We start from the raw sequence: 57,671 nt of genomic DNA on the forward strand, positions 1-57,671 counted from the left end.
GACCGGCCGCTGATCGTCCCCATCGGGACGCGGCACGTCTACGGTGCGGTGGGTGGGCCGACGCAAGACGGGTGATCAGAAGGACAGCACCCGCGAGTGTTCGCCTCGCCGGGTGCCGCCCAGATCGCTCACGACCCCACCGCGCCGCAGCGTTTGGAGTTGCCCCGAGCTTGCCACCCGACCACGATCGGTGGTCCATCCCAACCGGCGGCCACTATCGACGCTACCCACGATCACCGTGCATGCAACCCGGACGAACAGGGCGATGGCCTGCGCGTGTTCCGGTTTCAGGCGCGATCCTGATCGGGCGCATTTCGAAAGAGCAGGGATACGAGGTCATCTCGTCGTCGCGGTGGCCGCGAGTCAGGGGACGTGTCGACGTCGACCACAGATATCGACTTCTCTGATCCCGACGATGTCGATCCAGATTTGAAACCCATTGCGGGAAAACACTTGACGGTGTCCTGGCGATTCAACACCGGACGGTAACAAGCCTGTATGAGTTCGGCGACTGCCCCTGTGAACGCGCCGAACGTACCTAGGGTGGCGGGCATGGGTGTGAACCAGAAGACGATCGCATTCGATGTCATCGAGCGGCGGGAGGTGCCCCAACCCGAGATCGACCGCCTTGCTCGCAGTACCTGGCAGTCGCTGACCGCCGCCACACGGGAATCGTGCGAGCCGCCACGGTGGGTGAACAGCGGCCCTGTTGCTGGTGCGGACGCATACCTCGTGCACCGGTACGAGGGCACCGTCGCGAACTGAAATCTCAGTCGTGAAGGTCGTTCGGGCGACCCGTGGGTAAGCGCGTGGTGGTAAATGCCGGTCGGCGGAGCGGCGCCTGGTGCGATGGAGTCCGTCGGGCCGGACTCGGCTCCACACGCCCTGGATCCTCTAGGCCGTCGCTGTGCTTAGCTGCATGTGTGGGGTGGGCTTCGCCGGTGATCGGGTGGTTTCTGCGGATCTCGGCGGTGTGTGCTGCAGTGACCTGCGCGTGCACGATGATTCTCGCGCCGGCCGCCAACCGACTCCTCAGAACTTCGTTGATATCGAACCGGGATCGCCAAGGGGTGGAATGTCGAAGGTCGTGCAGGTACTCGAGAGCGAGGTCATTCAGCGATGGGCCGCTACCGTCGGCACAGTCCTGTTCCCTCTGATTGTTCTGCCTTCCCGCGTTGGCGAGGCCGTCGAGCACCCGACTGTATGGAACTGGGTTGTCGTCGTGGTCGTCGCAGGAGGCATCGTCGCCTTCGCGACCGAAGCCATCACTTTGTGGCGCAAGCGCTTCGGCTTGACCCGAGGAAGAAAGCCTGAACTCACGTTCGTTGCACCCGAGGATGTTCCGGCCTCGGATGTGGAGTCGGCGATCGCATCGACATCGGACCGCATCTCGGCGATCAAGGCGCTGCGTGAACAACATCGAAGTCTCGGATTGAAGTCTGCTGCGGATCTCGTCGACGCGGCTATCGACGCCCACCCACCCGAAACCTCGCGTAACCGGTGTATCCCGGACTCGGCGTGAGCGCACCCCGTGTCGTCGGTCCTCGTGGTCCACCAGTGAATATGACCGCACCGCCCGATGTCGGGGCCCTGCTGACCGACGACCCCACCATCACTCGACTCAGCGACCTCCCACGCCCTCGTCGCCTTGCGTACCTCGAGAGCATCGACCGCCTGGCCAACGCGGTGGAGCACGCATGTCAGCGGCACGACCCCTGACCGATCGGGCTCGTACCGGAATCAGCCACCGGTAGCGGGTCTGTCTAGACAATGCCTGACAGCTGCCAGGGCACCACCGACCCACTCGCCGACACCCCCGGCGCCGACGTTGTCCACGGCCGGAAACTTGAAACGTGTTCTACTCTGTTTGGAATGGACGACACGTACGAGGGGACGCAACGGGAATTCGATACCGGTGCAACCGATGCGGGTGCGGTACTGGTTCTCGGCGGGCGAAGTGAGATCGGGCTCGAGGTGGCTCGGCGACTGGCGCCCGGGCGGGTAGTGATTCTGGCGGCGCGACGCAGTGGCGACTTGGCCAACGAGACCGCACTCGTACACACAGCCGGCGCATCTGCAATCCACTGTGTGGAGTTCGACGCCGACGACACTGCGAGCCACCCAGGTCTGCTGGAGACCATCACCGCCGAGCACGGCCCGATTGGTGTCGCGGTGCTCGCATTCGGAGTCCTTGGCAATCAAGCCCTGGCGGAACGGGACCCGGCACACGCACTCGCAGTAGTTCACACCGACTTCGTAGCGCAGGTCAGCGTTCTCACCGTGCTGGCCAATCTGCTGCGTGCTCAAGGTAGCGGCCAGATCGTGGTCTTCTCGTCCGTAGCGGGCATACGGGTACGCAAGGCCAACTATGTCTACGGATCGGCCAAAGCCGGCCTCGACGGATTCGCCAGCGGACTCGGAGACGCCCTGCACGGCAGCGGCGTTCATCTCTTGCTGGTGCGTTCCGGATTCGTCATCGGCCGCATGACCGAAGGCATGAGCCCCGCTCCACTACCCAGCACCCCCGGTCAAATCGCGAATGCGGTCGTGAAAGGCCTGCGCAACAATCGGATCCGAGTATGGGTCCCTGCCCTGACCCGCCCAGCCTACTTCGCCGCGCGCATGCTGCCGCAAGCAATCTGGCGCCGGATGCCCAGGTAGGTTGCACCGACGGCGGCGGAGCCGGGCCCGAGCCCCGCACGGTCCCTGCGCTCTGGATGAGGGCCTATCGCTGGTGGTGCCGCCTCCGTCGATAGAGCAGGATAGCTGCCAGCGCGGTGGTGATAGCGGTGATGGTGATGGCGGGCCACGGTAGCAGCGGGTTACGTTCRGTCCCCGTTCCCTCAATCGTCATAGGTGCTCCGTCTTGCGCGACGGAGGCCTTTCTCAGGATGGGTGGTCGGGGTTCCCCGTAGACCGTGACCGCAGCTTCACGGGTTCGGTCGTTCGACGATTGTGTTGTGGCTGAGCAGCTGTTGACCGACCACTGGGCGCCGGCGGTCTCGTATGCGGAGGTGAAGACGATGTACTCGGTGCCGACCTCGAAACTACGGCCGCAAGCAGCGCCTTGCACGCTGGACGAAACCGTTGTCGTCGTGCCGATGTCACCTGTGAATACTTCGCGGACTTCGAACTCGTAGAACGCGGTCTGATCTTCGACGTGCTCGGCGGTGACAGTGCCCGTGAAGACCGACGCGGCATTCGAGACCAAGTCGATGATCTGGGGTCCGTCAGGGTCGTAGACGCACGAGCACGCGTGCGCCTGCGTCGATGCGGCCAGCGGAAGTGCACCCGCCAGTCCCATCACGGCGATAATCGAAATCAGCCAGCGCACCATCGCCCCCCCTGGTTCCGGCCGGCGTCAGTCGCCGACTCGAAACGATGCTAGGCGGCGGGAGCTTGAACCCTCTGTTTCTCCCCTACCGTCTGCCGGTCTACGAACTCGGGAGGAAACAATGCACGAAGACTGGCCGGTCGCAGCGCGTCCGCCAGGCGGGCTTGAAGTCGTTGAGCGCAGCGCCTCCGATGAAGGCCGGTAATTCCGACGGCGCGGATCGACTTGCCCGATTCAGTGGACGTGGTGTCTATTCTTCCCCGAGGGTCGAGTCGTACGTGATGACCCATCAATGGGTGCGTGAGATCGCACGGTTCCATGTGCGTCAGCCGCTTCTGGCGGTGACCTTCCGAATCCCGGACGACGAGTTGGTTGCCGTCGGCCACTACAACCACAGGGCTCGTCCCTGTCACGCGGCGGAAGCTGCGGCCGTCGTGCGTCGCTTGGACGATCCTCGCGGCTGGGAGGTGTTCGTGCCCAGGGGCATCCAAGCTGGCGAGATCAGGCAGATCCGTCCGGCGCCGCGTTCGACGGGGTGGCGGTACTTTCCTGATGCACATGGGACAGCGCCGTGTACGTGTGAAGGATGCGCGCCTTTCGGTAGTTACGGGGCGGCCCGATTGCGTGAGCGTAGGCCGCATGAGATGGATGGCCCGTTCGAACCGCGAAACGTTCTACTGGCTCAGCTTGCCGATGCCGCGTGGCGTGCTCCCGGCGTCGACGATCTCCTCACTCGGCTTGCCGCCGACGTCGACGTCCGTGAGTCGGCGGCATGGGTCCTCTCCGAGCGCCGCCGGACGGGTCGAGCTGAGGCACAGTAGCCACCTCCAGTCACCATCGAAGAGCGCTCAGTCGATTCCCGGGTACGTGACTGCGGCGGTGAGGATGGCTGCGGCCGTACCGAGGCAGAGCGGCCGGTACACCGCGTTGTCCAACCGGACGAAGCGTGGTGAGGGTTCTTCCAGACCGAGGACCTTGGTGGCTGCCCGTCCGCCTGCAACGCCGCGCGCTGCAACGCCGGCGCCCAAGGCGACCCTCGCCACCGTTGCGGCCCTGCCCATCCTGCCCACTCCCGCCACCAACGCGGCCGCCGCCGCTGCGAGTCCAGCAACAGCGAAGCAGGCCCGAGCATCAGGCATGGCGTCGCTCCCCACCACGGCATCGGCCAAATCGGCGCGGCTGCGCATCGGCCATGCCGAACCGAGGCCCCACGCCGTGTGGACCAATGCCGCCGCTGCGAGCGCCGACGAGCCGGTCAGGCCTGCGATGCGAGCCTTCGTTCCCAGGGCACGATCGGTGAAGACCGGGAGAGTAGCCATACCGCCAACCTATCGCGGGCACCGCAGGACGGACCTGCTGCCCGGTCCCGCGCCTGCCGGAGAGGCAGCTGCTGCGACGGATGTGACAGTCACCTGCTCCCCCTTCGCACGCGAAGGACTTCGCCGACCCTGCCAGATACTTGACGCACGACAGGCGAAGCGGCGGACGATGGATTGTCACGGAGGACTCGAAGTCGGCGGTGATCGAGGCGGGGGCGGGGGCGGGCGAGAAGATCCTGTGAAGGAATGGAGCCGCGGCGAGTAGTACGTGCCTGTCGGTCCCCGGCTCTACTGTCTGGCGAGTGCAGGAGCAATTGACCTCCGTCATGTGGTCAGAGACTGCCGCCGACAGTTGGGACGAGTATTTCCCTCCCACGCCCGAACTCGGCGAGCATCGCCGGTGCGCTCTCCATTGGCAACGAAATCTGGGACCCACGGCCAGGAGAGAGCATCGCCATCGTTGTCGCCATTCTCGTACTGGTCAACGGGCTTCCGAGCCTGATGGCGACCGTGCTGCCGCGCGGACGCGTGTCAGGACGATCCCAGCGCCCCCGGAAGCTGCCCCGGCGGGGTCGGAACCGGATTGACGATGTGCAAGTTCTGCGCGAACGGGATCCGCATCAGCTGATGCGTCTGCCGCCACGGATCGAGTTGAAAGCAGTCGAGCGGAAGCGGGCCGGTCACGGCCCCCGGCCAGGTGTAGCAGTAGATGTCGCTCGTACCGAACGGACTGAGCAGGTTCGAGTTGTTGTCCCACGACCTGCTGGGCTCCCACGGAAGCTTGAAATACCTCGTGTTCAGCTCGTACCCAGGTGGCGGAACGTAGGCCTGATCCGCCGCACTCGCCTGCGGCGCCGCCGCCACGGCGATACCCGTCGCGATCGCCGCACTCACCACCAGTTTCTTCAGCATTCCGATCCTCCCCCACGTCGGACAGTTCCTGCCAAGTCGATCGCGCAGCGGGCGTAGGTGTTACCGACACCGCTGTCGGTACAAGCGGCGAATCCGCACCACCACGGTGCTACGCGACCCATCCGATCGTCTATGGGACACCCTGCCGACTGTCGCCAATTCGACTCCAGTGTGATCTGCCCCCGGTCCGGGCGGGCGGGTGCGGAAGATCGGGACCTGTGCGGCGATGGTGCGCCGCGGGCGGTCAGAACCGCACGGTGAACACCACGTGCCGATCGTCGCGGGTGGCGCGCTGGAAGAAGTCGATCACTTCTTGCAGCCAACCCCAGGCGTATGCGCGCTCGTCGGCGCCGTACTCGGGATTGCGATCGTCGAGCGGCATCGCGTCGTAGCCTGCGGCGAACTCGGATTCGGTGATGCCGGCCAGATATGCGGCGACTTCAGCGACCCGGTCGGGCGTCAGGTAGGTGATCAGTTGGTCGTCGGTGTCCGTGTTGAGGTCCTCGTCCCCCAGGATCACGCCGTATGCCGGCCAGTGCTCGGGCGCGCGCTGGTACCCGGCGCTGGAGAGGGAGCACAGGATCGGGTCCCACGCCTTGTCCGTGTCGCACGAGAACTCGGAGCGCCCAGTCTCCTCGATGTCCTCGACCACCGCGCCGAGCCTGCCGTCGTCGCCACGCGCGCCGAGAAGTTCCGCTGCCACGCGGTCGGAAAGCGCGAAATGCACCCCAAGTTCCATGGTGTCACGCTAACGGCTGTGCCTGCGCATCCGACTGCGCGGCAGGGATTCGACGCGTTCCGATCGTTCCGAACTGCGGTCCTGGCCACGTCGGCACCTCATCAGCGGAGATATCGGTGTCGATGAGCCCCGGTCGGTGTACGGCCACTCGGCCGGGCGTACCTGCACCGTTGCCCCGCTCCGGTCACCTGGCCCCCTGCACGAGTCACCATCGCACGAAAGGGGTTGCCCGCAGCCCCAGTTGACGACTTTTCGAACCTGACTCGCGTTCCCCTCCGACAGCGGCGGATCTGCGGCATTCAGAAAAACAAGCACACATGCTTGCTTAGTTGGGTGGGCCCGCTTACAGTGACGCAATTCGACTGATGTGACTGCCGTCACTGCGCCGGTCTCGGTGGCCTTCCGCGCTCTCACGACGACTGATCGGAATTGTTGATGGACAAAGGAATTGACAACGGGTCGACGATTTCCACGATGCTCGCCGCTCGGGTCGCGACAGCACCCGAGTCGACGTTCGTCCACTTCGGTGGCGAGGCGTTCAGCTACGGTGAGATCGACGAGCAGTCGGACCGCGTCGCCACCGGTTGGTTGCGTCTGGGTCTCGGCCACGGCGACCGCATCGCGATCGCGGCGACGAACTCACCGCACTGGATCGTCGCGCACCTCGCTGCGGCGAAGATCGGGGCGGTGCTGGTCACCCTCAACGTCGTCTACCGCGAGCGCGAGTTCACCCACATGCTCACGCAGTCGGGGGCCCGCGCCCTGATCTGCGACGCGGAGTCGAACGGATTCGAGTTCGGCCCCTTCCTCGACCAGCTGCGACCCGACATCCCGACGGTCGAGCATCTGGTCTTCCTCGGTGGTGGCGAGACCCCGGGCCGACGACGGTGGGCGGACCTCGCAGCCACCGAGCCCGAACCGGCGATGCTCGCCCGCGCCGCCGAGGCCGTCCGGCCCACGGATCCGGCGGTGATCCTCTACACCTCCGGAACGACCGGGACGCCCAAGGGCGCCACCATCACTCACGCCAGCCTGCTCGCCTCGGCCGTCGCACAGGTGGAGCGGTTCGAGCAGTCTGCGGCGGACGTGATCCTCGGTGTCATGCCGTTCAACCACGTCGGGGGTTTGACCTGCACGCTGGGCTCAACCCTTGTCACCGGGGGCGCGATCGCGCTGCTGCCGAGGTTCCATCCGGATCTGGTGGTCGACGTGATGGCGGACACCGGGGTGACGATGTTCGTCGGCGTCCCGACCATGTACAAGATGGTGCTCGGCGCGGACTCCTTTGCGGGCACGGACATGTCGAGCGTGCGCCTGTGTGTCGTCGGCGGGTCCAACCTCGAACCGGCCCTGGCGGAGCAGGTCGCGGCGAGATTCGACGGCGTCCGGATCGCGAACCTCTACGGTATGTCCGAGACCTCCGGCGCCTGTGTCATCTCGCCGCCGGGTGACTCTCTGGAGACGGTCGGCCGCAGCATCGGGATCATGACCGGCGACTTCGAGGGCCGCATCGTCGACGACCGGAACACCCCACTCTCCCCGGGGGAGGTCGGCGAGCTGCAGGTCCGCGGCGGGTGCGTAGCGGCGGGCTACTGGCAGCTGCCCGACGAGTCGGCCGCGACATTCCTCGCCGACGGCTGGCTCGCGACGGGCGACGTCGCATCGATGTCCGAGGACGGGCACGTCAGCCTGCTCGGTCGCCGCAAGGAGATGTACGTGCGCGGCGGATACAACGTCTACCCGGCGGAGATCGAGAACGTGCTGGCCGCGGACCCGACGGTGGCGCTGTGCGCGGTGATCGGGGTGCCGGACGAGACGTTCGGCGAGACCGGGTACGCCTTCGTGGTGCCCGCACCCGGTGCTGCGGTGGACCCCGAGTGGCTGATCGAACGGTGCCGGCGAACTCTGGCCAAGTACAAGGTGCCCGACCGAGTCGAGGTGGTCGACGGCCTGCCGATGACGCCGGCAGGCAAGATCCGGAAGGTCGCGCTGACGCCGCGGACCTGACCGGCCTTGTGGGCCGATCCGGGCGGTGGCAGATCGGTGTCGAACCCTGACCGGTATGCCTGACCCGGTCTGGCGAACCGGCCCCGTCCTGCCCGCAGCTCGGTTGAGAGGACCCGCGACGCGCGGATAATGGCGGCGGGAGGCACTATGACCGCCGAAACCCCGTGGACGAGCGCCTCGTCCACCGTGTCGAGGACCTGTCCACCACCGACCCGCAGTTCCGGGCCGCGGCACCCGACTTGGCCGTGACCGCCGCCGCGCGCCGCGGCGGGCTGAGATTGTCGGAGGTCGTGGCCGCGTATCTGGACGGCTACGCCGATCGTCCCGCGCTCGGCCGCCGGGCCCACACGCTCACCACGGATCCGGACTCGGGCCGCACCACCGTCGCGCTGCTGCCGCGGTTCGAGACGATCACCTACCGTGCGCTGCGAGAGCGGGCTGCCGCCCTGGCCCGTTCGTGGCAGGCGGAGTTGCCGGGCGGTGTCCGCGCGGGTGACTTCGTGGCGGTGCTGGGCTTCACAAGCATCGACTACGCGGTCATCGATCTGACCTGCATCCGGTTGGGGGCCGTGTCGGTTCCCCTGCAGTCCAGCTCGACGGCAAGGCAGCTCGCACCGATCGTCGCCGAGACGGCGCCCCGCGTGCTGGCCGCGGAACTGGACCGGGGCGCCGCGCTGCCGGCGGTTCCGGCGTTCGTCCCCGCGCAGGACGACGATCCGCTCGCGATGCTGATCTACACGTCGGGCAGCACGGGCGCCCCCAAGGGGGCGATGTACACCACCGACATGGTCACCCGCATGTGGCAGCGGTCGCGCGGTCCGGACGCGGACGTCGACGGCCGGGTGCCGGCGATCCACGTGCAGTACATGCCGCTGAGCCACGTGTTCGGGCTGGGATGGCTGGTGACCACCCTCTCGTCGGGCGGCACCGGGTACTTCGCCGCGCGCAACGCGATGTCCTCGCTGTTCGACGACATCGCGTTGGCGCGCCCCACCGCCCTGAATCTGGTTCCGCGCGTGTGCGAGATGATCTTCCAGCGCTACCGGAKAGAGCTGGACCGTCGGCCTCCCGGCGCGAGCCCCGACGCGGTGAAGTCCGACCTGCGCCGGAATGTCCTCGGCGGACGGGTGCTCACGGCCCTCTGCGGCAGCGCGCCCCTGTCGGAGGCGATGCACTCCTTCGTCGAATCGACGCTCGACGTCACGGTGAACGACGGCTATGGCTCCACCGAGACCGGCGGCGGTGTCCTGCGCAACGGCCGGATCCTGCGGCCCCCGGTGACCGACTACAAGCTCGTGGACGTCCCCGGCTACCTGACCGGCGACGAACCGTATCCGCGCGGCGAGCTGTGCGTGAAGTCCACGAACCTGATCCCGGGCTACTACAAGCACCCCGAACTGTCGGCGAGCATCTTCGACCAGGACGGCTTCTACAAGACCGGCGACATCATGGCCGAGACCGCGCCCGACCGTCTCGTCTACCTCGACCGACGCAACAACGTCATCAAGCTCTCGCAGGGCGAGTTCGTGGCGATCTCCAAGCTGGAATCCGTGTACTCCACCAGCCCGTACCTGCGGCAGATCTTCATCTACGGCAGCAGTGAACGGTCGTTCCTGCTCGCGGTGATCGTGCCGAACCCCGACACGGTCGGCGACGGGGACGCGCACACCCTGATCGCGGCCTCGCTCCAGCAGATCGCCGACGACGCCGACCTCGAGTCCTACAAGATCCCCCGCGACTTCCTGCTCGAATCCGAGCCGTTCACTCGGGACAACGGGCTGCTGTCCGGGATCGGCAAGCTGCTGCGCCCCGCCCTCGCGGACCTGTACGGGCCGCGGCTCGAAGCGATGTACGACGAGATCGCCGCAGGACAGGAAACCCGGCTCGCGGAACTGCGCGCCGCCGCCGCCGACCTGCCCACGCTTGAGGCGGTCCGCCGCGCCGCCGCCGTCACACTGGGGGTGCCGGACGCGGACATTCCCGACGGTGACGACGCCGGCTTCGCTGACCTCGGCGGAGATTCGCTGGCCGCGTTCACGTTCGCGACGACACTGGAACAGCTCTTCGACGTCGTTGTGCCGGTGCAGACGATCGTGAGCCCCATCGCGACCCTCGGCACCATCACGAAGTACCTCGACGGCGAACGCAGTTCGGCCGCGACCCGGCCCACGTTCGCGTCGGTGCACGGCCGCGGCGCCACCATCGCCCGCGCGGAGGACCTGCGCCTGGACGCGTTCATCGACGCCGCCACGTTGGCCGCCGCGCCGTCGCTGCCCGCGCCGACCGGGACGGTGGACACCGTCCTGATGACCGGGGCCAACGGGTATCTCGGCCGCTTCCTGTGCCTCGCGTGGCTCGAGCGGCTGGCCCGCACCGGTGGGACGCTGATCTGCATCACCCGCGGCGCCGATCCGGCCGAGGCCCGGCAGCGGATCGTCGCCGCGATCGACAGCGGCGACGAGGACCTGTCCGTGCGGTTCCGCGCCCTGGCCGACGATCATCTCGAGGTGCTCGCCGGGGACGTCGGCGATCCGTATCTGGGGCTCGACCAGCCGACGTGGAGCCGACTCGCGGACTCGGTCGATCTGATCGTGCACTCCGCGGCCCTCGTCAATCACGTGCTGCCCTACAGCCAACTGTTCGGCCCCAACGTGGTGGGCACCGCCGAGATCGTCAGGCTGGCGATCACTGCACGGCTCAAGCCCGTCGACTACATCTCGACGGTCGCGGTCACCGCCCTGCCCGGCGGCGGGTTCATCGGCGAGGACGTCGACGTCCGCGCCGCGAGCCCGTCCCGCGCACTCGACGCGTCGTACGCCAACGGTTACGCCACCAGCAAGTGGGCGGGCGAGGTTCTCCTGCGCGAGGCCCACGACCTGTGCGGGCTCCCGGTCACGGTGTTCCGGTCGGACATGATTCTCGCGCACAGCCGGTACGCCGGGCAGCTCAATGTGCCCGACATGTTCACCCGCCTGATGCTGAGCCTGGTGGCCACTGGGATCGCGCCGCGATCCTTCTACCGACTGGACGCGGCGGGCCACCGGCAACGGGCCCACTACGACGGGCTGCCCGCCGATTTCACGGCCGAGGCGATCACGACCCTCGGCGCGCAGGTCACCGGCGGCTTCCGCACCTTCAACGTGCTCAACACGCACGACGACGACATCTCCCTGGACCGGTTCGTCGACTGGCTCGTCGCGTCGGGTCACCCGATCGAGCGGATCGACGACTACGACGACTGGCTCGCCCGCTTCGAGGCTGCGATCGAGTCACTGCCCGACAACCAGCGACAGCACTCCGTGCGGCCCCTGCTGAGCGCCTACGCGCACCCGGCGCCCGCGAGGCCCGAGGCGCAGCCGCCGTCCGAACAGTTCCGCGCCGCAGTGCAATCGGCGGGAATCGACGGGTTCGCGGACGTGCCGCATCTGACCGAGTCGTTGATCGACAAGTACATCGCCGATCTGCGGCGTCTCGGCCTACTCGCGGCGTCCCCGAGCGACGGGTAGCCGCCGCGACGCGCGCTCGGCCGTCACGGTCCGGGTGGCTGCACGATCCGCACGGACCGGGGCATCGCCCCGACGGTGAACCCGCATCGGCGCGCGGCGGCGGCGAACGGCTCCGGGGCGTCGTCGGCGGGCCAGTCGTCGCGCGCACCCGCCGGGCCGAACAGCGCGGCGGCGTTCGCGGACGATCCGGTGGTGAAGCGGCTCTGGTAGCGGACGCCGTCGAACTGCGCCGCGAGCGCGGTCGCCCACTGCCGGGGCACGTCGTAGGGCGTGACGGTGCACAGCTCCCGGGTGACGCCGAAATCCGCGGCGGTCTCCGCGCATGTGTCGGCCAACTGCCGCCGGGTGGGGATCCGCAGCTCCGACAGCGAACGCTCCGTTGCGAACTCGTCGGTGATCACGCCGAGCGACGCCAGCACCTCCCCCGCCGTCTCGCGGATCGCGGTGCGCTCGTCGAAGGCGACGTAGCAGGTGCCGTTCGGGTCGTCGAGGTCGAATCGGCCGCGGCCGGAGGACGCGAACCACCACGCGCCGTTGGCCGTGCGATGCCCGCGCAGCAGCCGTCGGCGGGTGGTCAGCGACCACCCGGGAAATCCGTCGAGCGACCTCGCGCCGGGCGGACCGAGCGCGACGACCTCACGGGTCATGCAGCCCACCGTTGGGCGTCGGCGCGCGCGGCGACGCGGACGGGTTCGACGGGGCCGTCGGAGACGAGCCAGTCCGCGGCGGAGCGGCCGTCCAGCGCGTCCTGCGGCGTGCACAGCCACAACGCGCATGTCCACGCGTCCGCCGCCCCGCGCAGGATCCGCCACACCTCGACGACCGCCGGATGCACGGCGCCGCCGGCGGTGAACTGCCACACCGGGTACACCCACTGGCCGTCGTCGAGCCGACAGGCGATCAGCGCGTTGGTGGCGACCTTCTTGCTCACGGCCTGACGGCTCACCCGCCACCAGCGGGTGAGACCCGAGGTGTCGTAGAACGGCCCGACGATCTGGTCGTACACGTGGCTGGTGGGCAGGGCCGCCGACATTGCGTCGGCGATCGCCTCGACGTCGGCGAACGTCTCGGCCGGGACCCCCGCCTCGGCCGCGGCCGCGAAGGTGCTGTGCACCCGCCGGGTGAGCAACTCGATCAGTTCGCGTTCCTGCTCGACCAACGACGTCACTGCCCAGTCCTCTCGCCCGTCAACCTTGTCAACCACACCCTGCCACCCGACAGTCAACCACGTCAACCAATCGGCGCGGCCGCGACGAGGCCCCCGCCCCTTCCACGTGCGTCGATTCGGTGTCGTTTCGTTGCGGTTCCCGGTTCCCGGTCCGCAATGATTGGGAGGAGCTGACCCCACATCAGGAGGCGCTCCCGTGGCTACCGCGACACATCCGGTTCGCATCGGACTGCACATCCAGCTCCAGCACGCCGACTACGACGCCATCCGCCGAACCGTGCGTGAGGCCGAAGAACTCGGCGTCGACATCGTGTTCGACTACGACCACTTCTACCCCCTGTCCGGCGACCTGACCGGAAAGACGTTCGAATGCTGGACGACCCTCGCCGGGTGGGCCGAGACCACCGACCGGATCGAGATCGGCCCGCTCGTCACGTGCAACGCCTACCGCAATCCCGACCTCCTGGCCGACATGGCCCGCACGGTCGACCACATCAGCGACGGACGGCTCATCCTCGGCATCGGATCCGGATGGGCGCAGAAGGATTTCGACGAGTACGGCTACGCATTCGGCACGGCCGGCAGCCGCCTCGACGATCTGGCCGCCGCGCTGCCACGCATCGAACACCGCCTCGCGGTGCTCAACCCGCCCCCGGTTCGGAAGATCCCTCTGCTCATCGGCGGCGGCAGCGAGAAGAAGACGCTCCCGATGGTGGCCCGCCACGCCGACATCTGGCACGGGATCGGCGATCTGGACACCCTCGGCCGCAAGAACACCCTGCTCGACGAGTACTGCGCGGCCACCGGCCGCGATCCTCACGAGATCGAACGCAGCGCACCCGTGTCACCACAGCTCGGTACCACACCACCACAGCTGCTCGACCTGGTTTTCACCCTCTTCACGTGGACGATCGGCGGCCCGCACTACGACCTGAGCCCACTGCGACCGTGGCTCGACTGGCGCGACCGGCACAACCGCGCGTGATCACGCCCGACTGTCGGGCTCCGTAATCTACGGCGCATGGAGCAGCGCCAGGAGACGGGTGGACCCGACGGCAGGCAGCGGGTTTCGAGAACCGCCGCGGAGCGGCCCGAGAACAGTTCCGTCCTGTTGGTTCCCTCGCTGGTGTTCATCGCCCTGGTCGTCGCCGCGGTCGGCAGCCTCGGGGCACCGCTGATCACCAGCGTCGCCACCACGTTGCATGTCTCGCTCGCCAGCGCTCAGTGGACGCTGACCATCACCTTGTTGACGGGCGCCATCGCCACGCCCGTCCTGGGCCGCTTGGGGGCCGGCCCGCATCGCAGGGGCACCATTCTCGTCACGCTGGGGGTGGTGGTGGCGGGAAGCGTGCTCACCGCCCTTCCCCTGCCGTTCGCCTGGCTGCTCGTCGGCCGGGCCGCACAAGGCGTCGGGTTGGGGCTGACCGCGCTGATGATGGGTGTGGCCCGCGACCATCTTCCCGAAGATCGCGCGGTCTCGACGATCGCGCTGGTGTCGGTGGCGTCCACCATCGGAATCGGCGTCGGCTACCCCCTGGCCGGACTGCTCACCGAGCTCGGCGGCCTGCGCGCCGCCTACGGGCTCGGCGTGGTCGTCACCGCAGTTGCGTTCGTCGCGGCCCTGCGCAGCATGCCCGTGCCGCCCGAAGGGCGCTCGGCCCGGGTGGACGTACCCGGCGCGCTGCTCCTGGCCGCCGGACTGCTCCTCGTTCTTCTCCTCGCCAGCGAGACGAGCCTGTGGAACCGGCATCTCGGCCTGGCCGTGGCCCTGGCGGTCGTCGCGGTGCTCCTGCTCGGCGTCTGGACGGCCTACGAACGCCACGCGAAGGCACCCCTTGTCGATGTCCGGCTGATACGACACCCGGCCGTGGCCGGAGCCAATGCCGCCATGTTCGTCGGCGGCATCGGCATGTACCTGCTGGTGTCCCTCATCACGCGCTACGCCCAGACGCCGCACGGCGCCGGCTACGGGTTCGGGCTCTCCACCTTCGTCGCCGGTCTCGTCCTCGTTCCGTTCTCCCTGATGGGCTTCGTCGCCGGCAAACTCACTCCTCACCTGCGGGACCGAATCGGCGGACCCGCACTCCTGGCTGCTACCGCCATCGTCGTGCTCGGCGCCTTCGCCCTGTTTGCCGGCGCCCGCTCGAATCTCACCGAAGTGTTGGTGTCGATGGCGATCCTGGGCTTCGGTGTCGGGAGCTTCTCCGCCGCGATGCCCGCAGTCATTCTGGCCGTCACCCCGAACAGTGAGACGTCGAGCGCGATGAGCTTCAACCAGGTCGTGCGCAGTGTCGGGTTCTCCATCGGAAGCGCTGTCGGCGGCCTGATGCTCGCCACCGGCACCCCTGCCGGGGAACTCTTCCCGACCGACGACGCCTACACGAGCGCAGCGTGCATCGGCATGGCGGCAATGGCAGTCACCGCGATCACGTGCATCACCCTCGCCCGCCGGCCCGGGCCCCGAGACGACACCGGCACGACCCCGGGAGCGAGGCGTCCGGAGGACCATGCCGGATCCGATCATCGCTGAGCGAACTCCTCGACGTAACGCCGCATCCTGCGAACGTGGGAGATCGCTCGCTAAGCTTTGTCGCATGGCACGGATCCGGTCTGTATTCACGCGCCGGCTGAACCTTGTTCAGCTCACGTGGATGGCCGTGCTGGCGTTGGTGGTTGCCGCAACGGCGATCGACGGGCCGGCTGCGGTCGTCGGCGCCACGGTTGCGGTCCTTCTTCTGCTCGCCGTGGCCGGGCAGAGTGTGCTGCCCCGACTGCACTCGCTGACCGAATCGGCCTCCGGCCCACCCAGGGAAGAGCAGCGGCTGCGTGGCGCGTTCCGCAGGCAGAGCGCCCCCGACACCCCCGGCCGCCCCTGTCGGCCTCGAGCACCCGGACAGGTCCTCGCCGCCGCATAGCACCGCTGATGCTGTGCGGCCGCCTCGGTCGACCGTCCCTTTTCCACGCCGTCACGAGTCCGCACAGGACACCGGCGCGAACTCCCACCCGCACGATGCCGTGTAACGCCGCGTCGTGCAGCAAAGAGGTGCTCACCATGCTCGACTTCATCTACTACCCCGTGTCCGCGATCCTGTGGTTCTGGCACAAGGCGTTCGGCTCGATCCTGGGCCCGGACAACGGATTCGCCTGGGCGCTGGCGGTGGTGTTCCTGGTCTTCACCCTGCGCGTTCTGCTGCTCAAACCCGCGATCAACCAGATCCGCACGACCCGCCAGATGCAGGAACTGCAACCGCAGATCAAGGCCCTGCAGCAGAAGTACGCCGGCGACCGGCAACGCCAGGCGACCGAGATGCAGAAACTGCAGAAGGAGCACGGGTTCAACCCGCTGATGGGGTGCCTGCCGGTGTTGGTGCAGGCACCGGTGTTCCTCGGTCTGTACCACGTGCTGCGCTCGTTCAACCGCACCGGAACCGGGCTGGGCCAACTCGGAATGACTCCCGAGGCCAACGCCAGTACCCCGAACTACATCTTCAGCGCCACCGATGTCCAGTCGTTCCTGAGCGCCCGTCTGTTCGGTGCACCGATCTCCGCGGCGATCGCCAGTCCGCAGAGCACCCTGGCGTCATTCGCTCCGTACGGCGGAGTCCCCACCGTGGCCACGATCGCCGCCGTGGCCGTCCCGCTGATGGTGCTCGCCGGCCTTGCCACCCACTTCAACGCCCGGGCATCGGTGCGGAGGCAGCGTCCGGACACGGCGGCCAACCCGCAGTCGGCGATCATGAACAAGCTGATGCTGTGGGGCTTCCCACTCGGCGTCCTCGTCGGCGGACCGTTCCTGATGATCGCGATCCTGCTGTACTGGGTGAGCAACAACGTCTGGACCTACGGCCAGCAGCACCTCGTCTTCGCCCGTATCGACCGGGAGGAATCGGCGAAACAGTTGGAGACTGCCGAACGACGGCCGGCCGCCGGGCCCCGACCAGGCGCCCGACCGAATCCTGCCCGGCAGAAGCGGGGTCGGCGAAAGTAACAGCCGAAGCACCGGGTTCACCGCCGGATCAGGGTCCGGACCAGGCGCACCCCCTGCCCGAACGACACCTCGGGCAGGTAGGCGCGGCCTACCGCGTTGCCGATGCTCGGCAACGCGACGGGGTCCGGGAAACACATGTGCATCGGGTCGTACCGCGGCTGGAACTTCGACTTGAAGGCAAGCAACGACCGGAACCCGTACACCGGCTCGAGGGTCTGGCCCAGCACCTCGAGCACCGAGTCCAGTGCCTCGGACAGGCCCGGCCGGACGTCGTCCGCGGGCGCGGCCGTGACGGTGTCGTCGCCCTGCTGCACCGTGGCCAGCGGCGCCCCGGACAGGCTGACGAACTCCGCGCCCTCCTGTTCGAGCGTGATCGCGGCCGACGCGATGAGGAACTCCATCGCCGGCCGGAAGCCCTGGTGCAGACCGTCGGCGCGCCGGCGCATGAAGTCCAGCGTCCAGCCCACCACCACGCCGTCGCGGTACACCGGCAGCCACGACRTCACCCCGTGCACGGTGCGCTGCTCGTCGACGGCGATCAGGCAACGCACCTCGGGGTCGTCCATCTCCTGCAGCCCGCCGAGCGTGAACCCCATCTCGGGCATCCCCTTGTCGGCCACCCACTCCTCGGAGATGGCCGTGATCTGGTCGGTGATCGACAGCGGTGCGGTCGAGAAGCTGATCCACTCGGCGGTGATCCCCGACTTCGCGGCGCGGTTGAGCGCGGTGCGCACGTCCTGGAACTTCTTGCCGGTGAACGCGATCGAGCCCAGATCCAGCACCGTCTCCTCGGCGACCTGCACACCCACCCAGCCCAGGTCCTCGGCCGCGGCCCGGACGTCCCCGGTCACCGAATAGAAGCACGGTGTCCAGCCGTTGGACGCGGCGAACTCGGCGAACCCGACCACGTCGTCCCGCACCCGGTCGCGCCGGCCGACCGGCCCTCCGGTGGTGAGCGCGACACCGCCGATGACGCGGTACGCCACGTAGCTGTCGCCGGCGGCGCCGAACCAGTACGAGTTGCCGTGCCAGGTCGTCATCCACGACAGCGCGCTGCCCGACCCGGAGGTGAGGATCGCCCGGGCCCGCTCCGCCGCGCCGCTTTCGGCCCCGTACGCGGGTCGCAGGAATGTGCCCGCCACCAGGAGGCAGGCCACCACCCAGAACACGACGCCGGTCCACTCGTAGAGCAAGGTCGACGCCCAGTCGACCGGCAGCAGCCGCGGATCGAGCATCTGCAGGTACACCGGCGGGACCAGACGTTCGGGGAAGTCGGCGATCAGTGTCGTCATGGTCGGCCGGCGGTCGAAGCCGCCCCGCGCCCACATCCCGCCCAGGACATAGAGGACACCGAGCCCGACCACCAGCGCCCCCAGCTCGGCGGACATCCGGAGATACGTCTTCGGGGGCGCCTTGACATCGAACAGTTTCCGCGTCGCGAGCAGCAGGATCACCAGCGCCAGCGGGGTCAGGAACGGGATGAGTGTGCGGTAGACATTGGGCGATTCCAGGCCGTAGAAGAGCGTCTCCTCGTCGGCCACGTCGATGTAGCGGACGACGAAGTTCAACAGCGACAGCGCCAACAGCACCACCTGCGCGACGGTGGCCGCGATCCACGCGAACCGCCGGCCGCGCCGCAGCCCGTCGCACAGCACCAGCAGGAACACCGACGGCATCAGGCTGAGCAGCGTCGGGCCGATGCCGGACAGCCGCAGGTCCAGCTCGCCGCGCCGACAGTCGGGATCGGTCTGTGACGCCTCGCAGATCTCGCGCACCTCGGCAGCCGTCCAGGGCACGCCCCGGAACAGGTCGCGCAGCACCGCGAGCGGCCCGACGGCGTGCGGCGACAGCGCCGCGAGCATGGTGCCGATGGAGGTGGCCGCGACCACGATCGCGACCAGCACCCGCCCCTCGCGCCGGGTCCCCGAGATCCGGGGCCCGCGCGCGGACCGGCCCACGATCCACAGCCCAAGACACAGGCCCACCACGACGGCACCCAACCGGATCACGTCCTGCAACTGTCCGGCGAACAGCACCAGCGTGATCGTCAGCGCCAACAGTCCGACGCGGATGCGTCGGCGCCACAGCGTGTCCATCGACGCGCTGGCGACCATCACGACGCCGACGATCCAGGTGGTGGGGCCGACCGCGGTCCCGATGTGCAGACGGAAACCCCAGTCGGAGTCGAGCATCTTGACGACAGTCGCCACGGCCAGGCCGAGGACCGCCCCCGCCACCTGGGTGACCGCGGCCGACACCGCGAACCGTCCCGACCCCATCCGTCGTTCGATCGGGGCCGCGACAAGGAACACGAGAACGGTCGCACCGAGATAGCCGGCAAGTCCGGACGCCCACAGACCGGCGGTCAACGGAGTCCACAGCCGCCAGTGCTCGATCGGCCCGATCCCGACCGCCAGGTGCCGATCGACGAGCTGGGTGGGGCCGTGCACGAGCGAAGCGGTCGCGAAGCCCAGCACCCAGATCACCGCGAGCAGCGTGACGCTGACCGGGGCGCCGGTGACACCGTGCCGGAGCAGGTCTACGACCCGCCGCCCGTACCGCCGCAGCGTGTTCACGAGATCAGCCCCATCCTCTTCGCCAGCCAGTCGAGTTCCTCCCGTAGACCCGTGGACCAGACCGAGAAGCTGTGGGCGCCCGGTACTTCCACGTACTGCACGTCCATGCCCGCGTTCTTCGCCGCCTCGAACACCTTCTTCGCGCCGCCGCGGTACGCGTCGTCGCGGTCGCCCATGACGATGATCCCCGCCGTGTCCGGGTAGCGACGCGTCTTCATCAGATCCATCGGATTGGCCGCCACGAAGGCGGCCTCGTCGCCGCCGAACGCCTCGTCGACGGTGCGCTGCCGGTCCCCGAGCGTCGGTTCCTCCTGCCCCGACAAGTCGAGGAACGTGGGATACACCTGTGGGTAGTTCGTCGCCAACTGCAGCGCGCACGTCCCGCCGTAGGACAGACCGGCCACCGCCCAGGAGCGGGGATCCGGGTCGACCTGTAGATGCGACTTCGTCCACGCGGGCACGTCGACCGCCAGATAGGTGGCGACGTTCCCGAGCTTGGAATTCATGCACAACGGGTTGGCGAGCTGCGACCCGGTGCCGTCCGGCACGACCACGACCGGCGCGAGCCCGTGATGGGCGCGCGCGAACGCGTCCATCGTGGCGGCCAGCTTGCCGCCGTTCAGCCAGTCCTCGGGCGATCCCGGCTGCCCGGCGAGCAGGACCAGCACCGGCAGCAGCGGCCGAGGACTGACGAAATACGACGGCGGGAGATAGACCACCGCGTCGCGCGCCGCGAATCCCGACGTCTCCCCCGGGATCGGCGCCGACGCGTACCGTCCGCTGTCGGGCATGCCGCCGGGGACCTGCGGCGCCCACACATCCTCGAGTGGGCGACCGGTGACGACCGGTCCCGTCGGCGGGGGCACCTCGGCGAAGTCGATCCGGTCGGGGTCGGGCAGACCGAGCGCCGTACCCACCGTCGGATAGGCGTAGAACACCTGATTGATCTGCACCGCCGCGACTAGCACCACCGTAGCGGCCGCCAGGACCGAGACGGGGATCATCCACCGGCGCCCGGCCACGATCCGCGGGACCAGCAGCAGCACCGCCCACAACCCGACCCCGATCCACAGATAGACCGGCTTCTCGACCGGATCGGGGAACGGCCGCCAGACGTGCTCGACGATCACGTACAGGGCCGCGGTCATCGCGGCCGCCCCGACGATCGACAGCGGCAGCGCCCACCGCAGGAACCACCGGCGGCGATCGGCGCACAGCCAGCCCGCCCCGAGGATGCCGAGCACCACGACGATCACCGGGAGCGGCCCGGACACCAGGGACACACGATCGAGCCAGCCGAACATCGGACCTCCGCCCCTGACGTTTCCCCCACCGGTATACCGCGCCGCGGGGGCGGTGCGACCCATACCACACCGACGCGCCGAAACTTACTACTGGCAGTAGTAAGCATTCGGAGCGGGCGGTCCGTAGAATCGCAGCATGGCTGGACTCGGCGAGCTCGAACGCGCGGTGATGGACCACCTGTGGTCCATGTCGGAACCTCAGACGGTGCGGCAGGTGCACGAGGCACTCGCCGCACGACGAGAGCTGGCGTACACCACGGTGATGACCGTGCTGCAGCGTCTGGCGAAGAAGCACCTCGTCATCCAGCAGCGCGACGACCGCGCCCACCGGTACCTGCCGGTGCACGGACGCGACGAGTTGGTCGCCAGCCTCATGGTCGATGCCCTGCAGCAGGCCGACGCGTCCGGTGAGCGCGCCGCCGCACTGGTGCATTTCGTGGGACAGGTGGGCGCCGACGAGGCCGCCGCGCTGCGTGAGGCTCTCGCCGCGCTCGAGGCGTCGGAGTCGGACAAGGCCGTGCAGACCGGCGATCCGGTCCGCCCGACCGGTCTCCGCCCGGGCACCGGCCGCGCGAGTTGAGACCCCTCACCTGCCATGACATGTAAACGATGAACGCCCCCACGGCGTTGGCATTCGGGGTGCTCGCGCTCGCTCTCACGGGACCCGTGCCAGCCCTGCTCAGCCGCGCACGGTGGACGTTCCGTTCCCCGCGGGCGGCCCTGGTGCTGTGGCAGGCCGTCGCGCTGGCCGCCGTGCTGTCGGCATTCAGTTCCGGGCTCGCCATCGCGAGCCGGCTGCTCGTACCGGGCCCGGACGGCCGACCCACCACGGAACCGACCGCCGAGATCGACGCGCTGGGGCTTCCGCTGTGGATCCTCTACGTGGTCGTGTTCGGACTGACTCTGTTGATCGGTGCACGGCTGATCTTCTCGATCGTGCGGGTGGCGATCCACACCCGGCGACGCCGCGCCCGCCACCGGATGCTCGTCGATCTCCTCGATCGCGGCGACGTCGACATATCGTCCGCGTTGGGCCGCATCTCGGACGTTCGCGTGCTCGACGCCGCGGAACCGATCGCGTACTGCCTGCCCGGGCTCCGGCAGCGGGTGGTCCTCAGCGAGGGCACGCTGAACTCGTTGAACGAGGCCGAGATCACCGCGATCCTCACCCATGAGCGTTCGCATCTGCGGGCCCGGCACGACCTCGTGCTCGAGGCCTTCACCGCTGTGCACCAAGCTTTCCCGCGGGTCGCGCGCTCCAAGTCGGCACTCGGATCGGTGCAGCTGCTCGTCGAGTTGCTCGCCGACGATTCCGCGGTGAAGGTGACCGGCCCGGCACCACTGGCCCGCGCGCTCGTCACCTGCGCGGGCTCCACGGCACCGCGCGGGGCGATGGCCGTCGGCGGTCCGAGCACGCTGGTGCGTGTGCAGCGCCTCACCGACCCGACCGGAGACGTCCGCATCGCCGTCGCCGCATACATCGGTGCGGCCGCGATCCTGGTGATCCCCACGATCGCCGTGGCCGTGCCGTGGCTGGTCGAGTTGAGCCGCCTGTTCTCGGTGTCCCATCACTGATTGCGCGCAGTAACGCTGGTCACAGCGCCGTGCCGGATCCTCGACACCGATCGAGATCGCGTACACTCGTTTGCGACCGCCATCGCGGTCCGATCAATCAATGTAGGCACACAGCCCCATCTCACCCGCGCAAGGCGCTCGGATGGCCAGGTGAATTGTGCCCTGGCTCGTCTCTTCGTGCGGCTGCGTGACAGCCCGCTCCGCGACGTGCCCGACGTCCGGAGAGGTAATTCCGCGTGACTAATGCTGCCCAAGATTCCGCTGCTCGAAACGAGAACGAGCCAGCAGTCGAGATTCCCGAGACCACGGTCGACACCGTGACCACCGAGGTGACGGCCGACGCCGTCGAGACCACCGAAGCTCCTGAGGTTTCCGAGACCGAGTCCGCCGAGGCCGACGGGACCGCCGAGGCCGACGGCACCGTCGAAACCGACGAGGCGACCGGCCTGACGTTCGCCGAGATCGGGCTCCCCGAGCCCGTGGTCGCCGCGCTGGCCCGGAACTCGATCACCAGCCCGTCCCCGATCCAGGCCATGGCGATCCCGGATGCCATCGCCGGCAAGAACATCCTCGGCCGCGCCCAGACCGGTTCGGGCAAGACCCTCGCTTTCGGCCTCCCGATGCTCGCCCGCCTCGCCCGCCACGACGAGCGCCCGGCCCCCAAGCGTCCGCGCGCCCTCGTCCTGGTGCCCACCCGCGAACTGGCCTTCCAGGTCGTCGAATCGCTGACCCCGTACGCGGGCTCGATCGGCCTGAACGTCAAGGCCGCTGTCGGTGGCACGCCGTTCACCAAGCAGGTCGATCAGCTGCGCCGCGGTGTCGACATCCTGGTCGCCACCCCCGGTCGTCTCGGCGATCACCTGCGGCAGAACACCTGCATCCTCGACTCCGTCGAGATGACCGCGCTCGACGAGGCGGATCAGATGGCGGACATGGGCTTCCTGCCCGAGGTCCGCACGCTGCTCGGCGACACCCCCGACGAGAGCCAGCGGCTGCTGTTCTCGGCGACGCTCGACAACGACGTCAAGACCCTCGTCCGCGAGTTCCTGCCCGAGCACGAGCTGCACTCCACGCAGGACGGCCGCGCCTCGGTCACCACGATGGACCACTACGTGCTGCTGGTCGATCGTGGCCAGAAGGACGCTGTCCTCGCGGAGATCGCGTCGCGTGAGGGCGGCCGCACGATCATGTTCGCGCGCACCAAGCTCGGCGCCGAGGGCATCACCGAACGTCTGCGTGAGCAGGGTGTGGCGGCGGAGTCCCTGCACGGCGGCAAGGCGCAGAACCAGCGCACCCGCGTGCTCGAGCGCTTCAAGAACGGCCGCACCCCGGTGCTCGTCGCGACCGACGTCGCGGCCCGCGGCATCCACGTCGACGGCATCGACCTCGTCGTGCACGTCGATCCCCCGGCCGATCACAAGGACTACCTGCACCGCGCGGGTCGCACCGCGCGCGCCGGCGAGGCCGGTGTGGTCGCCGCGATCGTGCTGCCGAACCAACGTCGCCAGTTCCGTCGTCTGACGGGCATGGCCGGCGTCAACGCCACCGCGGTGCCCGTGGCACCGGGCTCTGAGGAGCTCGCGACCATCACCGGCGCCCGCACTCCCAGTGGAGAACCGGTGCGCGAGAGCCACTTCCGCAGCGAGCGTGACGGCCGCGGCGATCGCCGTGAGCGGTCGTTCGGCGACCGTGGTCCGCGCCGCGAGGGCGGCTTCCGCGGCGGCAACCGTGACGATCGTGGCCCGCGCCGCGACTTCGGGGACCGTGGCCCGCGCCGGGACTTCGGTTCGCGTGACGATCGTCCGAGCGGCCAGCGCAGCTACGGCGATCGCCCGCAGGGTGACCGCAGCTTCGGTGACCGCGACAACCGCTCCTTCGGTAACCGTGACGATCGTGGCCCGCGCCGCGACTTCGGCGATCGGGACAACCGTGGCCCGCGCCGCGACGGCGAGGGTGGCGGCTTCCGCGGCAACTCGAGCAACCGTGACGGCGGCTTCCGGGGCAACCGGGACGATCGCCCCCAGGGTGACCGTCCGCGCCGCGACTTCGGTGACCGCGACAACCGCTCCTTCGGCAACCGCGACGACCGCTCCTTCGGCAACCGCGACGACCGCGGCCCGCGCCGCGACTTCGGTAACCGCGACAACCGCTCCTTCGGCAACCGCGACGACCGCGGCCCGCGCCGCGACTTCGGTGACCGCGACAACCGTGCACCGCGCCGCGACGGCGACGGTGGCGGTGGCGGCTTCCGGGGCAACCGGGACGGTGGCGGCTTCCGCGGCAACGACTCGCGGGGCGGCGGCTTCCGCAACGACCGCAACGACCGGAACGAGCGCAGCTTCGGCGATCGCGGTCCCCGTCGGGACGGCGACAACCGTTCGTTCGGTAACCGCGACGATCGTGGCCCGCGCCGGGACTTCGGCGATCGGGACAACCGTGGCCCGCGCCGCGACGGCGACGGTGGCGGCTTCCGGGGTAACCGGGACGATCGCGGCCCGCGCCGGGACTTCGGCGACCGCGACAACCGGTCGTTCGGAGACCGCCGCAGCAGCGGTGCGCCGTCCGAGCAGCGTTCGAGCGGCTTCCGTAGCCGCACCGACCGCCGCAGCTACGACGGTTTCGACGGCCCGAGCCGCGGCCGCAACCAGTAACACGCGGACCGGTCGGTGATCGATCGGTAGACCTGAGCATCGGCCCCGGCCGCCCGTTGACGGGCAGCCGGGGCCGATGTGCGTGACGGGTGCCATATCTCGAACAGCGGGGCCGGTTCGCGTTTCCCGGGGGTGACGAGGGAAGCTGTAACCATGACCACCGAGACCTCTGCCAGCACCGAGGCTGCCCGCGCCCAGATCGGCGTTACCGGGCTCGCCGTTATGGGATCCAACATCGCCCGCAACTTTGCCCGCCACGGCCACACCGTGGCGCTGCACAACCGCAGTGTCGCCAAGACCGATGCGCTGATCGCCGAGCACGGTAGCGACGGTGATTTCGTCCGCACCGAGACCATCGAGGAGTTCGTCGGCGCGCTGCAGAAGCCGCGACGCGTGCTGATCATGGTCAAGGCCGGCGACGCGACCGATGCGGTCATCGAGGAACTCGCGAACGCGATGGAGCCCGGTGACATCATCATCGACGGCGGCAACGCGCTGTACACCGACACGATCCGTCGTGAGGCGGCGCTGCGCGAGCGCGGTCTGCACTTCGTCGGCGCGGGCATCTCCGGCGGCGAGGAGGGTGCCCTCAACGGCCCGTCGATCATGCCCGGCGGTCCCAAGGAGTCGTACGCGGCGCTCGGCCCGCTGCTCGAGTCGATCTCGGCGCACGTCGACGGCACCCCGTGCTGCACGCACATCGGCCCCGACGGCTCGGGTCACTTCGTGAAGATGGTGCACAACGGTATCGAGTACGCCGACATGCAGCTGATCGGCGAGGCCTACAACCTGTTCCGTGACGCCCTCGGCTTCGACGCCGACAAGATCGCCGACGTGTTCACCGAGTGGAACGCGGGCGAGCTCGAGAGCTACCTCGTGGAGATCACCGCGGAGGTGCTCAGGCAGAAGGACGCCGAGACCGGCAGGGCACTGGTCGACGTCATCGTCGACGCCGCCGAGCAGAAGGGCACCGGCCGCTGGACGGTCAAGTCCGCGCTCGATCTCGGTGTGCCGGTCACCGGCATCGCCGAGGCCGTGTTCGCCCGCGCGCTGTCCGGTTCGCGTGACCAGCGCAAGGCAGCGCAGGGGCTGGCGTCGGGCGACCTGGGTGCCAAGCCGACCGATGTCGAACAGTTCACCGAGGATATCCGCCGCGCGCTGTACGCATCGAAGATCGTCGCGTACGCGCAGGGCTTCGATCAGATCCGCGCGGGCAGCGAGGAGTACGACTGGAACCTCACCCCGGGTGACCTGGCGACCATCTGGCGCGGCGGCTGCATCATCCGGGCCCGCTTCCTGAACCGCATCAAGGATGCATACGACAGCAACCCGAACCTCACGTCGCTGATTGTCGAGCCGTACTTCCGCGAGGCGATCGAGAACGCGATCGACAGCTGGCGTCGCGTGGTCGTCACCGCGACCACCCTCGGCATCCCGGTGCCGGCGTTCGCGTCGTCGCTGTCGTACTACGACGGCCTGCGCGCCGAGCGCCTGCCGGCGGCCCTGACGCAGGGCCAGCGCGACTTCTTCGGTGCGCACACCTACGAGCGCATCGACAAGCCGGGCAAGTTCCACACCCTCTGGAGCGGTGACCGCTCCGAGATCGAGGCCTGAACCTCGTCGGCGGACAGATGACGGGGGCGGACGCGACCAGCGTCCGCCCCCGTCGCACGTCCGCGGTCAGGCGCCGTGGATTTGCCGGTGCAGCACGTGCACGTCCTCGACGAGTTCCGGGATCGGTCCGACCACGGTGACACCGGGGGCGACGGCCTGGATCGGCAGCGGGCTCACCGGGGCCGGCGCCACCCCCATCTCGGTCAACCAGCCCACCAACTGTTCGGTGGAGGCGACGTAGACGATCCGGCCCAGACCCACCCAGGCGTGSGCGGCCGCGCACATCGGGCAGTGTTCGCCCGAGGTGTAGACCGTCGCGCCGGCGCGCTCGTCGATGGTCAGGTTCTCGGCGGCCCAGCGGGCGAGTTCGAACTCCGGATGCCGTGTCCGGTCGCCGCCGGCGATCCGATTGCGGTCCTCGGCCACCGCGGTGCCGTCGGCGGTGGCGAGCACCGATCCGAACGGCTCGTCGCCGGCCAGCAGGGCCTCGGCGGCGAGATCGACGCACCGCTGCAGGTGCCGGAACTCGGCGTCGGACACCGACGGCCTGGAACTGCGGGATTCGGACACGTCTACCTCCTCGTGGACCGTGGCGCGAGAGGATCGTCCACGGGAAAAGCTGAATTCTGTCATCCGCCGTACGCGGTAACCTGTGACTTCACACGCGAGCTGCGTCTGTGCCCGGGTCTGCGGCCCGGTTTCTCACCGGCCCTTACGGAGGCACCCCATCCCGATGTCCGACCGCTCCGACGTCACCTTCGCACAGTTGGGGCTTCCGCCCACGCTCGTGCACGCATTGGGCCGGGACGGGGTGAAGACCCCGTTCCCCATCCAGGCGGCGACGATCCCGGACATCCTCGCCGGACGGGACGTGCTCGGCCGGGCGCCGACCGGGTCCGGGAAGACGCTCGCGTTCGGGTTGCCGATGCTGGTGCGGCTGATCGGAAAGGCGAGCCGACCGGGTCGCCCGCGCGCCGTCGTGTTGGTCCCCACCCGTGAGCTGGCCGCCCAGATCGACAAGGCGCTCGACGAGTCGGCGCTCGCGCTGGGCCTACGGATCGCGCTGCTCGTCGGCGGGGTGCCGTTCAAGGGGCAGGCGGTGCGGCTCTCGCGCGTCGCGGACGTCGTCGTCGGCACGCCCGGCCGGATCGCCGATCACCTCGCGTCGGGGACGATCACGCTCGACGACGTCGTGGTCACCGCCGTCGACGAGGCCGATCACATGGCCGAACTCGGGTTCCTCCCCCAGGTGACGGAGGTGCTCGACCGGACGCCCACGCAGGCGCAGCGGCTGCTGTTCTCCGCGACGCTGGACGGCGAGGTCGACGCCCTGGTCCGGCGGTATCTCACCGATCCGGTGCTGCACGCGACCGCGCCGCCGGAGGCGTCCGTCGAGACGATGACGCACCACGTGCTGTACGTCGAGCGGTCGGACAAGGCGGAGGTCGTCGCGCGGATCGCTTCCCGGGCGGGACGCACGCTGCTGTTCGTGCGGACCAAGCACGGGGTGGACCGGTTGCACGAGCAGCTGCGAGCCGTCGGCATCGACGCGGGCGCGCTGCACGGCGACAAGCCCCAGGGCTACCGGACGCGGACGCTGGCGGAATTCGCCGACGGCACCCGACCGGTGCTGGTCGCCACCGACGTCGCCGCGCGCGGCATCCACGTCGACGACGTCTCCCTCGTCGTGCACGTCGATCCGCCGACCGAATCCAAGGCCTACCTGCACCGCGCGGGCCGCACGGCGCGGGCCGGCGAGGCCGGCGCGGTGGTCACGCTGGTGACCGAGGACGAGCGTGCCCCGGCGGCGAAGGTTATGCGTGCGGCCGGCGTCGAGGCGGAACCGATCGCGGTCGGACCGAACGACCCGCGGCTGGCCGCGATCACCGGTGCACGCCGTCCCAGCGGCGTGCCCATCCCGGATCCGGTGGCGCCCCAGCGGACGGCCGACGAGCGGCCGACCCGGGTGTCGCTGCGCGGCACCGCGCTACCGCCCCGCGGCGCCGCCGGGCAGAAGGACCGCGACGGGGCGCAGAAGCCCGGCCGCGGCGACCAGCGTCGGGCCCGGCCCGGTGCGGCGCCGCGCAGCCGTCGACGCCGCGGGGGTGCCTGAGCGCCATGCTCGCCTCCGTCCTGTGCGCACTGGTCGCCGCGTTCCTGTTCGCGTGCGCGTCGGTGGCGCAGCAGAGCGCGGCATCGCAGGTGCCGGAGGAGCAGTCCCTCATCGCGTCGCTGATGCGCAGTCCCCGCTGGTGGGCGGGCCTGCTCGGCGACGGCGGCGGCTACCTGATGCAGGTGGTGGCGTTGGCGCTGGGTTCGGTGCTGGTGGTGCAGCCACTACTGGTGACGGCATTGCTGTTCGCGTTGCCGCTGTCGGCGCGGTTCTCGGGGACCCGGTTCCCGCGCAGTTCGTGGGGGCTGGCGGTCGCGCTCAGCGCCGCGCTGGCGGTGTTCCTCGTCGTCGGCAATCCCACCGCGGGCGGCGTCGACGCCCCGTGGGCGCAGTGGGCCGTCCCGCTCACCGCGGTGGTGGCCGCCATCGCGGTCGCGACGCTGGTCGGCCTGTCCCCGCGGGTCGCCCCAGGTCGGCGGGCGCTGCTGCTCGGCGCCGCGAGCGGCGCGCTGTACGGGGTGGCGGTGGCGTTCACCAAGTATGTGACCGATCTGTTCGAGCGCGGGTTCGTCGAGGTGATCGGCGCGTGGCAGACGTACGCGCTGCTCGCGGCCGGGATCGTCGGCGTGTATCTGCAGCAGCGCGCCTTCCAGGTGGGCCCGCTGTCGGCGTCGCTGCCGGCGATGACGATCGGCGAGCCGGTGATCGCGGTGTTCCTCGGGATGACGGTGCTCGACGAGCGCCTGCGCGTCTCCGGCGTCGGGATCGCGGTCATCGTGGTCGCCGCCGCCGTCATGGTGGGGACGACGATCGCGCTCTCCCGCGATCAGGCCGCACTGCAGCGGGCGCCCGAGCCGGTCGCGGACTGACGGGAATGCCCGGCGGCCGGTCCGCGTTGCACCCCCGAGAATGAAATCCAATCTTCAACTATCGGGTTCGCCCGATCCACATCAGGAGGAAGCATGGGTTCGACCACCCGCTCGGGACAGATCTTCCGCCTCGGCGGCCCGTGGCAGGCACTCGATCCGTTCCTGTTCGCGGTCCACCACGTCGACCACTATCCGGAGGGCACCGCGGACATGACGCCCGCCGTCGACGTCTCCGACCGCCCGCTCGGCCAGGACTTCGGCAATCCGTCCGGCTGGAACATGTACCACGGCACGACGGTGCCCGGTTTCCCCGCACACCCGCACCGCGGGTTCGAGACCATCACGATCGTCCGGCGCGGCTTCGTCGATCACGCCGACTCCACCGGCGCCGGCGCCCGCTACGGCGGCGGCGACGTGCAGTGGGTCACCGCGGGAGGCGGGGTCAGCCACTCGGAGATGTTCCCCCTCCTGAACACCGACCGCGACAACGACTTCGAGCTGTACCAGATCTGGCTGAACCTGCCGGCCCGCAACAAGTCCGCGCCGCCGGAGTTCAAGATGCTCTGGAACGAGGACATCCCCGCCGTCGAGGTCGTGGGCGAGACCGGCACCGCGCACGTGCGGGTGATCGCCGGCCGCTTCGGGGACCGGGACGCGCTGGCACCGCCCGCCCACTCCTGGGCGGCCGAGGACAGCGCCGACGTGGCCATCTGGCTGGTGGACCTCGAACCGGGCGCGGCGATCGAACTCCCCTCCGCGGCCTCCGCCGACGCCCGGCGGGTCCTCTACGTCCACGGCGACGGGGCCCGCGTCGACATCGACGGCACCGCCGTCGAATCCGGGTGGGGCTACGCGCCCGACGACGGCGACAGCCTGTCCGTGCGCGCGGACACCCGGTCGACGGTGTTGATGCTGCAGGGCGTGCCGATCGGCGAGCCGGTCGCCGCGCAGGGCCCGTTCGTCATGAACTCCGAGCGCGAGATCATGCAGGCGTACAACGACTACCGGACCACCAGGTTCGGCGGCTGGCCGTGGCCGTCGGAGGCCCCCGTCTACAGCCGCGAGACGGGCCGCTTCGCCCGCTACGGCGACGGACGACTCGAACGCCCCGAGTCGGCACCGGCAGACGACACGGACCCGACGCTCGCCTGATACCGGGCACGGGGCCGGTGCGGGCAGTACGCTCGGCCACTGTGGAGTTCCTCGAAGGGCACCGCCCGCCGTACGACCTCACCTACGACGACGTGTTCCTCGTCCCGAACCGGACCGACGTCGCGTCGCGCTTCGACGTGAGCCTCGCGACGTCGGACGGGTCCGGGACCACGATCCCGATCGTCGTCGCCAACATGACCGCGGTCGCGGGACGGCGGATGGCCGAGACCGTCGCCCGGCGCGGTGGGCTCGTGGTCATCCCGCAGGACGTGCCGTCGTCCGCGGTCGCCGAGACCGTCGATTTCGTCAAGAACCGGCATCTGGTGGCGGACACGCCGATCACCCTCGATCCCGAGGACGCCGTCTCGGATGCGCTGACGCTGCTGCACAAGCGCGCGCACCGGGCCGCCGTCGTCGTCGACGGCGGCAAGCCGGTCGGGGTGCTCACCGAATCGTCCTGCGCGGACGTGGACCGCTTCACACGTGTCGGCGCCGTCGCGGTGCGCGACTTCGCGACCGCGCCGGTGACGGCGACACCCCGCGAGGTGTTCGCCCTGCTGGAGTCGCGGCACGATCCGCTCGCGGTGATCGTCGACGCCGACGGCATGCTCGCCGGCGTCCTCACCCGCACCGGCGCCATCCGGGCCGGGATCTACACACCCGCGATCGACCAGCACGGCCGACTTCGCGTCGCCGCCGCGGTCGGCGTCAACGGAGACGTCGCGGCCAAGGCGAAGGCGCTCGCCGATGCGGGCGCCGACCTGCTGGTGCTCGACACCGCGCACGGACACCAGCAGCGGATGCTCGACGCGCTGCGTTCGGTCGCCGCGCTCGGCCTGGGGGTCCCGCTCGTCGCCGGCAACGTGGTGTCCGCCCGAGGCACCCGGGACCTCATCGAGGCCGGCGCGAACATCGTCAAGGTCGGCGTCGGCCCCGGCGCGATGTGCACCACCCGGATGATGACCGGTGTCGGCCGCCCCCAGTTCTCCGCGGTGGCCGAGTGCGCGGCCGCCGCGCGCGAACTGGGTGCGCACGTGTGGGCGGAYGGGGGCGTGCGGCATCCGCGCGACGTCGCGCTCGCGCTGGCGGCGGGCGCGGCGAACGTCATGGTCGGGTCGTGGTTCGCGGGAACGTACGAATCGCCCGGCGAGCTGCGGATCGACCGGGACGGCAACCGGTACAAGGAGAGCTTCGGGATGGCGTCCAAGCGGGCCGTCGCGGCCCGCACCGTCGACGACACCGCGTTCGACCGTGCCCGCAAGGGTCTGTTCGAGGAGGGCATCTCCACCTCCCGGATGCTCCTCGATCCGGCGCGACCGGGCGTCGAGGACCTGCTGGACCACATCTGCGCCGGGGTCCGCAGCACCTGCACGTACGCCGGTGCCCGGACCCTCGACGAACTGCACGACAAGGCCGTCATCGGCGTCCAGTCGGCGGCCGGGTTCGCGGAGGGGCGTCCGCTCCCGTCCGGCTGGTGACTCCCCCACCCACAGCGCGAACGCATGTCCGTTTCATCCCATTCATGCCTCGACCGGTACAGTGGAAGCTCTATTTCCGGAAATATGATCGGCGCAGCATCCGTTGTTCGTGACGTAATGCGCCGCCCGACAGAGAGGACTCCGGTGCCCGAGGCACCCATACACACACCCCCCGACGCACCCCCCGTGGCAACCTCCCCGGGCTCGAATGCCGAGTCCGCCGGTGTCGAAGGTTCCTCCGAAACCTCGGAGGGGTCCTCTACCGAGCCGGGAGACAAACCCGGCGGCCCCGAACTACTCGGCGGGCGGTGCTGACGTGAACATCGCACTGACTGCCCTCAGCCTGGTCGGCTTCGTAGCCTTGACCGCAGGCACCGCCATCTTCGTGGCGGCGGAATTCTCCCTCACCGCGCTCGAGCGCAGCACCGTCGACGCCCACGCACGCGACGGTGACCGACGCGCCCGACAGGTCCAGCACGCGCACCGCACGCTGTCGTTCCAGCTGTCCGGCGCCCAGCTCGGCATCACGATCACGACACTGATCACCGGTTACCTCGCCGAACCGGTGCTGGCCCGGTTCATCACCCCGATCCTCGATGCGATCGGGCTGTCCGCGTCGACGGCGAGCGGAATCTCGCTGGCGCTGGCCCTGATCATCGCGACGTCGTTCTCGATGATCTTCGGTGAGCTGGTCCCGAAGAACCTGGCCATCTCCAGGCCCCTGCCCACCGCCCGCGCCACCGCCGGCCTGCAGGCCGGCTTCTCGCTGATCTTCAAGTGGGCGATCAACGGCCTCAACGGCACCGCCAACTGGGTGGTCCGACGCCTCGGCATCGAACCCGCCGAGGAACTGCGCTCGGCACGGTCCCCGCAGGAACTCGGATCTCTCGTCCGCACATCCGCCGAACGCGGATCGCTGGACGCCGGCACCGCGCTGCTGGTGAACCGCTCGCTGCGGTTCGGCGAGCTCAGCGCCGAGGAGCTGATGACACCGCGTGTGAAGATCGAGTCCCTCGACACCGACGCCACCGTCGTCGACCTCATCGACGCCGCCTCGCGCACCGGGTTCTCCCGGTTCCCGATCGTGGACGGCGATCTCGACAACACCATGGGCGTCGTGCACATCAAGCACGCGTTCACCGTCCCGGCGGCGCGCCGCGGCATGACACGACTCGACAGCCTCGCGCAGGCCGTGCCCGTCGTCCCGTCCTCGCTCGACGGCGACTCGGTGATGGAACAGATCCGGGCCGACGGCATGCAGGTCGCACTCGTCGTCGACGAGTACGGCGGCACCGCCGGCATCGTGACCATGGAGGACCTCATCGAGGAGATCCTCGGCGACGTCCGCGACGAGCACGACGAGCCCGAGATCGACGTCCAGCGCGTGGGTCACAGCTGGTCCTGCTCGGGACTGCTGCGCACCGACGAGATCACCCGGGCCACCGGGTACACCGCCCCCGAGGGCGAGTACGACACCCTCGGCGGCCTGGTGCTGACCTGTCTGGGCCGGATCCCGGTCGAGGGCGACGAGGTACCGCTGCCCGATTCGCACGGCAATCCGATCGGCCCCGACGGCCGCGGCTGGATCGCCCGGGTACTGACGATGGACGGCCGACGGATCGACCGGGTGCTCCTCACGCCGGTCCCCGCCATCGGCGCGACGCGAGAGGAGAACGACCGTGGGTGACCTGTTCGGTGTTCTGCTCACCGTCGTCCTGCTCGCCGGCAACGCGTTCTTCGTCGGTGCCGAGTTCGCACTCATCACCGCCCGCCGCGACCGCCTCGAGGCCCTGCACGCGCAGGGCAAGAAGCGGGCCCGCACGGTCATCTCGGCGGGCGAGAACCTGTCGCTGATGCTCGCGGGCGCGCAGCTGGGCATCACGATCTGCTCGATCCTGCTCGGTAAGGTCGGCGAGCCGGCCATCGCGCACCTGATCGAGGCCCCGATGGACGCCCTCGGTGTCCCGGACGGACTGCTACACCCGATCGCGTTCACGATCGCGTTGGCGCTGGTCGTGGTCCTGCACATCCTGCTCGGCGAGATGGTCCCGAAGAACATCGCGATCGCCGGACCGGAGAAGACAGCGATGCTGCTGGTGCCGATCCACCTCGGGTTCATCAAACTGGTGCGCCCGCTGATCGGCTTTTACAACATCAGCGCCAACGGCATCCTCAGGATGCTGCGCGTCGAGCCCAAGGACGAGCTCGACGCCACCGTCTCCGCGATCGAACTGTCGGAGATGATCGGCGAATCCCACACGGAGGGCCTGATCGACGAGGAGGAGCACAGGCGTCTGACGCAGGCGCTCGAGACGGAGGGCCGCACGGTCGCCGACGTCATGATCCCGTCCGACAAGGTCCGCACGGTGCCGCTGTCCAGCGACGGCACCACCCTCGGTTCCGTCGAGGAGGCGGTCATCGAGACCGGTTACTCGCGGTACCCGGTGCGGGACGCCGACGGCTCACTGGTCGGCTACCTGCACCTCAAGGACGTGCTCGACCGGGTCGCCGACGAATCGGTCGGACCGGAGACGGTGATCCCGCGCTCCGACATCCGACGCCTGCCCCGCATCTCGGTGACCCTGCCGCTCGACGACGCTCTTGCCGGGCTGCGCCGCGCCAGCTCACACCTCGGGGCCGTGGTCGACGCGTCCGGCAGCGTGATCGGTATCGTCGCGCTCGAGGATCTGGTCGAGGAGTTCGTCGGCACCGTGCGCGACGGCACGCACCGGATCGACGACGTGATTCCCGGTCAGAAGGCGGTCTGAGAGTTGTGAGTTCGGCAGTTCTGCCGGAAGAGGTGTGGACTGCCCGACGAGACCGCCACCGCGAGACGGTGGCGGATCTCGTCGGGCCGCACCTGCAACGTCGTGCGGCCGGCGTGAGTCACCCGGTGCACGATTTTCTGTTCACGTACTACAGCGTGCGCCCGAATCAGCTGCGCCGCTGGCATCCCGGTTTCGGTGCCGCCCTCGCCGGTGACGCCGCGGCGGACTACCTGAAGTACGCCGGGTACACGGCCACCGAGCGGGGCGTGACCGTCTCCCCCGACGTCCTCGAACACCGACGCGCGACCGTCGAGTACGTCGCCGCGCTGCTGTCCGCGACCGCGCAGCGACGCCCGCACCTGAGCTGCTTCGGCCTGCACGAGTGGGCGATGGTCTACCACGGCGGCGACGAGGCGGTACGCCACTCGCAGGTCCCGCTGCGGCTCGGGCACGCCGGCACCGACGAGGTGGTCGAGTCGATGAGTCTGCGCTGCACCCACTTCGACGCGTTCCGCTTCTTCACCGCCGACGCCGCACCCCGCAACGAGGTGCCGCTGAGCCGGGACGAGCAGGTCGCGCGCGAGCAGCCGGGCTGCCTGCACGCCGGGATGGACCTGTACAAGTGGGCGACCAAGCTCGGATCGCTCGTCGAATCCGAGTTGGTCATCGACTGTTTCCGTCTGGCAACGGACGCGCGGGAACTCGACATGAAGGCCAGCCCCTACGACCTCGCCGACTACGGCTACGAGCCCGTCCGCATCGAGACCCCGCAGGGCCGCGCCGACTACGTCCGCGAGCAGGTGGCGCTCTCGGAGCGTGCGGCGCAGTTGCGCGGGCGACTGCTCGGGCGATGCCGGACGCTGCTGACCGACCACGCGGCCGAGACGATCCTCGCCGATTAGCTATCCGCCCGTAACCACTAAATTGTTCGACGGTCTGGGGGGACATTTCGAGCACATCTCGCGCGTCTACCGCAGCCTTGCGGCGCCCGCCCGGGACGCCGATGCACACCATCGCCGCGTCCCACGCGGCACCGAATTCAGGGGGAATTCTCATGGCTCGCCATGCTGCGAAGCAAAACCGTTGGGCGCGACGCGCCGTCGTCGCCGGCGCGCTGCCGGTCGCGATCGTCGCCGCCTCGGCCGGCACCGCGCACGCACAGGACACCGGATCCGCGAACATCCCGGCCCTGCCCGAGATGCCGCAGATCGAGGTTCCGCCGCTGTACAACCCATACGACCTGAACGCGCGACCGTTCAATGTTCTGCAGCTCGGGTACGCACCCACGCCCCAGCAGCGCGTCGCGGACTACACCGACACCGGCCAGTTCCTGGGAGCTACCGCCGGCCACGTGATGGGGGGTTCGTTGATCGGCGTGCCCGTCGGGGCCATCGCCGCCGCCGTTGTCGCAGCGGGTGGTCCCGCGTCCTGGCCGGTAACGCTGGGGCCCGCTGTCGCCGCGACAGCTGCAGCAACGCTGATCGGAGGGTTCGCCGGCGGTTCCGTGGGGGCCGACCTCGGCGCCAACGCCGCTACGGATCTTGCCAACCAGCACAACGCCGAAGGCCGCACCGGATCGCTGTAGCAGTCGAGCCGTCGCGCCCCGCGCGCGAATCGGCGTCCCGCGCGCACCGTTGCGCGCGCACCGTTGCGCGCGCACGGCGCCGATTCGCGCGCGGCGCCGGCGGTCAGGGCACGCGGTAGGTCCACTCCGGGTTCGCGAACTTGTTCTCGACCAGTTCCCTCGCGGCGGCCAGTTCGGCGTCGGTGTACGAACTGGTGTGGGTGTCGTAACGGGCGCGGAAGTGCGTGAGGAACGCGGCGATGATGTCGTCGCGATCCATGCCGGTCTGTGAGCGCATCGGGTCGACCCGCTTGCCGGAGCTGGTGATGCCCTTGTCGGAGATCTTCTCGCGGCCGATGCGCAGCACCTCGGTCATCTTGTCGGCGTCGATGTCGTAGGCCATCGTCACGTGGTGCAGCACCGCACCGGCGGCGAAGCGTTTCTGCGCGGCCCCGGCGATCTTGCCCTTGTCGGAGGCGATGTCGTTGAGCGGCACGTAGCGGGCGTTGATACCGACGTCGGCGAGCGCACCCATCACCCACTGGTCGAGGAACTCGTACGAACGCTCGAAGCTCAGCCCGTCGACCAGCGAGGTCGGCACCGCCAGCGAGTAGGTGATGCAGTTGCCGGGCTCCATGAACATCGCGCCGCCGCCGGAGATTCGCCGGACCACGCCGATGCCGTGCCGGGCAGCCGCCTCCTCGTCGACCTCGTTGCGCACCGACTGGAACGACCCCAGCACCACCAGCGGCGAGTCCCAGTCCCAGAACCGCAGCGTCGGGCGGCGCTCCCCGGCCGCCACCTCGCGGGTGATCACCTCGTCGAGGGCGACGTGCATCGCCGGATCCAGCACGACGGGTTCGATGACGTCGAAGGTGTGGTCGTGCCAGCTGGTCGCGTGGCCGAGAGCGCGTCGGATCGCGATGCCCACCGACTCCGGAGTGAAGCCGATCATCGCGACGTCGTCACCCAGCGCCCCTGAGATCGCCTGACCCAACTGCGCGGAATCGGCAGCGACGGGCATGCCGGTGACCGCGGCGGTGATGTCGTCGAGCGCCTCGTCCGGTTCGAGAAAGAAGTCGCCGGACAACGACACCCGCGACAGGCGCCCGTCCTCCACCTCGACGTCGACCACCACGAGCTTGCCACCGGGAATCTTGTATTCACCACGCACGCCGGAAAGCGTATCGGTGAGTGCGACAGCGCAGTGGCGCGGAGGCCGGACACCCCTACTGTGTGATCGACGGGCTGTGTGATCGACGGGCGGGGCGCCGAGCCCACGGGACGAGAGGATTTCGATGACCGACGCGACGAATCAGGAGGCGGCCGTCGAGCTGCAGGCGACGATGTTCGACCTGCTCGGTCGCATCGCGGTGCTCGAGCGCGACGTGTTCCGCACTGTCGGCCAGGGTGGCCCCGAGTTCGAGGCCGCGCACCGGGCCGTCGTCGACTTCGCCGAGTTCACGCTGCGCCCCTGGCATCGGGCCGCCGAGGAGGCGCTGTACCCTGCGGCCGCGCCGGTCGTCCGGGCGCAACTGCTGGTCGAGGGTCTGCTCGGCGAGTGGCAGACGGTCGAGCAGGCGTACTCGCGGCTGTCGTGTGTGAGCACCGACCGGGTCCGCGTCGCCGCCGACATCAGCGCTCTGCGGGTGTTGCTGGTGGTGATGCTGGGCAAGTGCATGGATCTGCTGGTGCCGGCGCTCGCCGAGGACGGTATTCCGCTCACAGACGCGGCGGAGCGGCTCGCGGCGGCAGCGGCCGCGACCGCCGAGCAGGGATAGAACGACGAAGGCCCGCAGCGTCACACGCTGCGGGCCTTCACCTTGGGGCGACTACTTCCGGGCGAGCGGGCTGTAGAACACCAGGCCGTTGCCGTTGTTGTCGTAGACCACCGCGCGCCGCTCGTGGGCGTCGTCGTACGGGCCCTTCACGATGGCCCCGCCGCCTTCCTCGATCGCCTTCGCCGCGGCGTCGACGTCGGCGGTCTTGATGCCGACGACGACCTTCCCGGGGATCGGGTGGTCGACGGCGGTCGCGAGCGCGATCGTCACCGATCCGCCGTCGAGGGCCGCGAAGTGCGCGCCGTCCCGGAACTTCAGCGTCATCCCGAGGGTCTCGGTGTAGAACTTGACGGCCTCGTCCAGGTTCTCGGTCGAGAGCATGATCATCTTGGCGTCGTAGTCGCTCACTTGTACCTCCTGTACTTGATCAACTTCGCTCCACACGAAACGGCAGGAACGCCGCCGCGTCAACAGCAGCGCCGCTCATCGCATGTGCCGGACCGCTCGTCGAGGCGTCACCCGGCAACGCCCCGGGCCACCGCGCGATGATCGTGACCGGCCAGTATCATCTGTGCACGATCGGCCAACTCGCCTTTCGTGATCGAGTCTGCATCCGGACGCGCACCGTTCGTCCCACCGCAGTCGGCGCCCACCTCACGCGCCTCAGCTCTCCAGCTGTATTCGTCGATGCCGTCCCGGCAGCCGCACCGGACTGATCTCCTCCGGAAGCTACCGCCGGGTAACATTGTTGTCGTCCCGTTCGGCGTCCCTGCTGTGGATGCTGCTGGTGGTACCGGAAAAAGTGAGGCAGTTCAATGACTGAACGCGTGCAGGTCGGTGGTCTTCAGGTCGCCAAGGTTCTCTACGACTTCGTGAATGATGAGGCTCTTCCCGGCACCGGCGTGTCCGCCGAGACGTTCTGGGAGGGCGCGGGCAAGGTCTTCGCCGACCTGGCGCCGAAGAACAAGGCACTGCTCGCCAAGCGTGACGATCTGCAGGCACAGATCGACGCGTGGCACCGCGAGCGCGCCGGCAAGCCGCAGATCGCCGCCGAGTACAAGGCGTTCCTCCAGGAGATCGGCTACCTGCTGCCCGAGCCTGCGCCGTTCCAGGTCGCGACCGAGAACGTCGATGCGGAGATCGCCACCACCGCCGGCCCGCAGCTGGTGGTTCCCGTGCTCAACGCCCGCTTCGCGCTCAATGCGTCCAACGCCCGCTGGGGCTCGCTGTACGACGCGCTGTACGGCACCGACGCGATCTCCGAAGAGGGCGGTGCCGAGAAGGCGCCCGGAGGAAAGCCCGGCTACAACAAGGTTCGCGGCGACAAGGTCATCGCGTGGGCCCGCAACTTCCTCGACACCGCCGCGCCGCTGGCCAAGGGTTCGCACGCCGAGGCCACCCGCTACTTCGTGGTCGACGACAAGCTGGCGGTCGAGCTGGGCGGTGAGGTCATCACCGGGCTCGCGCAGCCCGAGAAGTTCGTCGGATTGCTCGGCGACAAGGACTCCCCGACGTCGGTGCTGCTGCGCAACAACGGCCTGCACGTCGAGATCGAGATCGACCCGACCTCCCCGATCGGCCAGACCGACGGCGCCGGCGTCAAGGATGTCGTGCTCGAGTCCGCGATCACCACGATCATGGACTTCGAGGACTCCGTCGCGGCCGTCGACGCCGACGACAAGGTGGTCGGCTACCGGAACTGGCTGGGACTCAACCGCGGCGACCTGTCCGAGTCGTTCGACAAGGGCGGCAAGACCGTCACCCGCACGCTCAACGGTGACCGCACCTACACCACCCCGGACGGCGGCGAGCTCGCGCTACACGGCCGCTCGCTGCTGTTCGTGCGCAACGTCGGTCACCTGATGACCAACCCGGCGATCGTCGACGCCGACGGCAACGAGCTGCCCGAGGGCATCCTCGACGCGCTGATCACCGGCGCGTGCGCGGTCCACGGCCTGAGCATCGACGAGGACCACGGTCCGCTGAACAACTCCCGCACCGGCTCGATCTACATCGTCAAGCCCAAGCAGCACGGCCCCGAAGAGGTCGCGTTCACCACCGAGCTGTTCGGCCGCGTCGAAGAGGTTCTGGGCCTGCCCACCAACACGCTCAAGGTCGGCATCATGGACGAGGAGCGGCGCACCACCGTCAACCTCGCGGCCTGCATCAAGGAAGCGGACCAGCGGGTGGTGTTCATCAACACCGGCTTCCTCGACCGCACCGGCGACGAGATCCACACCTCGATGGAGGCCGGTGCCATGGTGCGCAAGGCCGACATGAAGAAGCAGACGTGGATCACCGCGTACGAGGACTGGAACGTCGACACCGGACTGGCCACGGGTCTGCAGGGCAAGGCGCAGATCGGTAAGGGCATGTGGGCCATGACCGACCTGATGGCCGACATGCTCGAGCAGAAGATCGGCCACCCGAAGGCCGGCGCCAACACCGCATGGGTGCCCTCGCCCACCGGCGCGACCCTCCACGCGACGCACTACCACCAGGTGGACGTGTTCGCGGTCCAGGATCAGCTCAAGGGCAAGCCCCGCGCGACCGTCGACGAGATCCTCACCATCCCGCTCGCGCCCAGCACCGACTGGTCCGAGGCCGAGAAGCAGCAGGAACTCGACAACAACTGCCAGTCGATCCTCGGCTACGTGGTGCGCTGGATCGACGCGGGCGTCGGCTGCTCCAAGGTGCCCGACATCCACGACGTCGCACTCATGGAGGACCGCGCGACGCTGCGTATCTCGAGTCAGCTGCTCGCCAACTGGCTCCGCCACGGCATCGTCACCGAGGCCGACATCGTCGCGAGCCTCGAGCGGATGGCGCCGGTCGTCGACCGGCAGAACGAGGGCGACGCGTCGTACCGTCCGATGGCCCCGAACTTCGATTCCTGCATCGCCTTCCAGGCGGCGAAGGAACTGATCCTCGAGGGTGGCAAGCAGCCCAGCGGCTACACCGAGCCGATCCTGCATCGCCGTCGCCGCGAGTACAAGGCCGCCAACGCCTGATCGCGACCTGAGTCCGCATGCGGCCCCGGCACCGTCACAGGTGTCGGGGCCGCGTGCGTCAGGATGTCCGTATTCGCAACTAGACTGCGTTCGTCAGGGCCGGTCAGGAGCCGGTCCTTCGGTTGTGAAGCGAGGCGGTTGAACACGTGGGGCAACATCGCAGTGACCGACGCGCACGCGGCGTCAGCAAGGGCCCGGTCATCGCAGTGGTGTCGGTGATCCTCCTGGTTCTCGCCGTCGTCGGCTGGTTCCAACTGCGGGACCGCACCAGCAATGAGGGAACGACGGCGGCGGGTGCGTGTGTCGAGGGCGACGCCACCCTGGAGGTGGCCTCATCGCCGGACATCGCCGACCAGATCCGCGAACTCGCGGCCCGCTACACCGCCACCGATCCGGTGGTCCGGGACCACTGCGTGTCGGTGTCGGTGACCGCACACGACTCCGCCGCCGTCGCCGACGCCCTCGGCGGCGCCCCCAGGGGGCCGTGGAACGGCGATCTCGGGCCGGCGCCGGCGCTGTGGATCCCGTCGAGCAGCCAGTCGGTCAACCGCGTGGCAGCCACCGGCGGTGTGGTCGACGGACAGCCCAAGTCGCTCGCCACCAGCCCGGTGGTGCTCGCCGCCCCGAGGGAACTGGCTCTGGCGTTCACCGCGGCGGGCACCGGGTGGCAGAACCTGCCCGCACTGCAGTCCGGCAAGGACACGCTGGACGGGCTCGGGCTACCCGGTTGGGGCTCACTGAAACTCACGCTGCCCGCGGGCTCCCCCACCGATCAGGCGCTCGACGCCGTCGCCGCGTCCACCGCCGATGTCGGCGCGGGTCCGCTCGACGAGACGCAGGCCGCCTCGCCGCAGGTGACCGCCGCGATCGCGGCCCTCGCGAACGGCAGCAAGGCCATCGACGGGGCGCCGACATCGACCGCGGACGCGACCTCGGCGCTGGCAGCCCAGCCGGAACCGGCAAAGGGCACCTTCCACGCAGTGCCCTCGACCGAGCAGCAGATCCGCGCCCTCGGTAAGAAGGCGTCCGGGCTGGTCGCCTTCGCGCCCGCCGGTGCGACGCCGGTCGCCGATCATCCCGCCGCGATCCTGGCGACGCCGTGGGTCGACGAGACCCTCGGCCGCGCCGCCGCCCAGTTCGTGGACTTCCTCCGTCAGCCCGAGCAGGTCCGGACTCTCGTCGATGCCGGATTCCGGGTCGGCGACGACATCCCGGCCGCAACGGATCAGGCGCCGATGCCCCCGATCGGACAGGTGCTCGCACCGGCCACCGGCCCCGCCCAGCAACACCTGCTGCAGACGTTCGCGAATCCCGCCGTCCCGCAGGCCACCACGATCCTGCTCGACGTCTCCGGCTCGATGGGCTACGACGACGGCACCGGCACCCGCCTGAGCAACACCGTCGACGCAGTGTCCCGACAGATCGCGAGCCTGCCCGACTCGTCCGACATCGGCCTGTGGGTGTACAGCCGCGGGCTCGACGGCAACAAGCCGTACCTGGTGAAGGTGTCCACCGGGCCGCTGTCCGAGGGCACGCGACGGCAACAGCTGGACAGTGCGCTGCAGTCGCTGCGCCCCGCGACCGCGACGTCGACGTACGCGTCGGTGATCGCCGCCCACAAGAGCGCCGTCTCCGGGTTCGTCGCCGACCGCCCCAACTCGGTCCTGCTGATCACTGACGGACCCAACGACGACACGTCCACCACCAAGCAGCAACTCACCCGCGAGCTCACCGGTTCCGCACAACCGGTCCGGGTCGACGTCATCTCGATCGCCGAGAACAGCGACCAGGCGACCCTGCAGGCGATGGCCGAACAGACCGGTGGAACCTTCACCGCGGTGCCGTCGACACAGGGTCCCGAACTCGGTGCCGCGCTCGGACAGATGCTGTCGTAGACCATGGTCCGCATCGCCGTGTTCGGCGTCTTCCTGGCGCTGGTGAGCTGGTGGGTGCACCGACGTCTCGTCCGCGCGACCGGGCTGACCGGTCGCGCGGCACGCGCCGTCGACATCGCCCTGATCACCCTGTGGGTGCTGGCGCTGATCGGTCTCGGCAGCGGCGAGGTCTTCGACCCGACGTGGGCCCGGATCCCCGGCTTCGTCGGCTGGGTGTGGCTCGCGGCGCTGCTGTACCTGGTGCTCGGGTTGGTCCTGGTCGCCGCCGGATCGGGCATTGCCCGCCTGGCGGGTCGACCGCAACCCACCGACCCATCGAGGCGCCGCGTGTTGCGCGGTGCGACGGCCGCGGTTGCGGTGGCCGCCGTCGGGGCCGCCGGCTACGGCGTCGCCGAGGCCCGCACACCGGGCATCGAGCGCGTGCGGGTGCCGCTGCGGCGCCTGCCGAGCCAGTTCGCCGGCATGCGGATCGCGCTCGTGACGGACCTGCATGTCGGCCCGGCTCGCGGCGTCGGGTTCACCCGCAAGGTCGTCGAACTGGTCAACGCGCAGAAACCCGAGCTGATCCTGCTCGGCGGCGACCTGGTCGACGGCACGGTCGCGAAGGTGGGACCGGACCTCGAGCCGTTGCGCGACCTGCGCGCGCCGCTCGGCGTGTACGGCGTCAGCGGCAACCACGAGTTCTACGCCGGCGACGGTGGCCGATGGCTGGACCTGTGGGACCGGCTCGGCATCCGCACGCTCCGCAACGAGCGCGTCGAGATCGCGCGCGGCGGCGCGGTGATCGACCTCGCAGGCATCCACGACCGCACCTCCCCCACCCCGTACGAACCGGACCTGCCCGCGGCACTGGCCGGCCGGGATCCGGAACGCTTCGTGATGCTGCTGGCGCACCAGCCGAAGCAGGCGATCGAGGCGTCGGAACTGGGCGTGAACCTGCAGTTGTCGGGCCACACGCACGGCGGACAGATGTGGCCGCTCGGCTACCTCGTCCCCCTGCAGCAGCCGTCGGTGACCGGACTCGATCGGATCGGCGACACCGTCCTCTACACGTCCCGCGGGGCGGGTGCGTGGGGGCCGCCCGTTCGGGTCGGCGCCCCGCCGGAGATCACGATCCTCGAGTTGGCCAGCCGCCCGGCAGGGTGAGTGTGGGGTGTGCCCCCGTCGTCTCGGCTGCTCGAAACCGAGGTGTCGGTGGGGTGAGATTGTTGCATGGCAGGCCCTGGAATTCTGGATTTCTCAGGGGTTCCGTCGCATACCGATTTCCGTACGCCGACACCGGTCCGGATTCCGGCGATTGCCGGACTACAGCGACGGGCAGARAATCCGACGCGCCTGATCCCAGAACGGGAACAGCTCCGGACTGGTCGCCTCCGGGCGGTCGACCCGCACCCGGTCGAGGTATTCCAGGAACGTCCGCCCCGGAACGCCGGCGGTGATGCATGCTTCGAGGCCGCGTTGTGCCGCCTCCTGGGCGCCCAACCCCCTACCCCACGGGCCGAGGTCGCTCGTCACGTAGGCACCGAGGCCTTCTCCCCACCGGTCGTAGGCATGCTGAAGCTCGAAGTCGCACCCATCGGGAAGCAACTCGGCGCAGGTCACGGTACGCCCGCGGACCGTGAACGCGCTGTTCTCCACCGGTCGCGCACCGTCCTCCCCTGCGACATCGGACAGCGCCCGGAACGACGCGACTCCTACCCCGAACAGTGCCGCGACGACGAGTACCGCCACCAGAATCCGCGACATGCCGCCCCTCCCGTTGCTGCGCATCCCGGCCGGACTACGGCCGCTGGGCGAGCGTCAGCCTGATCCGATGCCGTGACGTGATCCGTCCCTGCTCGTCGCGCCAGCCGTCGACCCGCGCGAGCGCGGCGTCACGAACCCGATCGAGGTCATCGGCCGGAATCGAGTCCCACAGTTGTCGCTGCCCGTGCGAGCGAGTCCACGCGTACCACTGCTCCGTGTCGTCGAAGAACAGATCGAGATCGAAAGCGACGGTGCGCGGATGGACCAGGCCGGCGGTTCGCATCAATCCCTCGACGGCGCCGTCGCTGCCGAAGGGCCCGTTCGGATCCCGCGGATCGAGACGGAAGAAGGCGCGATCCCGGTAGGGCCCGAACAGATCCTCCATCTGCTCCCAGCGCCGATCCCACGCCCCGAACGTCGATACGCCCACGGTTCCGTGCGGCACCAGGAGCGATCGCCACGCGGTCAGGGCCGCCGCGGGGTCCGGCAGGAAGAAGATCATGAACGACGCCGTGATCGCGTCGAACGCGCCCCGCGGAAGCGTCGGCGCCGTCGCATCCATCACCTGGACACTCACGTTCGTCAGCCCCCGGGCACGCGCCTCGTGAGCGGTGGCCGCGATCATCTTGGGCGACACGTCGATGCCGACCACTTCCCCACCGGGGCCCACAGCCTCCGCGAGTCGGAACAGGACGGCGCCGCGTCCGCATCCGATGTCCAGCACGCGCGCACCCGCGCGTGGGTCGACCTCCGCTATCAGTCGTTCCGCGATCGGCCCGAAGAAAGGCACCCCCACGTTGTCGTAGCTGTCGACTACGAGGTCGAACAACTCCGCTAGTCGCGCAGCCCGTATCTCGTCCGGCACTTCGACCATCCATCGATCATCTGCCCGCCCACTCGGGCCGGTCAACGACGTTTCGGTATCGGAACGCCCCGTCGGGCTCTGCGAGTGCGCGACGGGACCGAATTGTCAGGTGCGACGAGGGCCCGTCCGCTCCCCCTCCTCCCGCCGATGTAGACGAACCCGCGAATTCGGGATTCTCCATAGTTCCGTTCTGCACGGACATCCGCCCGGGTCGATCCGGCCCGAGCGCCGAATCGGCGAGGCCCCCGGTCGTTCCAGGGAACGACCGGGCACGAGCATACGAGGTTCCGGTCCCCGTGCGCGCCGTCGATTCGACGCACGGACGGCCACACCTTGGGCCGGCCCGTGCCGAGCGGGTAGACGGCGATCTCCCGCGAGTACGGGTGATTCCACTCGGAAACGAGGCATTCGGCGGTGTGCGGGGCGCCGCGCAGCGGGTTGTCCTCGACGGGCCACTCCCCTGCCCCGACCCGGTCGATCTCGCGCCGGATCGCGATCATCGCCTCACAGAACTGGTCGATTTCGTCGAGGTTCTCGCTCTCGGTGGGCTCCACCATCAGCGTCCCCGCCACCGGGAAGCTCATGGTCGGCGCGTGGAAGCCGTAGTCGGCCAGACGCTTCGCCACATCGTCGACCGTCACGCCGGTCTCCTTGGTGAGCGGACGCAGGTCGAGGATGCACTCGTGCGCGACCATCCCGTTCTCACCGGTGTAGAGGACCGGGAAGTACTCGTCGAGACGACGGGCGATGTAGTTGGCCGAGGCGATCGCGGTGAGCGACGCACGGCGCAGGCCCTGGGCACCCATCATCTTGATGTAGGTCCAGGTGATCGGCAGGATCGACGCGCTACCGTAGGGCGCCGCCGAAACCGGCCCCGAGCCACCCAGTTCGGGGGCCATCGGATGCCCGGGCAGGAACGGCGCGAGGTGCGAGCGGACACCGATCGGGCCGACGCCCGGGCCACCGCCGCCGTGCGGGATGCAGAACGTCTTGTGCAGGTTCAGGTGGCTGACATCGCCGCCGAAGCGTCCCGGCCGCGCGAGCCCGACGAGCGCGTTCAGGTTCGCACCGTCGACGTACACCTGGCCGCCGGCGTCGTGGACGGCCGCGCAGATCTCACCGATCTCGTGCTCGTACACGCCGTGCGTCGACGGGTAGGTGATCATGATCGCGGCGAGACGCTCGGCATGATCGGCGATCTTGGCCCGCAGGTCGTCCAGATCGACGTCACCGTTCTCGCGGCACGCGACGACCTCGACGCGCATCCCGACCATCACCGCGGACGCCGCGTTGGTGCCGTGGGCACTGGACGGGATCAGGCAGGTGTCGCGGTGATCGTCGCCGCGGCTGAGGTGGTAGTTGCGGATGGCCAGCAGGCCCGCGTACTCGCCCTGGCTGCCGGCGTTGGGCTGCAGGCTCACCGCGTCGTAGCCGGTGATGGCGACCAGCCAGTTCTGCAGGTCCTCGATGACCTTCATCATCCCGGGCGCGTCCTCGGCCGCGAACGGATGCAGCTTCGAGAAGCCGGGCCACGTGATGGGTTCCATCTCGGCGGTCGCGTTGAGCTTCATGGTGCACGAACCCAGCGGGATCATGCTGCGGTCGAGCGCGATGTCCTTGTCCGACAGCGCCCGCAGGTAACGCAGCATGGCGGTCTCGGTGCGGTACTTGGTGAACGACTCGTGCTGCAGGTACGGGGTGGTCCGGTCACCGAACGGCACGGGGACGTTGTCGATGTCGGTGCCCGCCGGCAGGCCGAACGCTGCCAGCACGGACTGAACGTGGGCCTCCGTGGTCGCCTCGTCGCACGCAACGCCGACGTGGTCTCCGTCGACGAGACGCAGGTTCACGCCCCACGCCTTGGCGTTCGCGACCACTTCCTCGGCGCGACCGGGCACTCGGGCCAGGACGGTGTCGAAGAACTGCTCGTGGACCACCTCGACGCCGGCAGCGCGCAGGCCCGCGGCGAGGAACTCGGCACGCTGATGGACGCGCTGCGCGATAGCCTTCAGGCCCTCGGCCCCGTGGTAGCTGGCGTACATTGCCGCGACGATCGCGAGCAGCACCTGCGCGGTGCAGATGTTGCTCGTAGCCTTCTCGCGACGGATGTGCTGTTCGCGTGTCTGCAGCGCCAGGCGGTACGCCTTGTTGTCGTCGGCGTCGACCGAGATGCCGACCAGGCGGCCCGGGAGCTGACGGGCGTGCTTGGTGTGCACGGCGAGGTACCCGGCATGCGGGCCACCGAAGCCCATCGGGACACCGAACCGCTGCGTGGTGCCGAAACAGGCGTCGGCCCCCTGCTCACCCGGCGGGGTCAGCAGCGTCATCGCCAGCAGATCAGCGCCGACCGCGACCAGCGCACCGCGCTCGTGGGCCTCCGCGATCATCGCGGCGTGGTCGACGACCCGGCCCGACGCGCCCGGAAGCTGCGCGAGGACGCCGAAGAACTCACCGTCCGGCAGCCCCTGCGTCAGGTCCGCCTCGACGATCTCGATGCCGAGCGGCTCGGCGCGGGTGATCACCACGGCACGCGTCTGCGGGAACAGGTCGGTGTCGAGGACGAAGCGCGGCGACTTGCTCCGCGACGCACGACGCAGCAGCGTCATCGCCTCGGCCGCGGCGGTGCCCTCGTCGAGCATCGACGAGTTGGCGATTTGCATGCCGGTCAGATCGCCGACCATGGTCTGGAAGTTGAGCAGCGCCTCGAGTCGGCCCTGGCTGATCTCGGGCTGATACGGCGTGTACGCCGTGTACCAGGCGGGGTTCTCGAGGATGTTGCGCACCAGCACCGGCGGGGTGAGCGTGTCGTAGTAGCCGAGCCCGATCATGGACACGGCCGTCGTGTTCTTCGCCGCCAGTGCGGACAGTGCGGCGAGCGCGTCGTGCTCCGTCAGCGGGGCGTCGAGCGCCTCGAGACCCGCAGCGACACCGCCGGAGGTCGGGTCGAGGATGCTGGCCGGCACCGCGCGAGTGGCGAGTTCGTCGAGCGAACCCACACCGACTACCTCGAGAATGCGGCCCAATTCGGCCGAATCCGGGCCGACGTGGCGGTCGGCGAACGAATGGCTACGAGCGTCGATCAAGTGAACTCCCAGGCGGTTCGACAGGTGCAGGATGCGCTCCACGAATGGAACGGTCCTCCCCCTCTGTCGCCTGCTCGGGAGACCCGAGCGCCTGAGAGATTCAGCTGCCGCCGCATCCACCGGATGTGCGCGCCTTTCCCCGTGGGCGGGTGGGTACTCCCACCGCTTTCCAGAGGCGTCGGAGCCCGCACGGTCCTGGGTGCCTGAGAGATTGACGGGGAGGTATTGCTCCTTCGGCGTCCGAGCAGCAGCTACAGCTGCGCCCGGAACTCTCCCGCACGACGGCGACGCACCGTCAGTCTATGCCACGACCTGGCACCTGGACGAAAGCCCAGAACAGGCTAGCCGGTCTTGCGGTCGCCGCGACTCTTGCGCCGCGAGGCGAGCTCGTCCTCGGGGGCCTGGGCGGCCTCGCCGCCGTCGGCGCGTTCGGCCGGGAAATCGGCGATCGTTCCGGTGAGCTCGCGCATTGCGCCGCTCACCGCGATGCCGAAGACGCCCTGACCGCCCTGCAGGAGATCGACGACCTCCTCGGCGGACGTGCACTCGTACACGGTGGTGCCGTCGGAGAACAGGGTGATGCGGGCGAGGTCCCGCACACCCCGCCGACGTAAGTGGTCGACCGCCACGCGGATGTTCTGCAGCGAGATCCCGGTGTCCAGGAGACGCTTGACGATCTTCAGGACGAGGATGTCCTTGAACGAGTACAGGCGCTGGCTGCCGGATCCCGCGGCGCCGCGGATCGACGGGACAACCAGGTTGGTGCGTGCCCAGTAGTCGAGCTGGCGGTAGGTGATGCCGGCGATCTGGCACGCGATCGGCACGCGGTATCCGACGAGGTCGTCGGGGACGGAATCGTCGGGGAACAACCCGGGCTGCACGTCCTCGTCGACGTTCAACGCACCGATGGTCGCCTCGTCGGTGAGGTTCAACTGGTGCTCCTGCGGCCGATCTCCCACGGACTACTCCCTCTCGCGTGTTCAGCAGCGGCTGACAGGCGCGGAGCCTCGACGATTCCCCGCTACCTGCACATCGCTCACTCGTGACATCGAGTAAACCCGAACGGTGGATCCACTCAGGGTACGCCCCGCGCATACCGCGCGGCGGTCGTTCACAGCACGTGACGGTATGGCCTCGACGAACGGAGGTCAATGCAACACGCCCAAAACCCTCAACCTAAAGTTGAGGCTTAGATCGTCAGCCGTCGGTCGCCTTGAAATCGTCCGGCGACACGGACTCGAGGAATTCCTTGAACTTCTCCACCTCGTCCTCGCGCTCGTCGGGCATCACCAGACCCGCCTCCGCGAGAACCGCCTCGTCCACATAGATCGGAACACCGATCCGCAGCGCGATCGCCACCGAGTCCGACGGACGGGCCGATACCCGGACGTCGCCCTCGAACACGAGGTCGGCGTAGAACGTCCCGGCCTGCAGGTCGACGATCCGCACTTCACGCAGGGTGTGACCGAAGGCCTCGAGAAGATCCTTGATGAGGTCGTGCGTGAGCGGGCGTGCGGGTTCTACCCCCTGCTGCTCCAACGCAATCGCTGTGGCCTCGGTCTGCCCGATCCAGATCGGCAGGTACCTGTCGCCGTTGCTTTCACGCAGAAGCAACACCGGCTGGTTCTGCGGCTGTTCGACACGGATTCCGATCACACGCATCTCACTCATCGAGAATCCGGCGGCGCCGGGCACGACGAGGCCGCTACGAAGCAGGTCACCCAGGAATCGTTCGTCGATACCCGACCGTGCGATCAGGTCGTCCCGGCTGATCCGCACCTCACGATCGGCACGGAACTCCTCGGGCGACACCTCACCGGGTGCCACCGCGAGGGTGCGCGGCCGCCGAGGCAGCGAATCCACCGCGCCGACGGTCGCGACACCGCTGTCGATCGCCTCCAGCTGTTCCTTGATCACCTTGAGCGGCAGGTACTGATCCCGCTGCGCGGTGAGCACGAACCTCAGTCGCTCACAATCGGCGATCGAGAATCGCCGATACCCGGACGGCGTCCGCTCCGGACTGATCAGCCCCTCTGCCTCGAGGAATCGGATCTTGGAGATCGTCACGTCCGGAAAATCCGGGCGCAGTCGATCGAGCACCGTGCCGATCGACATGCCAGTGGCGGCCTCCTGCCGGACGGCTGTCATTGGTTGCCCGCACCAGCCGCGGATTCGCCGATCTGCGGGCCGCCGGCGTTGCCGCCGCGCGGGCCGGTCAGGAACACGAGGCGGAACTTGCCGATCTGCACCTCGTCGCCGTTCGCCAGGACAGCGGAGTCCACCGGCTCACGGTTCACGTACGTACCGTTCAGGCTGCCCACGTCGACCACCTGGAACTCGTCGTCGTCCTGACGGAACTCCGCGTGCCGGCGGCTCACCGTGACATCGTCGAGGAAGATGTCACTGTCAGGGTGGCGCCCCGCGGACGTCGTCGGCTGGTCGAGCAGGAAGCGCGAGCCCGCGTTCGGGCCCCTCTTGACGACGAGCAGCGCGGAACCGGCGGGCAGCCCCTCGACTCCGGAGACCGGAGCCTCAGCCGTCTGCGAGGACGAGCTGTCCATCTCGTTGAGAAAATCCGCACGGAAAACCGATGTGGTCTCGGCCGGCGTCTCTCCGTAAACCGCATCGTTGCCGTTCTCGCTCACCGTTTCTCCTCCTCAATCCGTTTACCCGGGAACGTTTTCTGTGTCCCCGGGGTCACGCGGTACCACTCGGCCTCGACGAATCTCGGCCACCATCACATTCCGATGCGAATCTGCGCACCGACAGGCATCTCGCTCACCTCGACCGTACCCTGACAGTGGCGGTGCGTGTAGGTGGACAGGCCGGGCGAAGACCCGCGAAATCCGGCGAAATCCTCCGGGAATCAGCTGCCGGAAACCGCGAGGTACGCCTCGGCGTCCAACGTCGCGGCGAGTACCTCGTCCAATCCGGCCTCGTCCTGGACCTCGAGGTCCACCAGCCAGCCGTTTCCGTACGGGTCGGAGTTGACCAGCTCGGGGCTGCCGTCCAGATCGGCATTGACTGCAACAACTTTCGCCGTCAACGGCGCAAAGATGTCCGAAACGCTCTTCGTCGACTCGACCTCGCCGAAGGAATCACCCACGGTCACGTCCTCGCCCTCCGCCGGCAACTGCACGAACACGACATCGCCGAGCTGCGACTGTGCGAAGTCGGTGATACCCACACGCACCGTCGTCGGACCCGTGCGCCGCACCCATTCGTGCTCTGCTGTGTAGCGCAGATCGGCGGGGGTAGCGAGCTCACTCACGGTGGCTTCCTTTCGGGGGCGGCCCCACGAGCGGGCCGGAGAAGATCAGTTTCCGGGTTGAGCGTATTGGCGCGGTTTGATCTCCCGCAAGGCGGAGACGGTGACCTGCGGCGATTGCACGATCCGCAGTTGTCCGCCGCTGCGCGCGACGGTGTCGACCACACCGCCGGGGATGTTCAGGGCCGCCGCGAGCGTCGGTGGATCACCGATCGCGACGATCCGGAACGGGGCCGAGATCCGCCGACCGTCGACGGTGACGTTCCCGCCCCCGCCGCTGACCCACGAGTCGACGCCGATGCGGATCGGTTCGGAACCGGAGCCGCTGATCTCGATCGCCTCGGCGCCGGCGGCGCGCAACTCCTGGATGAGATCGAGTAGCACCTCCGAGCCCACCGACGAGCCGGGGTCCTCGACCGTGAGGGTGACGCCCGGACCGGTCGCGGCCACGGTGCCCACCTGGATCGACAGCGCGGACAACCGGGCTTTCGCCTCCTCCAGGGCCGCGCCTGAACTACCCCCGCCGGCCTCGAGCTTCGACAGCGTCTGCTCGAGCCCGGCAATCTCCTGCCGGAGCGCGGCCTCGCGCTGGTTGAGATTGCCCAGGACCGCGAGCAGGTCGGCAGGTCGGGCCGAATCCAGGTTGTCACCCGAGCCGGTGCTGCTGACCTGTGTCACGATCGCGACGCCGAGCGCTGCCATCAGCAGCACCGCGAGCAGCCCGAACGCGAATCGGGATCGCGTCCGTGTCCGCGTCGACGAGGGCATCTCGTGGCGGCCCTCGCTGCGGGGTCCGGTGGTCTGGGTGGTCTCGGCGGTGTCGGTGGGGCCGTCGTCGTCAGGTTCCACGCCGATCACGCCCCGAACAGTCGACGCCGCAGCGCCGCAGCGTTGCCGAAGATCCGGATACCGAGGACGACGATGATCGCCGTCGACAGCTGTGTCCCGACCCCGAGCTGGTCGCCGAGCCACACGATCAGCGCCGCGACCAGGACGTTGRACACGAAGGAGACGACGAAGACCTTGGAGTCGAAGATCCCGTCGAGGTAGGCGCGCAGCCCGCCGAAGACGGCGTCGAGCGCGGCGACCACTGCGATCGGCAGATAGGGCTGGACGGCGTCGGGCACCTGCGGGCTGAACACGATCCCGAGCGCGATGCCGGCGACGAGCGCGAGCACTCCGTAGAGCGCGTATCCACCTTTCACGGTGCCCCCGTTTCCTGTGCGAATCTCACTTCACGACCGGCCGCTGCCGGGAGCTGCAGGTCGTCGGACTCGGCGATGGAGAATCCCACGCCGTACAACTGCTGAACCGTCGACATCCGCAGATAGGCGTCACTCACCACGAACCCGGTCTGCAGCTTGCGCGGCGGACCGATGGCCGACACCCGGTAGGGCGACGGCACCGGCTGGTTGTCGACGAGCATCGCCCCGCCCGCCTGCCGGATGGTGACGGCCGGACCGACCCGCACGTCGCCGACGGCGACGGCCTCGGCGCCGCTCGCCCACAACGCGTTGACGACGGCCTGCAAGTCCCGGTCGAGCACGCCGGCCTGTGGGGAGCCGGGGACGCGCTGCGACGAGTCGGACAGGTCGGGCCTCGCCGCCGGATCGGTGAGGGTGACAACCAGCCCGGGTCCGTGCACCGGTTCGGCTGCGGCGGCGGACTCGAGCGTGCGCAACTGGTCGAGGACCTGCGCGCCCTCGGCGTCGCCGGCGAGGACGGAGGCCCGGAGGTCGTCGACGCGGACGGTCAGCTCGTCCCGACCGGTGGCCAGGCCGCGGCCCCGATCCTCGGCGTCGCGCACCTTGGTCAGCATCTCGGTACGCGTCTGGTCCACATCGGAGGCGGACGAGGTCGCCTGCGCGTACGAGATCCCGAACACGAGTCCGACCAGGACTGCGCCGAGCGAGATCCATGCTCCCGCCGCGATCTGGGTCGGTCTGGAGTGCCCCTGTTCCCGGTCCTCGGCTGCTCCGGCGTACCCGGGGTCGAGGTGGTCGTTCATTAGCGACTTCAGCAGCGACGGGACCGGATTCCGTCGGACCGGCCTGGGTGTACCTGTCACGGGCCGCTCCGGGTGACGGCGCGCGGCACCGTGCGAGCCACCTCGGCCGCCTTCGCGATGTACAGGCCCGCCGTCCAGACGTAGAGGACGGTGCCCCAGATCAGCAGCGCGTATCCCCACGGGTCGGCGATCGTGGCGAAGCCCCAGTCGAGTTGCGCCGCCAACAGGAGCGGGAGCGCGAACATCAATGCGAACGTCGCCGCCTTGCCGAGGTAGATGACCTCCGGCGGCGGAAGCCCGCGGCGACGGTAGACCGGCAGAGTGAACGCCAGGATCAGGTCCCGGCCGATGAGAATGGCCGCGACCCACCACGGGATGATGTCGCGTGCGACGAACGCGATCAGCGTCGTGATCACGTACAGCCGGTCCACCAGCGGATCGAGCAGGGCGCCCAGACGCGACATCTGGTTCAGCAGGCGGGCGAGCTTGCCGTCCGCCCAGTCGGTGAAGCCGCTGAGCATCAGGACCGCCAACGCCCACCCGTCGGCCTGGGGACCGAGCATCAGGTACAGGAACAGCGGCACACCGGCGAGCCTGATCGCGCTGAGAAGATTCGGGATGGTGAGGATGCGATCGGCGTCCGGCTCCGAGCCCACGTTCTGCTGTCCTACCGCGTCCACCGACAATCCTCTCGGGTTCCCGTCCCTGTCGCAGGCCAGCTTTCCACACCCGGTGTCCCATTTCAGGGACCGACCGTTCGGAGGCGGACCGGTCAGAGCCCCAGCTCGCAGCGCGGGACCCGCGCGAGTGCGCCCGCAGAGAGGCTGCCGAGGTAGAGCCAGTCCGGCGTCTCGCGGACGCCGGTCACGGGCGAGTAGCTCCCCTTCCCGCCCCGCAGGCTGTGCACCACGCGGCCGGCGCCGTCCAGCGCGAGCACCCAGGCCCGGTGTTCGGGATCGGGTTGCACGCGGCTCGGCAGATTAGCGGTGAGGATTCGCAGACTCGGGTACGGCGCCACCCGGTCCAGCAGCGCCATCCGGGGGCTGTACAGCGCCACCCAGAAGATGCCCTCGGCGGTCTGCGACGTGACATTGTCGGGGATTCCGGGCAGGTTGTCCGCCCATACGGAGACGGCGCCGGCCCGCGGCCCCGTCAGCTCCACCCGCTGGATCCGGTACGAGCCCGTCTCGGCGACGATCACGTAGGACTCGTCGGTCGCGAGGCCGACACCGTTCGCGAACTGCAGACCGTCGGCGAGCAGGTCGATGTCACCGGTGCGTGGATCGAACCGCAGCAGACGTCCGGTACCGCTGTGCTCGAGTAGGTCGAGGCGGTGTTCCGGGACGGTGAACCGGGCCGACGAGTCGGTGAAGTAGACGATGCCGTCCCGGCCGACGGCGGAGTTGTTGCACGCCAACAGTGGCCGGCCCAGCGCCGAGTCGGCGAGCAGTTCGACGCGTCCGGTCTCGTCCACCCGCAGCAGCCCGCGTTCGCAGTCGCACACCAGGTAGCGGCCGTCGTCGAGGACCTCGACCCCGAGCGGACGGCCACCGGTGTGCGCGAGTTCGGTGGCGCGTCCGGCAGCGTCGAACCGCCACAGCCGGCCGTCGTCGCCGCCCGTGATCACCCGGCCGTCGCCGTCGACGGCGACGTCCTCGGGTCCGCGGCCGGTGGGCAGCCGCCACTGCTCGGAGCCGTCGAGCTCGTGTCCGGGAGCGAACGGTCCCGTCTCGGCGGGCGCGGGCAGCGGTTGCCACGCGACCGGTTCGATGCCGGTGCGGTCGAGGGCGCGTAGAACCGTCCGCAGGATGCTCACGAGCCCGACGCTAGTCCGGCGCGCGAGCACTCACGCGGGTTTCAGCGCCACGCGAAGGCGGGCTGCGCGAACGACGCGACCCGGGTGTGCCGCCCGTGCAGGACCACCTCGCAGAACTGATGGATCACCGCACCGGTGGGGGCGTGGATGTGCTCACCGCGGAAGGGCCAGCACGCGACGCGCTCGGTGGATCCGGGGATCGTCGTGTACTGCGTCGGGACGTCGAGTTCGTCCAGCGCGATCGCGAACACGTGGGCCACCTCGTCCGGGCTGGGCACCACGGACGCGATCGGCTGCTCCGACCACACCACGTACGGGGTCATGATGTAGCCGGAGTGGGTGACGAAGTCGTCGAGCCTCCCGAGTACGTCCTCGGGGCCGACGTGCACCCCGAGTTCCTCACCGAGCTCGCGCAGGGCCGCGTCCTGCGCCGTTTCCCCCGGGTCGAGCCGTCCGCCGGGCAGCGCGAACTGGCCCGCATGGGCGCGCATCTTCGAGGGCCGCAGCGTCAAGGGGAACACCGGAGCACCGTCCTCGCCGCGCATGACCGCGATCGCGACGGCCGCCTCACGACGGCGGGCGCGGGCCGCCGATTCGGGCTCGAAGGCCCGCAACGCAAGTTCGATCCGTTCCCGGGTGCCGCTCGTCGAATCCGCCATGACCGCCTCCTGCGTGCCGAACCGCTGTTCGCCCGATCATGCCCCATCCGTCCGGGGGCCTCGATATCGTGAAGGCCTGCGATGGGGGTTGCAATGCGCATGTCGCCGCGATCGATCGTCCGCCGCGTCCTGGGCGGCTCGGCCGCCCTGTGTGCCGCGGCCGCGCTCGTCGCAGCGCCCACTCCGGCAATTGCCGCGCCCGTCGATCCGCCGCCCTGTGCGTGGCGATTCATGTCCGACGGTCAGTCGCTCGATGTCGCTTTCCCGGATACCAACGCCACCTACTGGGTCCTCCCTTACGCCCTCGGTCCGCGGGATTCCATCGAGATGTCCGGCGCCTTCCCGTCCGCACGCTACTTCTCGCTCAACACCTACGGCACGGACCTCGACACGATCGACACGTTGCGGGACGACCAGATTCTCCCCGACCCCGGGAGCGGGAATCCCTTCACCGACGCCGACAACCGTTCGCTGCCACCCGATCAGCGGCGGTGGCACGCGACGCTGGTGTCCGGACCGGCCGACCGTACGCGCAACGAGATTCGGGCCCTGCGGGACGACGCCGCGCCGGTCGGCTTCCTGATCGTCCGGGTCTACGTTCCCGACGATCCAGGCTCGCTCAGCGGCGGCGTGCCGCTACCCGATGTCACCTACAGGCTCGGTGGAGCGACCGTCCTGGTGCAGCCGTGCTCGCAGCCGTTCGACCCGAAATCGTCCTCGGGCCCGGTCGCCGATGTGGCTCGGCGCGGTATCGACCGGGCGATCGAAACCGCCGCGTCGGGCACCTTCCGCAGCGACACACCCGAGGCGGTGTTCGTGAACCCGGCCAGCACGTCGGGCCTGTTTCCGAACGGCGACAACAAGTACATCGCCGCCCAGTTGACTCATCGGCTCGGACGGGT

The 57,671-nt window shown here is 69.2% G+C and carries 50 protein-coding genes, 2 pseudogenes and 1 riboswitch (2 of these 53 running past the window's edge); of the genes and pseudogenes, 28 read left to right on the forward strand and 24 right to left on the reverse strand.

What is annotated here, in order from left to right:
* From AB4Z09_RS10855 to AB4Z09_RS10875, 5 genes are all read left to right on the forward strand, one after another.
* Positions 1 to 75, forward strand: partial view of an ABC transporter ATP-binding protein gene (locus tag AB4Z09_RS10855; protein WP_442239708.1) — the 3' portion only. Its footprint begins 792 nt before the window's first position; the window shows 75 of its 867 coding nt (coding positions 793-867); the start codon falls outside the window, past its left edge; the stop codon is at positions 73 to 75.
* 477 nt (positions 76 to 552) lie between these two features.
* Positions 553 to 765 (forward strand): hypothetical protein, encoded by a 213-nt coding sequence (locus AB4Z09_RS10860; RefSeq protein WP_174910411.1) that lies wholly within the window; start codon positions 553 to 555, stop codon positions 763 to 765.
* A gap of 310 nt (positions 766 to 1,075) precedes the next feature.
* Positions 1,076 to 1,522, forward strand: a complete 447-nt coding sequence (locus tag AB4Z09_RS10865) for a hypothetical protein (RefSeq protein ID WP_442239709.1) — start codon at positions 1,076 to 1,078, stop codon at positions 1,520 to 1,522.
* Positions 1,523 to 1,563: 41 nt separating this feature from the next.
* The gene (locus tag AB4Z09_RS10870) at positions 1,564 to 1,719 is read left to right on the forward strand and encodes a hypothetical protein (protein ID WP_442239710.1); all 156 of its coding nucleotides are present in this window, start codon (positions 1,564 to 1,566) and stop codon (positions 1,717 to 1,719) included.
* 153 nt (positions 1,720 to 1,872) lie between these two features.
* A complete protein-coding gene (locus tag AB4Z09_RS10875; protein WP_442239711.1) occupies positions 1,873 to 2,661 on the forward strand; it encodes an SDR family NAD(P)-dependent oxidoreductase in 789 nt (262 codons plus the stop codon).
* 64 nt (positions 2,662 to 2,725) lie between these two features.
* Here the strand turns inward: AB4Z09_RS10875 and AB4Z09_RS10880 are convergent, their stop codons facing one another.
* The 4 genes from AB4Z09_RS10880 to AB4Z09_RS10895 all read right to left on the reverse strand — a co-directional run bounded on the left by AB4Z09_RS10880 (position 2,726) and on the right by AB4Z09_RS10895 (position 6,304).
* Complete coding sequence (locus AB4Z09_RS10880; protein ID WP_442239712.1) at positions 2,726 to 3,337, reverse strand: hypothetical protein; 612 nt, start codon at positions 3,335 to 3,337, stop codon at positions 2,726 to 2,728.
* A gap of 845 nt (positions 3,338 to 4,182) precedes the next feature.
* Entirely contained in the window at positions 4,183 to 4,653 is a 471-nt protein-coding gene (locus AB4Z09_RS10885; RefSeq protein WP_174910418.1) for a DUF3995 domain-containing protein, read from the reverse strand.
* 531 nt (positions 4,654 to 5,184) lie between these two features.
* Positions 5,185 to 5,565: a hypothetical protein gene (locus AB4Z09_RS10890; RefSeq protein WP_174910420.1), complete on the reverse strand. Its 381-nt coding sequence runs from the start codon at positions 5,563 to 5,565 to the stop codon at positions 5,185 to 5,187.
* Between the two features lie 244 nt (positions 5,566 to 5,809).
* Positions 5,810 to 6,304: a DUF1877 family protein gene (locus AB4Z09_RS10895; RefSeq protein ID WP_174910422.1), complete on the reverse strand. Its 495-nt coding sequence runs from the start codon at positions 6,302 to 6,304 to the stop codon at positions 5,810 to 5,812.
* 435 nt (positions 6,305 to 6,739) lie between these two features.
* Between AB4Z09_RS10895 and AB4Z09_RS10900 the strand changes: the two genes are divergently transcribed.
* Together AB4Z09_RS10900 and car are read left to right on the forward strand one after the other, a co-directional pair.
* Positions 6,740 to 8,311 (forward strand): class I adenylate-forming enzyme family protein, encoded by a 1,572-nt coding sequence (locus AB4Z09_RS10900; RefSeq protein ID WP_174910424.1) that lies wholly within the window; start codon positions 6,740 to 6,742, stop codon positions 8,309 to 8,311.
* A gap of 164 nt (positions 8,312 to 8,475) precedes the next feature.
* Positions 8,476 to 11,817 (forward strand): carboxylic acid reductase, encoded by a 3,342-nt coding sequence (gene car / locus AB4Z09_RS10905; protein WP_442239713.1) that lies wholly within the window; start codon positions 8,476 to 8,478, stop codon positions 11,815 to 11,817.
* Positions 11,818 to 11,840: 23 nt separating this feature from the next.
* Here the strand turns inward: car and AB4Z09_RS10910 are convergent, their stop codons facing one another.
* Positions 11,841 to 12,464: an RES family NAD+ phosphorylase gene (locus AB4Z09_RS10910; protein ID WP_174910425.1), complete on the reverse strand. Its 624-nt coding sequence runs from the start codon at positions 12,462 to 12,464 to the stop codon at positions 11,841 to 11,843.
* Complete coding sequence (locus tag AB4Z09_RS10915; RefSeq protein ID WP_114723595.1) at positions 12,461 to 12,985, reverse strand: hypothetical protein; 525 nt, start codon at positions 12,983 to 12,985, stop codon at positions 12,461 to 12,463. The genes AB4Z09_RS10910 and AB4Z09_RS10915 overlap by 4 nt, the downstream gene beginning before the upstream one ends.
* 196 nt (positions 12,986 to 13,181) lie before the next feature.
* Between AB4Z09_RS10915 and AB4Z09_RS10920 the strand changes: the two genes are divergently transcribed.
* From AB4Z09_RS10920 to yidC, 4 genes and pseudogenes are all read left to right on the forward strand, one after another.
* Positions 13,182 to 13,970 (forward strand): LLM class F420-dependent oxidoreductase, encoded by a 789-nt coding sequence (locus tag AB4Z09_RS10920; protein WP_442239714.1) that lies wholly within the window; start codon positions 13,182 to 13,184, stop codon positions 13,968 to 13,970.
* 36 nt (positions 13,971 to 14,006) lie between these two features.
* On the forward strand, positions 14,007 to 15,515 hold the full coding sequence (locus tag AB4Z09_RS10925; protein WP_174910431.1) for an MFS transporter: 1,509 nt from the start codon (positions 14,007 to 14,009) through the stop codon (positions 15,513 to 15,515).
* Between the two features lie 64 nt (positions 15,516 to 15,579).
* Positions 15,580 to 15,900 (forward strand): DUF6412 domain-containing protein, encoded by a 321-nt coding sequence (locus AB4Z09_RS10930; protein WP_174907155.1) that lies wholly within the window; start codon positions 15,580 to 15,582, stop codon positions 15,898 to 15,900.
* A 137-nt stretch (positions 15,901 to 16,037) separates the two neighbouring features.
* Positions 16,038 to 16,958: pseudogene (yidC, locus tag AB4Z09_RS10935) on the forward strand (membrane protein insertase YidC); the annotation flags it as partial.
* A gap of 32 nt (positions 16,959 to 16,990) precedes the next feature.
* Here the strand turns inward: yidC and AB4Z09_RS10940 are convergent.
* Positions 16,991 to 19,549, reverse strand: a complete 2,559-nt coding sequence (locus tag AB4Z09_RS10940) for a phosphatidylglycerol lysyltransferase domain-containing protein (protein WP_442239715.1) — start codon at positions 19,547 to 19,549, stop codon at positions 16,991 to 16,993.
* Entirely contained in the window at positions 19,546 to 20,853 is a 1,308-nt protein-coding gene (locus AB4Z09_RS10945) for an alpha/beta hydrolase (protein ID WP_442239716.1), read from the reverse strand. The genes AB4Z09_RS10940 and AB4Z09_RS10945 overlap by 4 nt, the downstream gene beginning before the upstream one ends.
* Positions 20,854 to 20,989: 136 nt before the next feature.
* Here AB4Z09_RS10945 and AB4Z09_RS10950 point away from each other — a divergent pair, with 136 nt between their 5' ends.
* The 4 genes from AB4Z09_RS10950 (at position 20,990) to gndA (ending at position 26,693) form a co-directional block, all read left to right on the forward strand.
* Positions 20,990 to 21,433 carry a BlaI/MecI/CopY family transcriptional regulator gene (locus AB4Z09_RS10950; protein WP_114723537.1) on the forward strand — a complete coding sequence of 148 codons (444 nt, stop codon included), beginning with the start codon at positions 20,990 to 20,992 and terminating at the stop codon, positions 21,431 to 21,433.
* A 29-nt stretch (positions 21,434 to 21,462) separates the two neighbouring features.
* Complete coding sequence (locus AB4Z09_RS10955; protein ID WP_174910441.1) at positions 21,463 to 22,428, forward strand: M56 family metallopeptidase; 966 nt, start codon at positions 21,463 to 21,465, stop codon at positions 22,426 to 22,428.
* A gap of 293 nt (positions 22,429 to 22,721) precedes the next feature.
* A complete protein-coding gene (locus AB4Z09_RS10960) occupies positions 22,722 to 25,079 on the forward strand; it encodes a DEAD/DEAH box helicase (protein ID WP_442239739.1) in 2,358 nt (785 codons plus the stop codon).
* A 153-nt stretch (positions 25,080 to 25,232) separates the two neighbouring features.
* Positions 25,233 to 26,693: an NADP-dependent phosphogluconate dehydrogenase gene (gene gndA, locus AB4Z09_RS10965; RefSeq protein ID WP_114723535.1), complete on the forward strand. Its 1,461-nt coding sequence runs from the start codon at positions 25,233 to 25,235 to the stop codon at positions 26,691 to 26,693.
* Between the two features lie 66 nt (positions 26,694 to 26,759).
* On the opposite strand, the gene AB4Z09_RS10970 is transcribed toward gndA, so the two are convergent.
* Positions 26,760 to 27,263, reverse strand: a complete 504-nt coding sequence (locus AB4Z09_RS10970; protein WP_254622510.1) for a nucleoside deaminase — start codon at positions 27,261 to 27,263, stop codon at positions 26,760 to 26,762.
* A 163-nt stretch (positions 27,264 to 27,426) separates the two neighbouring features.
* Here AB4Z09_RS10970 and AB4Z09_RS10975 point away from each other — a divergent pair, with 163 nt between their 5' ends.
* The 8 genes from AB4Z09_RS10975 to AB4Z09_RS11010 all read left to right on the forward strand — a co-directional run bounded on the left by AB4Z09_RS10975 (position 27,427) and on the right by AB4Z09_RS11010 (position 36,658).
* Positions 27,427 to 28,806: a DEAD/DEAH box helicase gene (locus AB4Z09_RS10975; protein ID WP_442239717.1), complete on the forward strand. Its 1,380-nt coding sequence runs from the start codon at positions 27,427 to 27,429 to the stop codon at positions 28,804 to 28,806.
* Between the two features lie 5 nt (positions 28,807 to 28,811).
* Positions 28,812 to 29,675 (forward strand): DMT family transporter, encoded by an 864-nt coding sequence (locus tag AB4Z09_RS10980; protein ID WP_441346772.1) that lies wholly within the window; start codon positions 28,812 to 28,814, stop codon positions 29,673 to 29,675.
* A gap of 93 nt (positions 29,676 to 29,768) precedes the next feature.
* On the forward strand, positions 29,769 to 30,827 hold the full coding sequence (locus AB4Z09_RS10985) for a pirin family protein (protein ID WP_174910447.1): 1,059 nt from the start codon (positions 29,769 to 29,771) through the stop codon (positions 30,825 to 30,827).
* 41 nt (positions 30,828 to 30,868) lie between these two features.
* The gene (locus tag AB4Z09_RS10990) at positions 30,869 to 32,305 is read left to right on the forward strand and encodes a GuaB1 family IMP dehydrogenase-related protein (RefSeq protein WP_174910449.1); all 1,437 of its coding nucleotides are present in this window, start codon (positions 30,869 to 30,871) and stop codon (positions 32,303 to 32,305) included.
* A gap of 316 nt (positions 32,306 to 32,621) precedes the next feature.
* The gene (locus AB4Z09_RS10995) at positions 32,622 to 33,992 is read left to right on the forward strand and encodes a hemolysin family protein (RefSeq protein ID WP_114723529.1); all 1,371 of its coding nucleotides are present in this window, start codon (positions 32,622 to 32,624) and stop codon (positions 33,990 to 33,992) included.
* Entirely contained in the window at positions 33,985 to 35,073 is a 1,089-nt protein-coding gene (locus tag AB4Z09_RS11000; protein ID WP_174910450.1) for a hemolysin family protein, read from the forward strand. Before AB4Z09_RS10995 ends, AB4Z09_RS11000 begins: the two co-directional genes overlap by 8 nt.
* Before the next feature lie 5 nt (positions 35,074 to 35,078).
* A complete protein-coding gene (locus AB4Z09_RS11005; protein WP_442239718.1) occupies positions 35,079 to 35,975 on the forward strand; it encodes a 3-methyladenine DNA glycosylase in 897 nt (298 codons plus the stop codon).
* Between the two features lie 152 nt (positions 35,976 to 36,127).
* Positions 36,128 to 36,658, forward strand: coding sequence for a hypothetical protein (locus AB4Z09_RS11010; RefSeq protein WP_174910454.1), 531 nt, complete (start codon positions 36,128 to 36,130; stop codon positions 36,656 to 36,658).
* A gap of 103 nt (positions 36,659 to 36,761) precedes the next feature.
* Here the strand turns inward: AB4Z09_RS11010 and AB4Z09_RS11015 are convergent, their stop codons facing one another.
* Positions 36,762 to 37,811, reverse strand: coding sequence for a lipoate--protein ligase family protein (locus tag AB4Z09_RS11015; protein WP_442239719.1), 1,050 nt, complete (start codon positions 37,809 to 37,811; stop codon positions 36,762 to 36,764).
* 124 nt (positions 37,812 to 37,935) lie between these two features.
* Between AB4Z09_RS11015 and AB4Z09_RS11020 the strand changes: the two genes are divergently transcribed.
* Positions 37,936 to 38,418 carry a hypothetical protein gene (locus AB4Z09_RS11020; protein WP_442239720.1) on the forward strand — a complete coding sequence of 161 codons (483 nt, stop codon included), beginning with the start codon at positions 37,936 to 37,938 and terminating at the stop codon, positions 38,416 to 38,418.
* Positions 38,419 to 38,469: 51 nt separating this feature from the next.
* On the opposite strand, the gene AB4Z09_RS11025 is transcribed toward AB4Z09_RS11020, so the two are convergent.
* On the reverse strand, positions 38,470 to 38,826 hold the full coding sequence (locus AB4Z09_RS11025) for a VOC family protein (RefSeq protein ID WP_114723523.1): 357 nt from the start codon (positions 38,824 to 38,826) through the stop codon (positions 38,470 to 38,472).
* Between the two features lie 407 nt (positions 38,827 to 39,233).
* On the opposite strand from AB4Z09_RS11025, the gene AB4Z09_RS11030 reads away from it, so the two are divergent.
* From AB4Z09_RS11030 to AB4Z09_RS11040, 3 genes are all read left to right on the forward strand, one after another.
* The gene (locus AB4Z09_RS11030; RefSeq protein ID WP_442239721.1) at positions 39,234 to 41,429 is read left to right on the forward strand and encodes a malate synthase G; all 2,196 of its coding nucleotides are present in this window, start codon (positions 39,234 to 39,236) and stop codon (positions 41,427 to 41,429) included.
* Between the two features lie 146 nt (positions 41,430 to 41,575).
* Complete coding sequence (locus tag AB4Z09_RS11035; RefSeq protein ID WP_442239722.1) at positions 41,576 to 43,324, forward strand: substrate-binding domain-containing protein; 1,749 nt, start codon at positions 41,576 to 41,578, stop codon at positions 43,322 to 43,324.
* 3 nt (positions 43,325 to 43,327) lie between these two features.
* Positions 43,328 to 44,470, forward strand: coding sequence for a metallophosphoesterase (locus AB4Z09_RS11040; protein ID WP_174910461.1), 1,143 nt, complete (start codon positions 43,328 to 43,330; stop codon positions 44,468 to 44,470).
* 159 nt (positions 44,471 to 44,629) lie between these two features.
* On the opposite strand, the gene AB4Z09_RS11045 is transcribed toward AB4Z09_RS11040, so the two are convergent.
* From AB4Z09_RS11045 to AB4Z09_RS11105, 13 genes and pseudogenes are all read right to left on the reverse strand, one after another.
* Positions 44,630 to 45,070, reverse strand: coding sequence for a hypothetical protein (locus tag AB4Z09_RS11045; protein ID WP_442239723.1), 441 nt, complete (start codon positions 45,068 to 45,070; stop codon positions 44,630 to 44,632).
* A gap of 34 nt (positions 45,071 to 45,104) precedes the next feature.
* The gene (locus AB4Z09_RS11050; protein WP_174910465.1) at positions 45,105 to 45,944 is read right to left on the reverse strand and encodes a class I SAM-dependent methyltransferase; all 840 of its coding nucleotides are present in this window, start codon (positions 45,942 to 45,944) and stop codon (positions 45,105 to 45,107) included.
* 251 nt (positions 45,945 to 46,195) lie between these two features.
* Positions 46,196 to 49,018: pseudogene (gcvP, locus tag AB4Z09_RS11055) on the reverse strand (aminomethyl-transferring glycine dehydrogenase); the annotation flags it as partial.
* A gap of 180 nt (positions 49,019 to 49,198) precedes the next feature.
* Positions 49,199 to 49,305: riboswitch (glycine riboswitch) on the reverse strand.
* Positions 49,306 to 49,359: 54 nt separating this feature from the next.
* Complete coding sequence (locus AB4Z09_RS11060; RefSeq protein ID WP_114723517.1) at positions 49,360 to 49,977, reverse strand: MerR family transcriptional regulator; 618 nt, start codon at positions 49,975 to 49,977, stop codon at positions 49,360 to 49,362.
* A gap of 238 nt (positions 49,978 to 50,215) precedes the next feature.
* Entirely contained in the window at positions 50,216 to 51,166 is a 951-nt protein-coding gene (gene ftsR / locus AB4Z09_RS11065; RefSeq protein ID WP_442239724.1) for a transcriptional regulator FtsR, read from the reverse strand.
* Positions 51,163 to 51,663 (reverse strand): oxoglutarate dehydrogenase inhibitor Odhl, encoded by a 501-nt coding sequence (odhI, locus tag AB4Z09_RS11070; protein ID WP_174910467.1) that lies wholly within the window; start codon positions 51,661 to 51,663, stop codon positions 51,163 to 51,165. Before odhI ends, ftsR begins: the two co-directional genes overlap by 4 nt.
* A 221-nt stretch (positions 51,664 to 51,884) precedes the next feature.
* Entirely contained in the window at positions 51,885 to 52,289 is a 405-nt protein-coding gene (gcvH, locus tag AB4Z09_RS11075) for a glycine cleavage system protein GcvH (RefSeq protein WP_174910469.1), read from the reverse strand.
* 45 nt (positions 52,290 to 52,334) lie between these two features.
* Positions 52,335 to 53,054, reverse strand: coding sequence for a DUF881 domain-containing protein (locus tag AB4Z09_RS11080; protein WP_442239740.1), 720 nt, complete (start codon positions 53,052 to 53,054; stop codon positions 52,335 to 52,337).
* Positions 53,055 to 53,140: 86 nt separating this feature from the next.
* Positions 53,141 to 53,491: a small basic family protein gene (locus AB4Z09_RS11085; protein ID WP_442239725.1), complete on the reverse strand. Its 351-nt coding sequence runs from the start codon at positions 53,489 to 53,491 to the stop codon at positions 53,141 to 53,143.
* Positions 53,488 to 54,294: a DUF881 domain-containing protein gene (locus AB4Z09_RS11090; protein WP_174910471.1), complete on the reverse strand. Its 807-nt coding sequence runs from the start codon at positions 54,292 to 54,294 to the stop codon at positions 53,488 to 53,490. The genes AB4Z09_RS11085 and AB4Z09_RS11090 overlap by 4 nt, the downstream gene beginning before the upstream one ends.
* 56 nt (positions 54,295 to 54,350) lie before the next feature.
* Positions 54,351 to 54,974, reverse strand: coding sequence for a CDP-alcohol phosphatidyltransferase family protein (locus tag AB4Z09_RS11095; RefSeq protein WP_114723511.1), 624 nt, complete (start codon positions 54,972 to 54,974; stop codon positions 54,351 to 54,353).
* 92 nt (positions 54,975 to 55,066) lie between these two features.
* A complete protein-coding gene (locus AB4Z09_RS11100) occupies positions 55,067 to 56,110 on the reverse strand; it encodes an SMP-30/gluconolactonase/LRE family protein (protein ID WP_174910472.1) in 1,044 nt (347 codons plus the stop codon).
* 41 nt (positions 56,111 to 56,151) lie between these two features.
* Positions 56,152 to 56,769, reverse strand: a complete 618-nt coding sequence (locus tag AB4Z09_RS11105; RefSeq protein WP_442239726.1) for an NUDIX hydrolase — start codon at positions 56,767 to 56,769, stop codon at positions 56,152 to 56,154.
* Positions 56,770 to 56,868: 99 nt separating this feature from the next.
* On the opposite strand from AB4Z09_RS11105, the gene AB4Z09_RS11110 reads away from it, so the two are divergent.
* On the forward strand, positions 56,869 to 57,671 hold the 5' portion of the coding sequence (locus AB4Z09_RS11110; RefSeq protein ID WP_442239727.1) for a hypothetical protein. 454 nt of this gene lie beyond the right edge of the window; only the first 803 of its 1,257 coding nucleotides appear in the window; the start codon lies at positions 56,869 to 56,871; its stop codon lies beyond the right edge, outside the window.

The sequence above is a fragment of the Rhodococcus sp. TAF43 genome (assembly GCF_052113525.1).
Classification (GTDB): domain Bacteria; phylum Actinomycetota; class Actinomycetes; order Mycobacteriales; family Mycobacteriaceae; genus Prescottella.

Excerpts from the sequence above, each read along its gene's own strand:
- AB4Z09_RS10925 (WP_174910431.1), top strand. The coding sequence starts at position 14,007 with ATGGAGCAGCGCCAGGAGACGGGTGGACCCGACGGCAGGCAGCGGGTT.
- AB4Z09_RS10900 (WP_174910424.1), top strand. The coding sequence starts at position 6,740 with ATGGACAAAGGAATTGACAACGGGTCGACGATTTCCACGATGCTCGCC.
- AB4Z09_RS10885 (WP_174910418.1), bottom strand. The coding sequence starts at position 4,653 with ATGGCTACTCTCCCGGTCTTCACCGATCGTGCCCTGGGAACGAAGGCT.
- AB4Z09_RS10975 (WP_442239717.1), top strand. The coding sequence starts at position 27,427 with ATGTCCGACCGCTCCGACGTCACCTTCGCACAGTTGGGGCTTCCGCCC.
- AB4Z09_RS10875 (WP_442239711.1), top strand. The coding sequence starts at position 1,873 with ATGGACGACACGTACGAGGGGACGCAACGGGAATTCGATACCGGTGCA.
- AB4Z09_RS11080 (WP_442239740.1), bottom strand. The coding sequence starts at position 53,054 with ATGCCCTCGTCGACGCGGACACGGACGCGATCCCGATTCGCGTTCGGG.
- AB4Z09_RS10985 (WP_174910447.1), top strand. The coding sequence starts at position 29,769 with ATGGGTTCGACCACCCGCTCGGGACAGATCTTCCGCCTCGGCGGCCCG.
- AB4Z09_RS11090 (WP_174910471.1), bottom strand. The coding sequence starts at position 54,294 with ATGAACGACCACCTCGACCCCGGGTACGCCGGAGCAGCCGAGGACCGG.
- AB4Z09_RS11020 (WP_442239720.1), top strand. The coding sequence starts at position 37,936 with ATGACCGACGCGACGAATCAGGAGGCGGCCGTCGAGCTGCAGGCGACG.
- AB4Z09_RS11010 (WP_174910454.1), top strand. The coding sequence starts at position 36,128 with ATGGCTCGCCATGCTGCGAAGCAAAACCGTTGGGCGCGACGCGCCGTC.
- AB4Z09_RS10930 (WP_174907155.1), top strand. The coding sequence starts at position 15,580 with ATGGCACGGATCCGGTCTGTATTCACGCGCCGGCTGAACCTTGTTCAG.
- AB4Z09_RS10955 (WP_174910441.1), top strand. The coding sequence starts at position 21,463 with ATGAACGCCCCCACGGCGTTGGCATTCGGGGTGCTCGCGCTCGCTCTC.
- AB4Z09_RS11050 (WP_174910465.1), bottom strand. The coding sequence starts at position 45,944 with ATGGTCGAAGTGCCGGACGAGATACGGGCTGCGCGACTAGCGGAGTTG.
- AB4Z09_RS11040 (WP_174910461.1), top strand. The coding sequence starts at position 43,328 with ATGGTCCGCATCGCCGTGTTCGGCGTCTTCCTGGCGCTGGTGAGCTGG.
- AB4Z09_RS10865 (WP_442239709.1), top strand. The coding sequence starts at position 1,076 with ATGTCGAAGGTCGTGCAGGTACTCGAGAGCGAGGTCATTCAGCGATGG.
- AB4Z09_RS10945 (WP_442239716.1), bottom strand. The coding sequence starts at position 20,853 with ATGTTCGGCTGGCTCGATCGTGTGTCCCTGGTGTCCGGGCCGCTCCCG.
- ftsR (WP_442239724.1), bottom strand. The coding sequence starts at position 51,166 with ATGACAGCCGTCCGGCAGGAGGCCGCCACTGGCATGTCGATCGGCACG.
- AB4Z09_RS10890 (WP_174910420.1), bottom strand. The coding sequence starts at position 5,565 with ATGCTGAAGAAACTGGTGGTGAGTGCGGCGATCGCGACGGGTATCGCC.
- gndA (WP_114723535.1), top strand. The coding sequence starts at position 25,233 with ATGACCACCGAGACCTCTGCCAGCACCGAGGCTGCCCGCGCCCAGATC.
- AB4Z09_RS10910 (WP_174910425.1), bottom strand. The coding sequence starts at position 12,464 with ATGACCCGTGAGGTCGTCGCGCTCGGTCCGCCCGGCGCGAGGTCGCTC.
- AB4Z09_RS10950 (WP_114723537.1), top strand. The coding sequence starts at position 20,990 with ATGGCTGGACTCGGCGAGCTCGAACGCGCGGTGATGGACCACCTGTGG.
- AB4Z09_RS11030 (WP_442239721.1), top strand. The coding sequence starts at position 39,234 with ATGACTGAACGCGTGCAGGTCGGTGGTCTTCAGGTCGCCAAGGTTCTC.
- AB4Z09_RS10860 (WP_174910411.1), top strand. The coding sequence starts at position 553 with ATGGGTGTGAACCAGAAGACGATCGCATTCGATGTCATCGAGCGGCGG.
- AB4Z09_RS11105 (WP_442239726.1), bottom strand. The coding sequence starts at position 56,769 with ATGGCGGATTCGACGAGCGGCACCCGGGAACGGATCGAACTTGCGTTG.
- AB4Z09_RS10870 (WP_442239710.1), top strand. The coding sequence starts at position 1,564 with ATGACCGCACCGCCCGATGTCGGGGCCCTGCTGACCGACGACCCCACC.
- AB4Z09_RS10895 (WP_174910422.1), bottom strand. The coding sequence starts at position 6,304 with ATGGAACTTGGGGTGCATTTCGCGCTTTCCGACCGCGTGGCAGCGGAA.
- AB4Z09_RS10980 (WP_441346772.1), top strand. The coding sequence starts at position 28,812 with ATGCTCGCCTCCGTCCTGTGCGCACTGGTCGCCGCGTTCCTGTTCGCG.